Genomic DNA, 57,038 nt, shown 5'->3' with positions numbered 1-57,038 from the left:
AACGACGTGCCCCTCGGCAGCGACCGAAGTAACAACGCCGGCCCACCCCTCGCGCGCCCGTAGGATAGTCAGCATGTCCGACGGCTCCGCGTTCTACATCACCACGCCGATCTTCTATGTCAACGACGTCCCGCACATCGGGCACGCGTACACGGAGGTCGCCGCGGACGTGCTCGCGCGCTGGCACCGCCAGGCCGGCGACGACACCTGGCTGCTCACCGGAACCGACGAGCACGGCCAGAAGATCCTGCGCACCGCGACCGCCAACGGCACCACCCCGAAGGAGTGGGCCGACCGGCTGGTGACGAACGAGTGGCTGCCGCTGCTGAAGACCATCGACATCGCCAACGACGACTTCATCCGCACCACCGACGAGCGGCATGAGAAGAACGTCCAGAAGTTCCTGCAGAAGCTCTACGACGACGGCTTCATCTACGCGGGCGAGTACGAGGCGCTGTACTGCGTGGGCTGTGAGGAGTTCAAGCCGCAGAGCGAGATCGTCGACGGCACGGGGGAGTACGCCGGCCAGAAGGTCTGCGCCATCCACTCGAAGCCGCTCGAGCTGCTGCAGGAGAAGAACTACTTCTTCCGCATGAGCGACTTCGCCGACCGGCTGCTGGCCCTCTACGAGGAGCGGCCGGAGTTCGTGCAGCCGGAGTCGGCGCGCAACGAGGTCGTCTCGTTCGTCCGCCAGGGCCTCAGCGACCTCTCGATCTCGCGTTCGAGCTTCGACTGGGGCATCAAGGTGCCGTGGGACGAGTCGCACGTCGTCTACGTGTGGTTCGACGCGCTGCTCAACTACGTCACCGCTGTCGGCTACGGGCAGGACGACGAGAACTTCGAGCGCCGCTGGCCCGCCACCCACCTGGTCGGCAAAGACATCCTGCGGTTCCACGCCGTGATCTGGCCGGCGATGCTGATGGCAGCGGGCCTGGAGGTTCCGCACCAGGTGTTCGGCCACGGCTGGCTCCTGGTCGGCGGCGAGAAGATGTCCAAGTCGAAGCTCACCGGCATCGCGCCGACGCAGATCACCGACACCTTCGGCTCCGACGCGTTCCGCTATTACTTCCTGCGCGCCATCAACTTCGGGCAGGACGGCTCGTTCAGCTGGGAGGACCTCGCGGCGCGCTACCAGGCCGAGCTGGCGAACGGCTTCGGCAACCTCGCATCGCGGGTGATCGCCATGGTGACCCGCTACTTCGAGGGCATCGTCCCGCCGGCGGGCGCGTACGAGGAGGCCGACCTCCACGTGCAGCAGGTCGTCGCGAAGGCGACGGCCGACGCCGACGCCGCGATGGGCACGCTGGCGATCCACGACGCCCTCGCCGCGGTGTGGACCATCGTCGACGAGCTCAACGGCTACATCACGCTGCAGGAGCCGTGGAGCCTTGCGAAGGACGACGCGAAGCGCGAGCGCCTCCAGACCGTGCTCTACACGGCGGCGGAAGGACTGCGCGCGCTCGCAGTGCTGCTCTCGCCGGTCATCCCGCAGGCGACCGCCAAGCTGTGGACGGCGCTCGGCGCGACGGCCGGGCTCGGCCCGCTGGAGGCGCAGAAGCTGCGGAGCGCCGGCGAGTGGGGCCAGCTCCCCGCCGGCACCGAGGTCAACGGTCTCGAGGCGCTGTTCCCGCGGATCGACGCGGACGCGGTGCCCGCGGCATGACCGACCCGGCGTTCATCCGCCAGCGGCACGTCACCGACGGCCGCGACCTCGCGTATCCTCCGCTCCCGGAGGCGCTGGTCGTGCCCGTCTACGACAACCACACGCACTTGGAGATCGCCGACGGCGACGACCCGCTCGACTACCGCGAGCAGCTCGATCGGGCATCGAGCGTCGGCGTGCGCGGAGTCGTCCAGGTCGGCAACGACGTCGAGACGTCGCGGTGGTCGGCCGAGACGGCGGCGATCGAGCCTCGGATGCTCGCCGCGGTCGCCCTGCACCCCAACGACGCTCCGGACTACGCCGAACGCGGCGAGCTGGACGACGCGCTCGCGGTCATCGCCGAGCTGGCCGGGAGGCCGCGCGTGCGCGCCGTCGGCGAGACCGGCCTCGACTTCTTCCGTACGGAGGAGGGACCGCGCCGCGACGCGCAGTTCGCCTCCTTCGAGGCGCACATCGAGATCGCCAAGCAGAACGACATCGCCCTGCAGATCCACGACAGGGACGCGCACGCCGCGGTCGTCGCGACGCTCAAGCGGGTCGGCGCCCCGGAGCGGACGGTCTTCCACTGCTTCTCCGGCGACGTCGAGCTGGCCGAGATCTGCGCGGAGAACGGCTGGTTCATGTCGTTCGCGGGCAACGTGACGTTCAAGAACGCGCCGGGCCTGCGTGAGGCGCTGCGCGTCGCGCCGCGCCACCTGATCATGGTCGAGACCGACGCGCCGTTCCTGACGCCCACGCCGTTCCGCGGCCGGCCGAACGCGCCGTACCTCATCCCGTACACCGTGCGGGCGATGGCCGAGACCATCGGCACCGACGCCTCCACCCTCGCGGCTCAGCTCAACTCCAACACCGAGCTCGTCTACGGTCGCTGGGACAGCGAGCCGGTCGGAGCCCCGCCCACGACACCCATCGGGATCATCGCGTGAGCGAGCTGCGACTGCTCGGGCCCGCCGAGATCCGCGACCTGGCGGAGCTCCTGGACGTCACGCCCACCAAGAAGCTCGGCCAGAACTTCGTCATCGACGCCAACACCGTGCGCCGCATCGTGCGGGTCGCCGAGGTCGCGGAGGGTGACATCGTGGTCGAAGTCGGGCCCGGTCTCGGGTCGCTGACGCTGGGTCTCCTGGAGGCCGGCGCGCGCGTCGTCGCCGTGGAGATCGACGGCCGGCTGGCCGCCCAGCTACCGGTGACGGTGCAGCAGCTCGCTCCTTCCGCCGCCGACCGCTTGGCCGTCGTGCACCAGGACGCTCTGGCCGTGACCGACCTCCCGGAGAGCCCGGTCCGGCTGGTCGCCAACCTCCCGTACAACGTGTCGGTGCCGGTGCTGCTGCACTTCCTCGAGACCTTCCCGACCCTGCTCTCCGGAGTGGTGATGGTGCAGGCGGAGGTCGGCCACCGCATCGCGGCGGGGCCGGGTTCCAAGGTCTACGGGGCGCCCAGCGTCAAGGCGGCGTGGTACGGCACCTGGCGCACGGCAGGCAACGTCAGCCGGCAGATCTTCTGGCCGGTCCCCAACGTCGACTCGGTGCTGGTGGCCTTCGACCGGCGTGCAGAGCCGCGCGGCGACGAGGCTCTGCGCAAGCGTACCTTCGCCCTGGTGGACGCGGCGTTCCAGCAACGCAGGAAGACCCTCCGCCAGTCGCTCTCCGTCGTCTTCGGCGACCCGACGTCCGCAGCCTCGGCCCTGGAGGCGGCGGGCATCAGCCCGTCGCTGCGCGGCGAGCAGCTCGACCTCGACGACTTCGTGAGACTCGCCGCCATCACCTGATCGGGTGGTCCTCGGAGCACCCGTCCGGTGTGTAGGTTTGAGGCATGGTCGAGGCGGGTACGGGGTGGGACGTGGATGCCGTACATGTGCGCGCTCCCGGCAAGATCAACGTGTTCATGCGCGTCGGCGCCGTGCGCGAAGACGGCTACCACGACGTCGCCACCGCCTACCAGGCGGTGTCCCTCTACGAAGACGTACGCGCACACCACGCCGATGACTTCTCGGTGAGCTTCGGGGGCAGCGTCGACACCAGCGGTCTCGCGACCGACGGCAGCAACCTGGCCATCAAAGCGGCGCGGCTGCTCGCCAAGAAGACCGGCTACACCGGCGGCGTGCGGCTCGAGATCGACAAGCACGTGCCGATCGCCGGCGGGATGGGCGGAGGTTCGGCCGACGCCGCGGCGACGCTCGTGGCGTGCGACGCGCTCTGGGGAACCGAGCTCGGCCGCGACGAGCTGCTTGCGCTGGCCGCCCGACTGGGAGCCGATGTGCCGTTCGCGCTGATCGGCGGAACCGCGATCGGCACCGGCCGCGGCGACCGGCTCAGCCCTGCGCTGGCGACCGGACAGTTCCACTGGGTGCTGGCCCTCCCGGAAGGGGAGCTCAGCACGCCGGCCGTCTACAGCGAGCTCGACCGCCACCGTCAGCGGCACGCGGGCGAGATCGCGCCGGCCGAGCGCAGCCCGAGCGTCGACGCGCCGGTGCTGCACGCGCTGCGTGCCGGCGACCCCGCGATGCTGGCGGAGGCGCTCAGCAACGACCTCCAGGCGCCGGCGATCCACCTGGCGCCGAGCATCGCCGAGGTGCTGGAGCTCGGCGAGCTGAACGGCGCGCTGGCCGGGATCGTGTCGGGCTCCGGTCCGACGGTCGCGTTCCTCGTGGCCGACCTCGACAATGCGCTCGACCTGCAGATCGCGCTCAGCGCTTCGCGTATCCACGCCGTGCGGGCGACGGGACCCGTCCACGGCGCCCGCGTCATCGGCGACTGACCGACCAGACCCCCATCTGAATCGAGTGGCCCCGCACGTCCGGGGCCATGCCCGAGGATGCCCGATCCGTGCCGCATGTCGGGTTGAGACGATTCGTCAAGATGGAGTCGTTTCCACGCGGAGCGGTCGGGCATCCCGGGTGTTCACCACGTTAGCGAGCACTTCCCGTGTCCTCCTAGTGGGGGACGCGAAAACCGTCAACTCTTGACGGGTCGGTCGGTTCTGACGGGTCGACGGCGAGGCAGGGCGAGTGCTCGGAGCTCGCGACGCGAGCGCATCCCGAGCTTGGCGAGGATGTTGCGCACGTGGAAGTTGACGGTCGTCACCGACACGTACAGCCGCTCCGCGATTTCCTTGTTGGTCATCCCGGCGGCCAGCGCGTGCGCGACCTGGCGCTCGCGCGTGGTCAACGGGGCCAGCGGGTCGAGAGCGGAGGAGTGCTCGACGCCGGGAGCGGTGGCTCCGGCGGAGCGCATCGCGTCCAGGAGCTGCACCGCGCGAGCGAGGTAGGCGCTGGCACCCAGCCGCCGGAAGGTCGAGGCCGCCCGCTCGAGCAGCGCTGCGGCCTCGGCGCGGTCCGCCTCGCTGCGGAGTGCGGCTCCGCCGTTCGCGGTAGCACCTCCCGCCACCAGGAGGCGCCCCGCGTCGAGCGCGGCGACCGCCTCCGGGAACGGGAAGCGCGACTCTCCGGCCGCCTCGCGGTAGGCCTGAAGCGCGTCGGCAGTGCGGCCCTCCGCCTCGAGCACGCGGCCCTCGAGCCAGCGCAGCGAGCCGTAGTACGGGCGCCACAGCCCGGGAGCGGCGCAGCGCTCGTAGGCGCTACGCGCCTCGGCGGCGCGTCCCAGCGTCGCGAGCGCGTCGACGCGGTAGGTCAACCACCCCAGCGTGGAGCCGCGAGTCGCGGCTGCCTCCGCGTCCAGTGTCGCGCTCAGCTGGTCCTCCGGGCGGCCGAGCGCCCGCGCCAGCTCGGCCCGCGCCAGGAACGGCAGGTCGCCGTCGTACGATCCCGTGATGCGCGGATCGGCCTTCGCGGCCGAGCGCAGTCGCTCGGCCACCGGCTCCGACTCTCCGCGCCCGGCGCGGACGAGCGTCGACGTCCAGAGCGCGATCGGCCAGCACGACAGGTCGGTCTCGTCGAGTGCGAGCGCGACGGCGGTGTCGGCCAGGGTGACCGACTCCTCCCACTCGCCCACCAGGAACAGGATGTGCGCGTACATCGTGCGCACGAAGCCCGCGGTCCAGCTGCTCGGGAACCGGCGGACCAGTTCGTTCGCCTTCGCCAGGTCGGCGCGCGCACGCTCGATGTCCCCGCCGAGGATCGAGACCCGTGCGCGCGAGACCAGTGCGTCCACCGCGGCAGGGGACTCGTGCTGCGGGAGCATCCGGTCGAGCTCGGCGGTGAGCGGTGCGAAGAGGTCGGGGCGCTGCGCGTGGGCGGCGGAGGTGAGCGCCCAGCCGAGCAGGCGCACCAGGTGCTCGTCCGGCTCGGCGAGCCACCGAAGCGCGGGGTCGGCGACCTCGTCCGGCCGCGGGCACGCGGCGATGTGCTCCCGGGCCGTGTCCAGGTGGTCGAGCACGCCGGCGAAGTCGCCCATCGCCATCAGCACCTTGGGCAGCGCCTCGGCGACGTGGGTGCGGATCGCACGCTCGTCCGGGGTGACGGCGGGAGCGGCCTCCAGCTGGAGGGCGAGCTCCAGGGCGCCCGGCGCGTCCCGCGACAGCGTCCGCAGCTCCAGCAGCACGGCGTCGCGCGCGGGCGACGGCGGCAACGTCTCGATGGCGGGCCGCAGGTCGAGGATCTGCTCGTGCAGCCGGAACCGCATCGCGAGGAGGCCCAGCTCGATGAGCGCCCGCTCGAGCTCCCGGTCGGTGGCGAGATGCATAGCCGAGCGCGCGTAGCTCATCGCCTGCTCGGCCCTGCCCTGGTCGGCCGCCGCGAGCGCCGCGGTGAGCAGCTCGTCGACCAGGCCGGGGTCCGCGGTGTCTGCGGCCTCCACCCTGTGGCGCAGCGCTCGATGGCCGTCGAGCACGTCGGCGGCGACCCGGTGGATCTGGACGCGCCGCTCCACGGTGAGCTCGGCGGCGAGGGCGTCGGCGAGCAGGGCGTGCGCGGGCTCCACCCACAGCACGCCGTCGCGCGGCGTCCCGAGCACGAGACCGCGCGTCACGGCCCCCGGCAGGTCGAGCCGCTCGCCGAGCCGCGCGGCGATGGAACCGGCCACGGGTGCGGGCAGCGGGTCGCGCAGCACGGCGACGAACTCGGCGGCGGTGCGGACTGACGGGTCGGCGCCCTCCAGAGCGGCGGAGATCGCGGAGGCGAGCGGCATGATCGCGGTGTCGGGGAGGTCCCAGCCCGCGGGGTGCAGCGCCTGCGCGAACGTGTCGTGGAGCTGCCCGAGGAGGACGCTGAGCAGCAGCGGGGAACCCTGCGTCGCGTCCGTCAGCCGGGTCGCGGTGCGGCGGGAGACCGCGTGGCCCAGGATGTGCTCGGCCAGCTCCTGCGTGTCCGACACGGTGAGCGGGGTCAGGTCGATGCGCGCGTGGTTGACCGACGACGCCGCCAGGTCTTCGAACACGGCGGACAGGCTGTTCGGCTGGGGGCGCGTCGCGGCGGTGAAGAGGAAGGCGCGGTCGGAGAGCCGGCGCACGACGAATCGCAGGGCGCGCGCCGACGGCTCGTCCACCCACTGCGCGTCGTCCACGATGAGGCACACCGGGCCGGAGACGGCGTCGATCGCGTCGAGCAGCAGCCTCCCGACGGTGAAGGCGTCGTCGTCGGGACCGGGAGGCCGGATCGCCGTCACGCCCAGGCCGACGAGCCCGCGCACCAGGGTCTCGACCGTGGCGTAGGCCAGGTCTGATTCGAACGAGTCCGCGCTCACCCGCAGCACGGTCCAGCCGTCGAGCCGCTGCGCGACGTCGGCGAGCAGGGCCGTCTTGCCGAGGCCGGGCTCGCCCGTGACGAGCACTGCGCCGCCCTGGTCGACGGCGCGATGGGCGACGAGGAGGATGGTCTCTCTGGCACGATCCCGGCCGATCAACGGCCGAGCCGTCGAGTCCAGGTCGGTCACGGTCGCCCCCATCCGCCCGCGCGGGTCAGAAGTCGGGAGTGCGCGGTCCGGTCCGTCGATCATCGCACAACCGGGGCACCGGTCGGTTTCCCCCAAGGTGGGGGAGCGCTGGGCGGCGGTTCGGCCATCCCGCCGCGACGGTAGGCTGGAAGACCGTATGGCTCATCTCCTCGGCGCCGAGTCGCTGCATCTCGAATACCCCACGCGGGTCGTCTTCGACTCGGTGACGCTCGGCGTCTCCGAAGGCGACCGCATCGGCGTCGTCGGCCGCAACGGCGACGGCAAGTCGACGCTCCTGTCGCTGCTCGCCGGGCGGCTCGAGCCCGATTCGGGGCGCGTCACGCGACGGCGCGACGTGACCGTCGGCATGCTCGACCAGCGCGACGACCTGCCCGACGCGCTCACCGTCGGCCGGGCCATCGTGGGCGACCGGGAGGAGCATGTCTGGGCCGGCGACCCGCGCGTTCGCGACGTGCTCGCCGGGCTGATCGCCGACATCCCCTGGGACGCCGCGATCGGCGAGCTCTCGGGAGGACAGCGTCGCCGGGTCGCGCTGGCCGCACTGCTGGTGCACGACCACGACCTGCTGTTCCTCGACGAGCCCACGAACCATCTCGACATCGAGGGCGTCGCCTGGCTCGCCTCGCACCTGAAACAGCGCTGGGCCTCCGGGTCGGGTGCGCTCGTGGTGGTCACCCACGACCGCTGGTTCCTCGACGAGGTGTCGACCTCCACCTGGGAGGTGCACGACGGGATCGTCGAACCCTTCGAGGGCGGGTACGCGGCGTACGTCCTGCAGCGCGTCGAGCGCGATCGCATGGCCGCCGTCGCGGAGACGAAGCGGCAGAACCTCATGCGCAAAGAGCTCGCCTGGCTGCGGCGCGGTGCCCCGGCGCGCACATCCAAGCCGAAGTTCCGGATGGACGCGGCCGCCGCGCTGATCGCCGACGAACCCGCCCCTCGCGACGCGGTCGAGCTGACGAAGCTCGCCACCGCGCGCCTCGGCAAAGACGTCGTCGATCTGCTCGACGTGACGGTCGAGTTCCCGCCGAAGACGGTGCTGCGCGACGTGGAGTGGCGCATCGCTCCGGGCGAGCGCACCGGCATCCTCGGCGTCAACGGCGCGGGCAAGTCCACCCTGCTCGCGCTCGTTGCCGGCACTGTCGAGCCGACGGCCGGCCGGGTCAAGCGCGGCAAGACGGTCAAGATCGCCACCCTGACGCAGCAGCTCGACGAGCTCGACGCCGTGCGCGACCAGCGCGTCAGCGCCGTGGTCGCCGACAAGCGGACGACGTACCTCGCCGGCGGCAAGGAGGTCACGCCGGGTCAGATGCTCGAACGCCTCGGCTTCACGAACGCCCAGCTCTCGACGCCGGTGAAGGACCTCTCCGGCGGCCAGAAGCGCCGCCTCCAGCTGCTGCTGATCCTGCTCGACGAGCCGAACGTGCTCATCCTGGACGAACCGACCAACGACCTCGACACCGACATGCTCGCCGCCATGGAGGACCTCCTCGACGGGTGGCCGGGGACGCTGCTCGTGGTCTCGCACGACCGCTACCTCGTCGAGCGGGTCACCGACCAGCAGTACGCGGTCATCGACGGCGCCTTCCGCCACCTCCCGGGCGGGATCGACGAGTACCTGCGGCTGCGGAAGGAGCGGGGAGCCGCGCCGAGTGCCGTCGCCGCTGTCGCGGCCTCCGCGCCCACGCTGTCGGGGGCGGCCTTGCGCGCCGCCGAGAAGGAGCTGACCTCCATCGACCGCCGCCTCGCGAAGCTGGCAGGCCAGGTCGCCGCGCACCACGAGGCGATCGCGCGCCACGACCAGTCCGACTACGTCGGCCTGGGCCGGCTCACCGAGGAGCTGCGCGCCCTGGAGGGCGAGATCGCCGACCACGAGACCCGCTGGCTGGAGTTGAGCGAGCAGCTGGAGGGCTGAGGCGCGCGTCGGTAACGGAGGAGATCCGCACTGTGCCGCGGCGTGTCGGCAGTCAACGGAGGAGTTGCGCGCGACGCGCGGCCGCATCTCCTCCGTTCGCGACACCGAGGCCGCGCCCGCCGGTAACGGAGGACTTTCCGGCTTCCTGAGGCACGGACTCCTCCGTTAGCTGCTCGCGACCGGCGTGGCGGCTCGAGAGTCCTCCGTTGCCGACGCGTTGTAGTAAGCGTCGGCCGAGTCTGCGCATGCCGATCCGCTCGCGCACCCGCTGCGAGGCCGTGTTGTCCGGGTAGGTGACGGCGACCACCCGCCGGAGGCCGACCAGCGCCGCCTCGACGAGGGCGCCCGCCGCTTCCGTCGCGTAACCGTGGCCCCGGTCCGGATGGAAGTGCCAGCCGATCTCGGTGTCGCCCGACGGCCGCAGCGGCCCCGGGCCGGAAGCGGGGATCGGCTGCAGCATCACGGTGCCGACGGGTTCGCCGGAGGCCGACTCCACCACGCTGAACGCCCGCAGATCGTCTTCGAGCGCACGCAGCCGAGCGACCCGCCGCACAGCGTCAGCGGGGTCGGCCATCACGGCGGGCGTCCGGCCCAGGAAGCGCGCGACCTCCCAGCGTGAGTACAGGTCGAAGGCGAAGACAGCGTCGTCGTCGCGCCACGGCCGCAGCACGAGCCGCTCGGTGCGGAGCTCGGTCGGGATGTGCGCCCGCCCCACCCCAGACCGCCCCTCCAGCCCGGCCGGAGCCCCGCACTAGACTCACCGCATGCCCACTCACACCGTCGTGAACCAGGCCCCGCCGCGCGTCGACCTCGACGAGTTCGCGGCGAACCTCCCGCTCCGGGAGGGGGTCGAGCGCTACGACGCCGACTGGGCGGTCTCCGATCTCGGCGCCGTGGGGCGGCTGGTCGGCTCCGCCGGCTTCCAGGCCGACGCCGAGCGCGCGAACGTGCGTGAGCCGCAGCTGCGCGCGTTCGACCGGTGGGGCGAGCGCATCGACGAGGTCGACTACGACGAGAGCTACCACCGGGTGATCCGCGAGGCCGTCGCGGCCGGCGCGCACACCTCCGCGTGGGCCGACCCGCGCCCGGGGGCGAACGTCGCCCGCGCCGCCGCCTTCATGCTGTTCGCGCAGGTGGAGCCCGGGCACGCGTGCCCCGTCTCGATGTCGCACGCGGCCGTCCCGGCCCTCGCCGCATCCCCCGAGCTCGCGGCCGAGTGGGTGCCGCGCTTGCTGTCGCGGGAGTACGACGGCCGCCTCGGTGCGACCAAATCGTCTGCACTGTTCGGCATGGCGATGACCGAGAAGCAGGGCGGCTCCGACGTCCGGGCCAACACCACCCGGGCGCTCGCCGACGGCGACGGGCGCTGGCTGCTCACCGGCCACAAGTGGTTCTGCTCCGCGCCGATGTCGGACGCGTTCCTGGTGCTCGCCCAGACCGCGGGCGGCCTGAGCTGTTTCGTGGTGCCGCGCGTGCTGGAGGACGGCACGCGCAACGTCTTCCTGATCCAACGGCTGAAGGACAAGCTGGGAAACCGGTCCAACGCCTCCAGCGAGGTCGAGTTCGACGGGACCGTCGGCCACCTGCTCGGCGAGGAGGGACGCGGCGTCCGCACCATCCTGGAGATGGTCAATCGCACGCGGCTCGACTGCGTTCTCGGCACAGCGGCCGGGATGCGGCAGGGCGTCGCGGAGGCCGCCTGGCACGTGCGTCACCGGTCGGCGTTCGGCCGGCGCCTGGCCGACCAGCCGGCGATGACGGCGGTGCTCGCCGATCTCTCCCTGGAGTCGGAGGCGGCCACCGCGGTCGCGCTGCGCCTGGCCCGTGCCCACGACGACGACGCGCCCGACACCGACGTCGCCTTCCGACGTCTCGCCACCGCGGTGAGCAAGTACTGGGTGTGCAAGCGCGGACCCGGCCATGCGTACGAAGCGATGGAGTGCCTGGGCGGCAACGGCTACACCGAGGCGTTCCCGCTGGCCCGGCGCTATCGCGAGCAGCCGGTGATGGCGATCTGGGAGGGTTCGGGCAACGTGATCGCCCTGGATGTGCTGCGCGCGCTGAGCCGTGAACCGGCGAGCGTGGAGGCGTTCGATGCCGAGCTCGCCTCCGCCCGAGGAGCGCACGCCGCGTACGACGCGCATCACGACCGGCTGCGGAGGACGATCGCCGACGCCGAAGCCGGCGCCGACGAGTCCAGGGCTCGGTCGATGGTCGCCGCACTCGCGGTCGCACTGCAGGCCTCGCTGCTCATCCGCCACGCCCCGGCCGCCGTCGCGGATGCCTTCGTCGCCTCCCGCCTCGGACCCGATCGCGGCTCCCTCTACGGGGAGCTCCCCGCAGGCGTGGACACCGTCGCGCTCGCCGGTCGCGCCTGACCGCGCGTCAGGGCCAGGAGCCGAAGAGGTCGCCGATCGCGCCGGCGACGTCGAGGGCGGAGCCGGCGGCGTCGAAGACGTCTCCGACCGAGGAGACGATGTCGACGAGGTCGCCGAGCGCAGCCGCGACCTGGAGGATGTCGCCGGCGGACTGCGCGATGTCGCCGAGGGACGACAGCACCGCCCGATCGAGCCCGTCCAGGTCGATCGCGATCACCTTCGTCCACTCGCGCTCCATGCCGAAGATGACCGCGTACGGCAGCAGCCGCTCGTGGAGCCGGAAGCGCTCGGCAGGGTCGGCCGGTCCTGTGGAGCCGGTCGAGTCGGGAACGGGGGAGGCGACGGCGACCCGTTGCGCGCCGGCGGGCGACTGCAGCGTACGCAGTCGGTCCGCTTCCGCCAGCCGCATGTACTGGCGGAGGCCGTCGAGGTGGGTCCGGCGCTGCGCCGCAGCAGCGGCGAAGCGGCGCGGACGCACGCGACCGGCGACGACGACCTCCGCGATCAGGAGGGCCGACGCCGCCGCCGAGAGGAGCGCGAGCGGCAGGGCGCCCAGAAGTCCGGCCCCGATGAGCGTCGGCAGCGCGATCAGCAACAGGAGCACCCCGAGTCGAACAAGCAGCGGCCCGGCGATGCCGTCCTTCGTCAGCAGGCCGGCGCGCCGAAGCCGCGAGGCCTCGCGCCGGATGAGGTCCTGCACCCGTCGACCGGCCTTGCGCGCGTCCTTGGAGAACCGCCGGGGGCGACCGTCCCGATCGGCGTCGAAGAGCGCGTCGAGCAGCGCCAGGTCGCCGGCGCCGAGAGCATCGGGATCGGGCACCTCGATCGAAATGGTCGGGCGGCGGCGGCGTCGTCGTCCGGCCGGGACGTCGGCGAGCAGGCGCACCCTGCCGTGGACGGCAAGGTCGAGCAGTGCAGCTGCCGCCGCCCGCCGCTCGAGACCCGCGAGAACGGCGTCGGCGAGCACGGTCGCTCCACGCGCGGGCGCGTACTCGACGATCAGCGAGCGCGGCAGCCGTGCCGAGCGGACGGCGGCCGCGATCGCGCAGAGCAGCAGGAGACCCGCGACGGATGCCAGCACGACACCGAAAACCATCGCCCCAGCCTACGGGCGCCGATCCAGCCACTCACACCCCGGTTCAGGGGCTGTCGAGTACATCGATCATCCGCGTACTCGACGGATTTCAGCCGATCTTCTGCGTAGTCGCCGGTTCGTCGGTGGACTCGGGGAGGGCAGCCACAGAGGGGAGGGCAGCAGGGTCGGGGAGGGCGGCAGGGTCGGGGGCGGCGTCGGCGTCGGGGGCGGCGCCGATGGCGCGGTAGAACTCGGCGACCGCCTTGCGGTTGTAGCCGGCCCAGTCGAAGCCGCCGTTCGGGACGTCGCCGCGCAGGAACGCGCGCAGCCCGTCGGCGACCCCGTCGACCGACTGCGGCACGACCAGGCCGCTGCCCTTCGGCAGGGCGTTCTTGGCGGAGGCGAACTCGACGGTGACGATCGGCAGCTGGAGGACGAGGGCCTCCAGAATGACCATCGGCTGACCCTCGTAGTCGCTCGACAGCACGAAGCAGTCGGCCTTCGCCGTGATGGCGTGCGGGTTGCGCTGCATCCCGGTGAGAAACACCGAGCTCTGCAGCCCGAGCTCGGCGACCACGGCCTCCAGGTGGCCGGCCAGCGGTCCGGAGCCGACGATCAGCAGCCGGGTCTTCGGGTTCTCGGCGTGCACCTGCGCGAACGCGCGGATGAGGCGCTCCTGGTTCTTCTCCGGCGACAGCCGGCCCACGTTCACGAAGGTGGTGATGTCGTCGTTCGGCGCCAGCAGCTGCTCCGCCCAGTCGGGGATGCTGCCGGTCTCCTCGTCGAAGGTGAGCTCGTGGAGGTCGGCCGTGGCGTTCTCGAGGATGTGCTCGGCATCGACGGTGTTGAGTGCAGAGCGGAACTTCGCCGGCTCCGCGTACTCCGCCAGGGACGCGCGGTTCACCTCGGACAGCGTCGGTGAGACCGACACCAGGTGGTCGTACTGCGCATACAGGGTGAACAGCTGGGTCAGCGAGTGCAGCATCCGCTTCTCGCCGTTGACCTCGCGGTGCGCGTCGGAGGCCAGATCGTTGTGCATCCAGATCGAGCGCTGCGCGTCGGGGGAGTGGAGCAGCAGGATCGCCCAGAACGGGCCGTAGCCGGAGAAGTCGACGACGTAGTCGAAGCGGCTGTCGCCGAAGCAGCGGTACCACTCGTCGTCCCAGAGCCGGTTCTGCGCGTCGGTCTCCGCGTGCTGGGCCGTGCGCCCCCTCCGGAAGTCGAGGTGGCGGGCGAGGTGACGCAGCTTGGCGCCGTTCATGCCGCCGACACGTGGGAACTGGCGCACAGCCGGGTGGATCTGGCGCTGCTTGGCGATGATCGTCTGCGAGCCGCTTTGGGCGAAGAACGCGGACACGTCGTAGCGCTCGTGGTCGATGTTGTTGAGGAGGTTGAGGGCGGAGGTCGTGATCCCGTTCGGTCGCATGCCGCCGAGGTAGAGCAGGATCTTCTCGCGGCCGTCGTCGTCGAGGGAGGTGCGCAGACGGTAGCCCTCGCGCACCCCGCGGAACACGATGTCGACGACCCGCCCGGAGGCCGACCCGTCTTCGTAAGGGGTGAACCGGCGCTGCATGTCCAGGTAGCGCTCGCGCGATCCGGCGGGCACCTGGTCGCCGTCGGCCGCGACCGCCGCGAGCGCGTCGCCCAGCTCGCGCGCCGACATGAGGGTAGGGCCGGGCCACTCGTCCGGCTCGAAGTAGAGCCCGCGCGTACCCGCGTACTCCACGAGGTCGGGTGTGAAGAACAGGATCGGCCGGCCCGTGCGGAGGAAGTCGAAGAAGATGCTCGAGTAGTCGCCGACCAGGATGTCGGTGGCGCCGAGGACGAGGTTCGTCGGGATCTCGTTGGGCACCAGCATCCTGGCCAGCTCCGGGCGGTCGGCGGCCAGGGCGTGCACGGTCTGGTGGGTCTTGACCAGCACGGCGTAGCGGCTGGTGTCGATGCGCTGCTCCACCTCGTGGAGGTGCGCCAGGAGGGCGTCGAGGTCGTCTTCCGGCCGGCCGAAGGTCTGGCCCTTCCAGGTGGGCGCGTAGAGGATGACCTTGCGGTCGCCGAGCGGGATGCCGGAGTCGACCAGGCGCTTCCGCACGCTCTCGCGCTGCGCGTCGTCGAGGAACTGCCGGTCGACGCGCGGGTAGCCCTCCTCGATGAGGGTGCCGCGGTAGATGCCGTCGAGCTTGTATGCGCTCCGGTACATCTGGTCGGCCATGAACGGGTTGGCGGCCAGCAGATAGTCGGCCTGCACGAAGTTGCGGACGATGTTGGCCGTCGCCAGAGCGCCGTCCTCGATGTCGTAGCCCATGCGCTTGAGCGGGGTGCCGTGCCAGGTGTTCAGATAGACCTGGCCGGGGCGCTTGGAGAAGTCGTAGGGGAACGTGGCGTTGTTGACGAGGTACTGGCTGGTGGCCAGCGCGCGGTAGTAGGCGGCCGAGCCGTAGCGGACGAAGGTGACGCGCGGGTCGTCGGCGAACTCCTCCACGGCGGCGCGGTAGCGGTGCAGGTCGGACAGCGCCCAGATGTGGGTGAGGTGCTTCAGGTCGGGCGCGGCCAGCAGCTCGCGGAATAGCGCCTCCGGGTTGTCGAGCATCCCGTTGCCCGAGAACGACTCGTAGAAGACCGAGCCGAGGACGAGTGGCTGGCGGCGCCAGTGCGCGTGGATCTCGAAGCGAGCGGCGCGCTTCACTCGGGACGGCAGGCGCTTCAGGCGGGAAAGTCTCATCGCGGGAGAGTTTATGAGTGCGGGATAACAGTCTGCTGAGAAGCTGCGCAGGAGGAGCCGGTCATTCCCCGGCGTCGAATCCCAGGCTCAGCTTGCGCAGCAGCCCGGCGAGACGCTCCTGGTCGCCGGGGGAGAGCGACTCGAGCAGGTCGGCCTCCGCGTCGACGAGCCGGGTGATCGCGGCGTCGACCCTGGCGAGGCCCTGGGCCGTCATCTGCACCAGGATCCCGCGGCCGTCGTTGGGGTCGGTCCTGCGCTCGACGAGCCCGCGCGCGACCAGCCGGTCGATGCGGTTCGTCATCGTGCCCGACGACACCAGGGTCTGCTGCAGGAGCGATTTCGGGCTCAACTGGAAGGGCGAGCCGGCCCGGCGGAGCGCGGAGAGGACGTCGAACTCCCACGAGTCGAGGTCGGAGCGCTCGAAGGCGCTCCTACGCGCCCTGTCGAGGTGACGGGAAAGCCGGTCGACGCGCGACAGCACCTGGAGCGGCGAGAAGTCGAGGTCGGGACGCTCGCGGAGCCACGCCCCGACGATGCGGTCCACCTCGTCGCGCGCCCCGCTGCGCGCGGTCCCGTCGTGTGCGTCGGCCATCCCTCCATGCTATTCGGCCGCCCTCGCAGCTCGGCGGCATCCGTCGCCGAGTCTGGCAGACTGTGTGTGCGCGTTGCGCGGTCCGCCTTGGTGTAATGGCAGCACGACAGCCTTTGGAGCTGTGAGGTCTAGGTTCGAGTCCTGGAGGCGGAGCGACGTCACCAGCCGCACCGCACCGTCACCACCGCACCGGGAGCATCATGACCGACCAGAATCTCGCCATCGTCGTTCTTGCGGCCGGGCAGGGCACGCGGATGAAGTCCGCGACGCCCAAGCTCCTGCATCCGCTCGGGGGCCTCCCCGTCGTCGGGCACGTGCTGGCGACCGCCCGCGAGCTCGACGCCGCCCGCGTCATCGCTGTGGTCCGGCACGAGCGCGACCGGCTCGCCGAGGTGATCACCGCCGACCTGCCGGACGCCGTCATCGTCGACCAGGACGAGGTGCCGGGCACCGGCCGTGCCGTGGAGCAGGCCGTCGCCGCCCTCCCGGCCGACTTCGCCGGCGACGTGCTGGTGGTCAACGGCGACGTGCCGCTGCTCGACGCTTCGACGCTCCGCGAGCTCGTCGCTACCCACCGCGCGGGAGGGGCCGCCGCGACCATCCTGTCGTCGTTCCCGGCCGACGCGACCGGCTACGGCCGCATCGTCCGCACCTCGGAGGGGCACCTCGACCGCATCGTCGAACACAAGGACGCGAGCGAAGCCGAGCGCGCCATCGGCGAGATCAACGCCGGCATCTACGTCTTCGGCGCCGCCGCGCTGCGCGACATGCTCGCGAACGTCACGACCGACAACGCCCAGGGCGAGAAGTACCTGACGGATGTCATCGGCCTGCTCCGGGAGGCCGGCTTCGACGTCGACGCGCTCCCGGTCTCGGAGTCGTGGCTGGTCGAGGGCATCAACGACCGGGCGCAGCTCAGCGAGGCGGCCGCCCGCCTCAACGCGCTCGTCGTGCGCACCTGGCAGCTCGCCGGAGTCACGGTGCAGGACCCGGCGACGACCTGGATCGACGTGACGGCCACCCTGGAGCCCGACGTCACCATCCTCCCCGGCACGCAGCTGCGCGGGGCGACGGCCATCCGCACGGGTGCGACCGTCGGCCCGGACACGACGCTTCTGGACACCGAGGTCGGTGCGGGGGCGACTGTCACCCGCACCGACGCCACCCTCGCCGTGATCGGCGAGGGTGCCACCGTCGGTCCGTTCGCGTACCTGCGGCCGGGCACCGTCCTCGGCGCCAAGGGCAAGATCGGAACGTTCACCGAGACCAAGAACGCCGTCATCGGGGCCGGCACCAAGCTCGCGCACTTCAACTACGTGGGTGATGCGGAGGTCGGCGAGATGGGCAACCTGGGCGCCGGTGTCATCACGGCCAACTACGACGGAGTGAACAAGCACCGCACGGTCATCGGATCGCACGTGCGGATCAGCACGAACACGGTGCTCGTCGCGCCCGTTAGGATGGGTGACGGAGCGTACACCGGAGCGGGAACGGTCGTCCGGAAGGACGTTCCACCCGGCGCGCTCGCCATCACGGTCGCGCCACAGCGCAACATCGAAGGCTGGGTCGCCGAGAAGCGACCGGGCACCGAGGCCGCCCGTGCCGCTGAGCAGAGCACGGCTGCGGAAGAGAGCGGAGAGTAAGTGTCAGGGATCACTGCCACCGGCCAGAAACGACTCGTTCTGATCTCGGGGCGTGCGCACCCCGAGCTGGCCGAGCAGATCGCCGAATGCCTTGGCAGCGAGCTGGTGCCGACGGACTCCCGCACCTTCGCCAACGGCGAGATCTACGCGCGCTTCGACGAAAGCGTTCGCGGCTCCGACGCCTTCGTCATCCAGTCGCACACGTCGCCGATCAACGAGTGGCTCATGGAGCAGCTGATCATGGTCGACGCGCTCAAGCGCGCCTCGGCCAAGCGCATCACCGTCGTGGCCCCGTTCTATCCGTATGCGCGCCAAGACAAGAAGGGCCGTGGCCGCGAGCCGATCTCGGCCCGCCTGATCGCCGATCTCTTCAAGGCGGCCGGCGCCGACCGCATCATGTCGGTCGACCTCCACGCCGCCCAGATCCAGGGCTTCTTCGACGGTCCCGTCGACCACCTCTTCGCCATGCCGGTGCTGCTGGAGCACATGCAGCGCGAGCTCGACCCGTCGACGCTGACGGTCGTCTCGCCCGACATGGGTCGCGTGCGGGTCGCCGACATCTGGAGCGACAAGCTCGGCGTGCCGCTGGCCATCATCCACAAGCGCCGCGACCCGCTGGTGCCCAACCAGGTCTCGGTCCACGAGATCGTCGGTGACGTCAAGGGTCGCGTGTGCCTGCTGGTCGACGACCTCATCGACACCGGGCGGACCATCGTGAAGGCCGCGGAGGCGCTAAAGGCCAACGGTGCGATCGGCGTCGTCGTCGCCGCGACGCACGCCGTGTTCAGCGACCCGGCGGTCGAGCTCCTGCAGTCGGAGGCGATCGACTCCGTCGTCGTCACCGACACGCTTCCGCTTCCCGCGCACAAGCGCTGGGACGGACTCACGGTGCTGCCGATCGCTCCGCTGCTGGCCAACGCGATCCGCGAGGTGTTCACCGACGGCTCGGTGACCTCCATGTTCGACGGCGCCGCCTAGGCGCAGGTACGCAGCTCACGGCACTCGCGTGACCGATGCGTGGGGCCGGGGGTGCTGTCGTGCGGTCTCGACGACGGCGCGTTCGAGGCCGTTCAGCCCGGTCGACCTGCGGATGGCGCCGCCGATCCGTGCGCTGTTCGCGGCGTAGGCCGGGTCGCCGAGCACCGTCCTGACGGCGCGCGAGACTGCGGCGTCGCTGGGCTGGTTGGTTCCGAGCCGGATGCCGATGCCCGACCAGGCGACCCGGGCGGAGACCTCCGTCTTGTCCTCGGTGGTCCCCGCGACCACCACGGGTACTCCGTGCTCCATCGCGTAATGGATGCCGCCGTATCCGCCGTTGGTGACGTAGACGGACGTGCGCGGCAGCAGCCGGTCGTACGGCAGGTAGCTCGCCACGCGGGCGTTCGGCGGCAGCGTTCCGCCGAGGCTCGTCACGGCTCGGCCGCCCGTGCTGGCGACCACCCAGACATCGTCGGCCGCGAGCGCGCGGATCGTCGGTAGCAGGAGGTCGCCGAAGTCGGTGTTGGCCACGGTCCCCTGGGTGACATGGACGACGGGGCGCCCGTCGTCGAGGTCGCTCCACCACGCGGGCAGCGGGGTGTCCGAGGGCTGGGTGCGGGACACCGGCCCGACGAAGTGCAGCGGGACCGTGACATCGGTGCGGGGGTACTCGAACTCCGGAACGGTGAACTGCACGACGCCGTCGGAGAGCGACGGCCAGTCGAGCACGAACCCGCCGAGCCCGGTTCCGGACTCCAGCCCGACCCGGAGCGCCGCCCGCTGCACGGGGGCGAAGACGATCTTCTCGGCCACCGCCGTCAGGGCGGCGTTCCTCAGCCGACCGAGCGCGCCCCTTCGAGGCGGCACGCCGAGGCCGAACGGTGCGGTGTCGCGACTCTTGACGCCCAATGGCACGATCCCGAGGTTGAGCAGGGCAGGGCGTGACTCGCGGGGGCGGGAGGCGAACAGCGCGGCGCCGAGGAACAGGCTCTCGGCGAGGACCACGTCGATCCCGAGCCCCCGGACGGCGGCGTCCATCGCAACCAGCTGGCTGCGTGCGGGCCTCAGGAAGATCTCTGTCATGTCGTACCGGATGCCGGCGGGGCCGGTCAGCCCGACGCGGCCGGGGAAGGCGGCATCCATGTCGGTGTCGTCGTAGTCGGCTTCGGCCGGCAGCCGCAGCACGGATGCGCCGGTGGCCGCCGCGCGCTGGAGGTACCGTTCGCCGGTCAGGAAGTGCACCCGGTGGCCGCGCTGCACGAGGGCGCGGCTCACGGCGAGCAGGGGAGTCACGTGCCCGTGGACGGGCGTGGAGCAGATCAGGATGTCGAGCGGCTGGTCGTTCATGTGTGCGTTCCTCGTTCGGGTAAAGTCGAATAAACGTCAACAGTATTCACTACACTCGAAGGGTAGTCAATAGTGGCCGCGACCCGACCGTACCGCTCCACCCTGCGGCAGGAGCACGCAGAGCAGACGCGCCGCCGCATCCTGGAGGCCGCCGCCGCAGTCTTCTCGTCGCGCGGCTACGCCAGCGCCTCCCTCGCCGACATCGCGGCAGCAGCGGGTGTCTCGGTGGAGAGCGTGAAGGTGCACGGACCGAAGCGGGCGCTCCTGCTGGCCGCCTTCGAGCTCACCTTCGGCGGGGAGGCGGGCGAGTCGTCCCTCGCAGAGCGTCCGGAGGTCGCGGCGATCGCCGCCCTCGACGACGCCGACCGGATGCTCGCGGAACTCATCCCGTTCATCGCCGCGGCGAACGCGCGCACGGCGGGACTGTGGTCGACCTTCACGGCCGCTGCCCGTGACGACGACACGGTCGCGGCAGTCCTCGCCGAGTTGCTCGAGCGACGGCACGCGGACTATGGGCTGCTGGTCGGGCTGCTCGCCGAGCGCGGCGTCGCAGAGGTGTCCGCGCTCGACGACGCCGGTCGTCGGGAACTCGCGGACGGGCTGTCGTTCGTGATGTCACCGGAGGGGTACCAGCAGCTGGTGCGTGAGAGCGGCTGGAGCTTCGAGCGCTACACGCGGTGGCTGAGCGGGACCGTGCGGCTGCTCGTCACGGCAGAGCGTGCGGCGTCGACGGGATGAGGCCGAGCGGCGCGACGAAGGTGGCGTCGCCCTCGGTGTTGAGGGCGTAGCACTGCCAACCCGGGCCTGCCGGTGCGAACAGCTCGAAGCGGGCGGAGGAGCTCACCGAGTCGGGCGCGTAGTGCCGCGCGTAGACCGCGCAGGTGCCGGTCGCGGTGTCGGTCTGGATGCTGATCGTCAGCATGATCCCGGGCAGCACCAGCGCGGTGAGCGCGACCACGACGAAGACGCGCGTCGCGATCGTGCGGCGTCGCCCGCGCAGCGGACGGTCCGACGGCTCGTACTCCGCCAGCTCCGGGTGGTCCTCGAACGTCACGCTATGAGTCTGAGGCGCGCGCGACGCGATTGCAACCGAGGCGCTTCCGACGACGAAGGGCACGTCGTTGTCACTTTCGGGGCCCGAAAGCGACAACGACGTGCCCTTCGGCAGGCCGGAACGGCGCGCGGCTAGTGCGAGGAGCCCTCGGTCTCGATCTCGGTGCGGTCGCCCGACCAGAGCGTGTGGAAGATGCCGTCCTCGTCGACGCGCCTGTAGGTGTGCGCTCCGAAGAAGTCGCGCTGGCCCTGCACGAGAGCGGCGGGCAGGCGGGTCGAGGCGAGCGAGTCGTAGTACGACAGCGCCGACCCGAAACCGGGCACGGGCACGCCGGAGAGCGCGGCAGTGGCGACGATGCGACGCCAATCGGCCTCGCCCTCGCGCACGGCGTCCGCGAAGTACGGCGCCTCCAGCAGCGTGGTGATGTCCGGGTTCTCGTCGTAGGCGTCGGCGATCCGGTTGAGGAACTGGGCGCGGATGATGCAGCCGCCGCGCCAGATCTTGGCGATCTTGTCCTTGTGGATGTCCCAGCCGTACTTCTCGGCGCCGGCGACGATCGCGTCGAAGCCCTGCGCGTAGGCGACGACCTTGGAGGCGTAGAGCGCCTTCGAGACGTCGTCGGCGAACGCCTTCACGTCCTCGGCCTTCTGCACCTCGGGACGGGACTGGATCGTCGCCTGCACGGCCGCGCGCTGGGCGGGCTTGGAGGAGACAGCGCGGGCGAAGACGGCCTCCGCGATGCCGCCGACCGGGATGCCCAAGTCGAGCGCGTTCTGCACCGTCCACACGCCCGTACCCTTCGAGCCGGCCTGGTCGAGCACGATGTCGACGAACGGCTTGCCGGTCTCGGCGTCCACCTGGCGCAACACCTCGGCGGTGATCTCGATCAGATACGACTCGAGGTAGCCGTTGTTCCACTCGGCGAAGACGTCCGCGATCTGCGCGGGCTCCAGGTCGCCGACCGTGCGGAGCAGGTCGTACGCCTCGGCGATGAGCTGCATGTCGGCGTACTCGATGCCGTTGTGGATCATCTTGACGAAGTGGCCGGCGCCGTCGGTGCCGACGTGGGTCACGCACGGCTCGCCCTCGGCGACCGCCGCGATGGAGGCGAGGATGGGGCCGAGGGTCTCGTACGACTCCGCGGAGCCGCCCGGCATGATCGAGGGGCCGTTGAGGGCGCCCTCCTCGCCGCCGGAGATGCCGGCGCCGACGAAGTGGATGCCGGTCGGCGCGATGCGCTTCTCGCGCTCGATGGTGTCGTGGAAGTTCGCGTTGCCGCCGTCCACGATGATGTCGCCGGGCTCGAACCGCTCGACGAGCTGGTCGATCACCGCGTCGGTGCCGCGGCCGGCCTGCACCATGATGATCGCGGTGCGCGGCTTGGAGAGCGAGGCGACGAAGTCGTCGATCTGCTCGGACGAGACGAACCCGGCCTCCGGGTGCGCGTCGACGAGCTCCTGCGTGCGTGCGTACGTGCGGTTGAAGACGGCGACGGTGTTGCCTTCGCGCGAAGCGAGGTTGCGGGCCAGGTTCGACCCCATCACAGCCAGACCGACGACTCCGATATTGGCCGTTGCGTGGTTCTCGGGCACGGAGGACTCCTTCGTTGAGACGGTTTGCGTCCAGCGTAGCCGCACGCACGTCGTGTGGTTCGTCGTGTGACGCGGATCAGCCCAGGCGGAATGTCGTCCGGGGGATGTCGTCGACGAGTCGCCGCGCGATCGTGAAGGCGTCCTCCTCGGCGAGCTGGTGGGTGACGACCAGCGAGGCCAGGAACGACGCGTCCACGCGGCGGGACATGTCGTGTCTGGCCGGGATGGAGCAGAACGCTCGGGTGTCGTCGATGAACCCGCTGGTCTTCGTGAAGCCCGCGCTATCGGTCACCGCCCTGCGGTAGCGGAGGATCGCGGCCGGGGTGTCGAGGAACCACCAGGGCGCGCCGGCGTAGACCGACGGGTAGAACCCGGCCAGCGGTGCGATCTCCCGGGAGAACGTGGTCTCGTCCACCGTGAACAGCACGAGCCGGAAGGTCGGGTTCGTGCCGAAGTCGCGCAGGATGGGCGTGAGCGGCTCGGTGAAGGCGCCGACCGCCGGCAGGTCGTGCCCGGTGTCCGGGCCGTAGGCGTCGAACGTCGGGCGGTGGTGGTTGCGGTGCACTCCGGGGTGCAGCTGCATCACGAGTCCGTCGTCGGCGGCCATCTCGGCGAGACGGTAGAGCATATTGCGGCGGTAGGCGACGGCTTCTGCCGCGGCGAGGGACCCGTCGAGTGCCGCGCGATGGATGCGGGAGGCCTCCGCCGGTTCGAGTGGCTCGCTCCCGGCGTCGACGACGCCGGTGTCGGTCGCGGTTCCGCCCGCGGCGGCGAAGGCCGCGCGGCGCACGCGCAACGCCTCCAGCAGTCCGGCGTAACTGGAAGTGTCGACATCGGCGCGCTCGGCCAGTGTGCGCAGCCGTGTCGCCCAGCCCGCCTCATCCGGGTGCATGTACCGGTCGGCGCGGAACGTCGGGATCACCCTCCCGGTGAAGGTCGGGTCGGCCGCTAGGCGCGCGTGTGCCTCCAGGTCGTCAGCGGGGTCGTCCGTGGTCGCGAGCACCGCGATGCGGAAGCGGTCGAACAGGGCGCGCGGCCGGAACTCCGGTGACGCCAGGGTGGCCTCCAGCTGGTCGTAGAGCGCGTCGGCGTTGGCCGCCGACGGCTGCTCGGCGAGCCCGAAGACCTCGCTGAACTCCGATTCGAACCAGAACCGCACCGGAGTGCCGAGGAAGGCGTCCCAGTGCTCGCAGAGCGTCCGCCAGATCGCCCGGCCCGAGGCGGGGGAGGGCACCCCGCCACGGGCGAGACCGAGCGCGTCGAGGGGCACCCCGACCGCGTGCAGCATCCGGGTCACGTAGTGATCGGGCGTGATGAGCAGGGCGGCCGGGTCCGGGAACGGCTGGTCGTCGGCCAGCATCGCAGCGGGAACGTGCCCGTGCGGCGAGTAGATCGGGGCGTCGGCGACGGCCGCGTGCAGGCGGCGGGCGAGGTCGCGCTCGGCGGGGTCGGCGGGGAACAGGCGGTCCGGATGCGGAGCGAGCGCGGTCATCCTCGTCCTTTCGGCGGAGTGGGCGGAGTGGAGGGAGCGGAGGCTGCGGTGGTGACAGCCCGTGCGGGGCCGGTCGAGGCGCGCACGGTCAGGTGGGTGGGGAGCGTCGCGGCCTGCCGGGTCACGGGCGCTGCGCCGTCGTCGAGGCGCGCGAGCAGCATCGCGACGGCCGTGCGGCCGGCCTGCTCGATCGGAGCGGTCAGGGTGGTCAGCGGCGGGTTGCAGAAGTCGGCGCCGAAGATGTCGTCGCAGCCGACCAGGGAGACGTCGCCCGGCACGTCCACCCCGCGCTCGCGGAAGCGCGCGAGCATCCCGATCGCGAGGAGGTCGTTGAAGGCGATGCACGCGGTGGAACCGGCGTGCAGCACCGCGTCGGCGGCCGCCGCCCCCGCATACTGCCGCGGTGCGAACGGGCCGACCCGGAGGGCCTTCACGCCGTAGCCCTCTGCGGCCCGGACGAGTGCGCGCCAGCGGCGCTCGTTCGACCACGAAGTCTCCGGCCCCGACGCGTAGACGATCTCCCGGTGGCCCAGCGAGACCAGGTGGCCGACGGCCTGCTCGACACCGTTGGGGGTGTCGATGAACACGTTCGCGACTCCGCGGGTCTGGCGGTTGATCGCCACGAGCGGTACTTCGTCGGCCAGCGCGGTGAGCCGGCGGTCGGTGAGGCGGGAGGCCGCCAGGATCGCGCCGTCGAACGAGGGCCGCAGCTTGTGCAGCATCCCGTCCTCCAACTCGTCTGACTCCTCGGTGTCGACCAGGATCTGCGTGTAGCCCGCCGCCTTCAGCTGCTGCTGGGTGCCGCGGATGATCCCGAAGTAGAAGGGGTTCGTGACGTCGGAGACGAGCACGGCGATCGCCCGAGTGCGGCCGCTGGTGAGCGCCCGTGCCTGCGAGTTGGGGATGTAGTTGAGCTCGCGTGCCGCACGCTCGATGCGCTCGCGGGTGATCGCGTTGACCCGGCCCGGATTGGCGAGGGCGCGGGAGGCGGTCGAGGTGGCGACACCGCTGGCGGCGGCCACGTCGGCGAGGGTGGCCGGGCGGTCCACACCGTCGGGATACCCGCGAGGCTGAGGGCTCATGCGCCCATCACAGCACACGATGGCAATTTTTGGCAATCGGTTGCAGCCCTGTTGCCGTTCTGCCTAGGCTCGGCGGCAGTCCCTCGATGCGCACCTCGTCCGGGGGACACGATCCACCGGATCCCATCCTCAAAGGAGAGTCACGAATGAGATCACGTTTCGCACTCGGCGCGATCGCCGGCCTGGCCGCCATCGGCCTCGCCCTGACCGGATGCTCGTCCTCCGGCGGCGACGCGAAGCCCAGTTCCACGTCCACGACGGTCGACGGCAAGGGGCGCACCCTCTCCGTCTACGTCGGAGCGAGCGGGCTCTACCCGCAGCAGCAGAAGGAGTGGTTCGCCCAGCTGCAGGCCCAGTTCAAGAAGGAGACCGGGGCGGACCTGGCCTTCGACACGTTCGCCAGCTCCAACGACGAGCTCACCAAGATCCAGACCTCCGTCGTCTCCGGGCAGGGCCCGGACGTCTACGCGCTCGGAACCACGTTCACGCCGACCGCGTACGCGACGGGCGCGTTCGTCACGCTCACCGACGCCGACTGGGCCAAGGTCGGCGGCCGCGACCGCTTCGTCCCGGCCGCGCTCGGCATGTCCGGGCCGGACTCCAAGAACCAGATCGGCGTGCCGCTCGCGCAGCGCCCGTTCGTGATGGCGTACAACAAGGACCTGCTGAAGGCCGCGGGCATCGACAAGCCGGCGACCACCTGGGACGACTTCGCGAGCCAGGCCAAGAAGCTCACGACCGGAGACACCTACGGCGTCGCGGCAGGCTACGCCGACAACTACGACCCGTGGAAGTTCATCTGGGCGATGTCCGTCCAGGCGGGCAACCCGATCCTCGACCTGAAGTCCGGCAAGGCGCGGCTCGACGACCCCACCACCGAGAAGGCCTACCAGACCTACTTCGGCTGGCTCACGGAGCAGAAGGCGGTCGACCCCGCGGCGGTCGGCTGGAAGAACCCGCAGGCCGTCGCCGCGTTCGGCGCGGGCAAGGCCGCGTACCTGCCGATGGTGTCGGCCAGCTCGATCGAGGCACTGGACAAGTCCGCCGTGGCGGGCAAGTACGCCTACGCGCTGATGCCGACCGTGGCGCCGGGCAAGACGTCCAACCCGTCCAGCGGCAAGCCCGCGGCGAGCATCGTCTCCGGTGACAACATCGTCGTCGCCAAGTACTCGAAGAACCAGGACCTGGCCTTCGCCTACATCAACATGGTCACCCGCGCCGACATGCAGACCAAGGAGTTCTCGCTCCTGGGCGACCTGCCGTCGAACGCGCAGGCCGCGGCCGACCTGCAGAAGGCGAAGCCGATCATCGCCCCGATCGTCGACGCCATCGGCAAGTCGGTGGCCACCCCCTTCTCCGGCGCCTGGGGCGACACCCAGCTCGCGCTGACCAACGTCGTCGTGCAGTCGATCCCCAACCTGTCGAACGGCTCGGTCAGCAGCTCGGAGCTGTCGCAGCTCCTCAAGACCGCGCAGTCCACGGCGCAGAGCTCGCTGGACAAGGCCAAGAAGTAACGGGCTGATCGTCATGTCCACCGAAACCGCGACCCCGGTCGCGACCGCCCGCTCGTCCGCGGAGGCGACCCCTCCGCGGGCGGGCGGGGCGCCCCGCCGGGGCCGCCGGACCGTGCAGCAGCGCAACCGGCCGCTCTGGCTGCTCCTTCCCGGCGGCATCCTCATGCTGCTGGTCATCATCGTCCCGTTCGTGTTCGCGCTCGTCATCTCGACGCTCGACCTCGACATGTACACGTTGCGCGACTGGGTCTCTGCGCCGTTCATCGGGCTCGGGAACTACATCGAGGCGCTCACCTCGTCGTCCCTGCTGCAGTCGATCTGGATCAGCGTCTCGTTCGCCGTCATCGCGGCCGTCGTGACCCTGCCGATCGGCGTGGCGGCGGCCCTGGCGACGCAGAACGCCTTCCGGGGCCGGGCGCTGGTGCGTTCGCTGTTCCTCGTGCCGTACGTGCTGCCCGGCTTCGTCGTCGGCACGTTCTGGCACACCATGCTGCAGCCGCACGGGATCGTGGACACGGTCCTCGGCGACCTCGGCATCCACACCGGGCTGTGGCTCAACGGGCCGCTCAGCTACTGGACCCTCGTGATGGTCCAGATCTGGTCGTCGTGGCCGTTCTTCTACCTGCTGGTGCTCGCCGGCCTGCAGTCGATCGAGCACGAGGTCCACGAGGCCGCGGCCATCGACGGCGCGGGCTGGTGGGCGAAACTGCGCTACGTCATCCTGCCGGCCCTGCGCGGGCCGATCGCGCTGGCGCTGATCATCTCGCTGCTCCACAACATCAACGGCTTCACGCTGCCGTTCGTGCTCTTCGGGGTGCCGGCGCCGCAGGCGGTCAACGTGCTGCCGGTGCTGACCTACGTGACCAGCTTCCAGAGCTTCCGCTTCGGGCTGAGCGCGGCGATGGCGGTGTTCTCGCTGATCCTGATCGCGATCCCGCTGTTCGTCTACCTGCGCGCGGTCCGGCTCGACACCGGCGACGACCGCAAGGAGAAGACGGCATGACCACTTCGGCCCCTACCAGCACCGTCACCCCCACCGTCCGCTCCGCGCGCCGCCGCGGCACGGGAGACGTGTACCGGCTGCTGCCGCGTCCGCTGCAGGCCATCATCATCGCGATCCTGCTCTGCGTCGCGCTGCTGCCCATCCTGTACGTGCTGCTGTCGTCGGTGAACTCCGACATCGGCGTCGCGAGCGGCGAGTTCTTCCCGAGCTCGCTCAACTTCGACAACTACATCAAGGTGTGGTCGACCGTCGCGCTCGGCAACGGGCTGATGAACAGCGTCATCGTCGCCGGCGGCGTCGCGATCGTCTGCGCCTTCCTTTCAGTGGCTACCGCGTACGTGCTGGTGCGGTTCGCGTTCCGAGGCCGGCTGACCTTCCTGCGCGGCCTGCTCGGCCTGCAGTCGATCCCCGGGACGCTCATGCTGCTGCCGGTGTTCGTGCTGTTCTCGTCGGCGTCGAGCGCGCTCGGCATCCCGATCATCGGCACCAGGTGGTCGCTGTTCGTCACCTACCTGACGTTCGCGCTGCCGTTCTCGACCTGGGTCATGGTGACCTACCTGCGCGGGCTGCCGCGCGAGTTGGAGGAGGCCGCACGCATCGACGGTGCGTCGTCGTGGCGCATCCTGACCAGGATCGTCCTGCCGCTCAGCTGGCCGGGCGTGGTCGTGGCGGGAATCTTCGCCTTCCTGCTCGGCTGGAACGACGTGCTGTTCGCCTCGGTGATGACCAACCCGGACACCCGCACGGCGGCCGTCGCGCTCCAGGTGTTCACCGTGGCGCAGGAGGGTGGAGCCCTGCCCCTCTACGGGCAGATGATGGCGGCGTCGCTGATCTGCGCCGTTCCGGTCGTGGCCCTCTACCTGGTGTTCCAGCGCTACCTCGTCGGCGGGCTGACCGCGGGCGGGGTCAAGTGAAGAAGATGACGACACGAGTGAAGTGAGAGAGAGTGACTGACACAATCCAACCCACCTGGGCACTGTCCGGCTTCGGCGACGAGATCGACCCCGACCCGGCCGTTCAGGTCGCGGTGCTGCAGGCGCTCGGCGCGAACCACATCGAGGTGCGGAGCGCATGGGGCGTCAACATCGTCGACCTCGACGACGAGCAGCTCGACCGGCTCGCGGGGATCCTCGCGGAGCGCGGGATGCGCGTCTCCGCGATCGCCTCGCCGATCGGCAAGGTCGACGTCGCCCTTCCCGTCGAGCACGAGGTCGAGCGGCTGGGCCGGGCGATCGCCGCGGCCGAGCGCCTGGACTCCGGGTACATCCGGCTGTTCTCCTTCTATCGCGCCGAGGGCGTGCCGGTGGAGGACATCCGCGACGACGTGCTGGTCCGCATGCGCGCCCTCGCCGCCGCGGCCGAGGAGGCCGGGGTCGTGCTGCTGCACGAGAACGAGAAGGACATCTACGGCGACACCCCGGAGCGCTGCCTCGACATCGTCGAGTCGGTCGGCTCCCCGGCGCTGAAGCTCGCCTGGGACAGCGCCAACTTCGTGCAGGTCGGCGTCGCCGCGCCGTTCGACGACGGCTACGCACTGCTGCGCCCGCACCTGGAGTACCTGCAGGTGAAGGACGCGCTCGCCGCGACCTCCGAGGTGACCCCGGCCGGGGAGGGCGACGGCCAGCTCCTGCAGACCCTCACCGCGCTGCGCGACGACGGCTACACCGGGTTCGCGTCGCTCGAACCGCATCTCACCGACGTGAACGCCCTCGGCGGCTTCTCGGGCCCGGCGGCGTTCGGCGTCGCCGGCCGTGCCCTCCGCCGCCTGACCGACCAGATCGGAGTCACCCTCGCATGACCGCCCCCATCGTCTCTCCGCTGCGCGTCGCCCTCGTCGGCTGCGGCATCATCGGGCTCAACCACGCCCGCGCCATCCTGAAGCACCCCGATCTCGTGATCACCGCGCTCGTGGACGCCGTTCCCGCCGCGGCCGCCGCGCTCGCCGACCAGTTGGCCACCGAGTACGGCGCCGACCGCCCTGCCGAGTTCGCCGCGCTCGGCGACGCGCTCGCCGCGGCGGAGATCGACGTCGTCGTGATCTGCACGCCGAGCGGACTCCATGTCGTGCTCGCCGAGGAGGCGCTCGCCGCCGGTAAGCACGTGGTCATCGAGAAGCCGCTCGACGTCTCGTTGCCGCGGGCGCGCGAGATCCTCGCACTGTCCCGCCGCGCCGAACAGGACGGACTGGTCGTCTCGGTGATCAGCCAGCACCGCTTCGACCCGGCCTCCCGGGTCGTCGCCGACGCGGCGCACACCGGGCGCTTCGGACGCCTGACCAGCGGTGTCGCCTCCGTCGCCTGGTGGCGCAGCCAGGAGTACTACGACTCCGGGCAGTGGCGCGGCACCTGGGAGCTGGACGGCGGGGGAGCGGTGATGAACCAGGGCGTGCACACCGTCGACCTCCTGGTCTGGTTCCTCGGGACGCCGGTCGAGATCGACGCGCGCACGGCACTGCTCGCGCACGAGCGCGTCGAGATCGAGGACGTCGCCGTCGCGACCATCCGCTTCGAGTCGGGCGCGCTCGCCGTGCTGCACGCGACGACGGCCGCCTACCCGGGGCTCTCGGTGCGGTTGCAGGTGCACGGCGACCGGGGTTCGGCGATCATCGACGACGATCAGCTCGAGTACTTCGGAACGGTGGAGTCCGCCGGCAACAGCGCCGCCGACGTCGTGCCGGCCGGCGAGCTGCGCGGCGGCGACCGCGGGCCGGAGCAGTTCGTGGTCGGCCACCTCCGCCAGTACGAGGACATCGTGGACGCCATCCGCGAAGGCCGAGCGCCGGGTGTGACCGTCGCGGACGCGTTCCTCTCGCTCGCCGTCGTGCGCGCCGTCTACCTCTCGGCCACGCTCGGTCGTCCCGTGCTGCTGGAGGACGTCCTCGACGGCTCGCTCGACGACGTGGTCGTCACGACGGGGGTGCACGCATGAAGTTCTCCGTCTTCACCGCCTCCACGCCCGACTGGACGCCCGCAGAGGCGGCGCAGAACATCGCGGCCCAGGGCTGGGACGGCATCGAGTGGCGCATCGTCGACCAGGAGCCCGCGGCCGAGCCCGGATTCTGGGCGGGCAACCGCGCGACCTGGCCGCTCACCGGCCTCGAGGAGTCCCTCCCGGAAATCGCACGCGTGACCAGGGAGGCCGGGCTCGAGTTCTCCGGGATCGGCGGCTATGCGCGTTGCGACGACCACGCGAACGTCGACCGGATGCTGGCGGCGACCGCGGCGCTCGGCGCACGGCAGGTGCGCGTCACGATGCCGCGAACCGACGCGGGCGAGTACCGCGAGCTGTTCGCCGCGGCCAGGAGCGACCTGGAGCGCGCGGCGTCCGTCGCGGCCTCCCTGGGCGTGAAGGCCCTGGTCGAGCTGCACCACGAGACGATCACGGCCTCGGCCTCCGCGGCGTTCCGCCTCCTCGACGGGCTCGATCCCGCAGCGGTCGGCGTCATCCACGACCTCGGCAACCTCGTGATCGAGGGCCAGGAGCGCACCCTCTCCGCCCTCCAGCTGCTCGGGCCGTACCTGGCGCACGTGCACGTCAAGAACGTCGCCTGGCTGCCGGGGGAGGCGGAGGAGGACGGCACGGTCCGCTGGCGCCACGACTGGGCGCCGCTGCGCACCGGCGCGGGCGACGTGGAGGCCTACTTCCGCGCGCTGCACGAGTTCGGCTATGACGGGTGGGTGACCAGCGAGGACTTCTCGACGGCGGTGCCGCTCGCCGAGCGCACGGCGGACGACCTCGCCTACCTGCGTGCCGTGGAGGCGCGGACCCGCGCAGCGGTGACGGCATGACCTCCCCGCCTCGGTCGGTGCGCCATCCCGTGCGGGTGGCGCACCTCGGCCTCGGCGCCTTCCACCGCGCCCACCAGGCCTGGTACACGCAGCTCGCCGGCGACGGCTCCGGCATCGCCGCCTTCACCGGTCGCAGTGCGGACGCCGCCCGCGTGCTGGCGGCGCAGGACGCGATGTACACGCTGGTGGAGCGCGGAGCCGAGGGCGACAGCGCAACGCTGATGGAGGTGCTGAGCGAGGTTCATGACGGTGCAGACACGGAAGCGTGGCGGCGGGTGCTCGCCGATCCGGAGGTCGGCGTCCTCACACTCACGGTGACCGAGGCCGGCTACCGGCCCGGCTCGTCCGCCCCGGCGCGCGTTCTCGACGGCCTCCGCGCACGGCACGCCGCGGGGGCAGGCGGGATCGCCGTCGTCAGCTGCGACAACCTCCCCGACAACGGCCGCGTCCTCCGCGACGCGGTGCTGGCGCTCGTCGAGCCGGGGTCCGAGATCGAGGCCTGGATTCGCGCGGACGTGTCGTTCGTGTCCTCGATGGTCGACAGGATCACCCCGGCGACCACCGACGCCGACCGGGAGGCCGTCCGCCGGCTCACCGGCTGGGACGACGCCGCCCCTGTGGTGACCGAGCCGTTCGCCGAGTGGGTCCTCGCCGGGAGCTTCCCGGCCGGCCGACCGGCCTGGGACGCAGCCGGTGCGCAGTTCGTCGACGACATCGCGCCCTACGAGCAGCGCAAGCTCTGGCTGCTCAACGCCGGTCACTCGCTGCTCGCCTATCACGGGCTCGCGGCCGGACGCGGGACGGTGGCCCAGGCCGTGGCCGACCCCGCGCTCGCCGACGAGCTCGAAGAACTCTGGAGCGAACAGCGCACCGAACTGCCCTTCGACGCCCTGACGGTCGATGAGGCGCTCGCCGCCCTCCGCTCCCGCTTCGGCAACGCGCGCATCGAGCACCGGCTCGCCCAGATTGCCACCGACGGCTCGCAGAAGCTCGGCCCCCGCATCGTCGACCCGCTGAGGAGCCGGCTTTCCGCCGGCCGCGATCCCGGACGCGCCCAGCTCGGCGTGCTCGCGGCCTGGGCCGACCATCTGGCCGGGCCGGACGTCCGCGACCCGGGAGCCGGCGCCCTCGTCGAACGGCTGCGCGACGCGACGGCACCGCGGGAGCGGGCCGCCGCCGTCCTCGAAGCACTCGCCCCCGACCTCACCGACCTGACCGACCCCCTCGCCGAGCGGATCGCCGCGCGGCAGCAAGGAGCACTCGCATGAGAATCACCGCAGCAGACGTCCTCGTCTCCAGCCCCGGCCGCAACTTCGTCACCCTGCGGATCACGACGGAGGACGGCGTGACCGGCCTCGGCGACGCCACGCTGAACGGCCGCGAGCTCGCCGTCGCGGCGTACCTGAGCGAGCACGTCGTCCCGCTCCTGATCGGAAGGGACGCCCACGCGATCGAGGACACCTGGCAGTACCTCTACCGCGGCGCGTACTGGCGTCGCGGCCCGGTCACCATGGCCTCCATCGCCGCCGTCGACACCGCACTGTGGGACATCAAGGCCAAGGTGGCGGGACTTCCGCTCTACCAGCTGCTCGGCGGCCGGAGCCGCGAGGGGCTGCTGGTTTACGGGCACGCCTCCGGCGCCGAACTGCCGGAACTGTTCGACTCCATCACCGAGCACCTCGAGGAGGGCTACCGGGCGGTGCGCGTGCAGACCGGCATCCCGGGGCTGCCGTCGGTCTACGGGGTGGCGTCGAGCAAGAACGCGGCAGCGGGTGCCGGCTCGGGATCCGACACGCGCTACGACTACGAGCCGGCGCGCCGCAGCGCGGTGCCGGTGGAGGAGAGCTGGGACACCCGCGCCTACCTGCGGCACGCGCCGACCGTCTTCGAGGCCGTGCGCAACGAGTTCGGGCCCGAGCTGCCGCTGCTGCACGACGCCCACCACCGGTTGACGCCCATCCAGGCGGCGAAGCTCGGCAAGTCGCTGGAGCCGTACGACCTGTTCTGGCTGGAGGACGTCACCCCGGCCGAGAACCAGGCGGTGCTGCGCCGCGTGCGCGAGCACACCACCACGCCGCTCGCGATCGGCGAGGTGTTCAACACGATCTGGGACTACCGCGAGCTGTTCGAGGAGCAGCTGATCGACTACGTCCGCTCCCCAGTGACCCACGCCGGAGGGATCACCGGCCTGCGGCGGATCTTCGACTACGCGGCCGTCTACCAGATCAAGTCGGGCGTGCACGGCCCGACCGATGTGTCGCCGGTCGGGCTCGCGGCGGCGATCCACCTGGGCATCGCCATCCCGAACTTCGGCATCCAGGAGTACATGAAGCACAGCCCGACGACGCACGAGGTCTTCCGCACGACGTACACGTTCGAGGACGGCATGCTCAAGCCCGGGGAGGCCCCCGGCCTCGGCGTCGACTACGACGAGCTCGTCGCCGACTCCTTCCCCTACGAGGCCGCCTACCTCCCCGTCAACCGCCTCCTCGACGGCTCGATGCACGACTGGTGAGCCATCGCTTCCTCACTTTCTCCCGCTCACGATCGGTGTGTCGCGGGAGAAAGTGAGGAGCGGACGGTCTCCCGCGCGCGTGGAGAATGGAGGACGGCAACGGGAGGAGCAGGAGTGGGTGTGAAGGTCGTGGTCATGGGTGTGTCGGGGTCGGGCAAGTCGACGATCGGTCAGGCCGTGGCCGATGCGCTCGGCGCTGCGTTCGTCGACGGCGACGACCTCCATCCGGCGGCCAACGTCGCGAAGATGGCAGCGGCCATCCCGCTCACGGATGCCGACCGCGAGCCCTGGCTGCGTGCGGTGGGGCGCACTCTCGCCGCGGGCGGCGATGCCGGCGTGGTCGTCGCGTGCTCGGCCCTCAAGCGGGCGTACCGCGACCTGATCCGCAGCGAGGCGCCCGGCACGGTCTTCGCCGAGCTCGACGGCCCGCGCGAGCTCCTGGAGCAGCGGATGATCCGACCCGGCCACTTCATGCCGGCCTCCCTCCTCGACTCGCAACTCGCGACGCTCGAACCCCTGCAGCCCGACGAGGCCGGCCTCCGCCTCGACATCGACCGGCCGCCGGCGGACCTCGTCGCCGCGATCGTGGATCGCACCGCTCGCCGCGTCGGGTAGACTGGGCCACTGAACTTCGGCGAGGGATGCAGCATGCATCCGTTATCGACGCGGTGGAGCAGGCTTCGCAGTCTTTCCTCGCGCACCTCGATGCGCTCGAGTCGACATCCCACAACTGCGAGCCCCCGGCTCGCCCGAGAGCCGGCCTCGCCGGCAAGGAGGCATCATGGCTGACGAGTCCAACAAGGTCGTCGCGGAGGTCCGCGACAGCTTCGGCAAGGGCGCTGCCCGCAAGATCCGCGCCGCCGGCAAGATCCCCGCGGTCATCTACGGCCACGGCACCGACCCCGTCCACATCACCGTCCCGGCGCACCAGGTCGGCCTGCTGCTCCGCAAGGCCAACGCGGTCCTCGACCTCGACATCGACGGCACTCACCAGCTCACCCTGGTGAAGGACGTCCAGAAGGACCCGGTGCTCCAGATCATCGAGCACCTCGACCTGCTGGTCGTGCGTCGCGGCGAGAAGGTCCAGGTCGAGGTGCCCGTGCACGTCGAGGGCGAGCCGTTCTCCGGCACCATCGCCGTGCTCGACATCCCGACCATCAAGCTCGAGGTCGAGGCCACCCACATCCCCGAGCGCATCGTCATCGACGTCACCGACGCCGAGGAGGGCACCCAGTACCACGCCAAGGACTTCGCGCTGCCGACCGGCGCCGTGCTGGCCGAGGACGAGGACCTCCTGATCCTCAACATCGTCGTGCCCGCCGCCGCGCGTGCCGACGAGGAGGAGGCCGCTGAGGAGGCCGCCGCTGAGGAGGCCGCCGAGGGCGCCGCCGCCGAGTCCGCCGAGTAATCACTCCGCATGGCCGATCCTCTGCAGCAGGAGGGCCCTTGGCTCGTGGTCGGGCTCGGGAATCCCGGGCCCGGCTACGCAGCCACGCGTCACAACGTGGGTCAGATGGTGCTCGACGAGCTCGCCTCGCGCGGCCGGCTCACCTTCAAGACCCATAAGACGAACGCCACGGTCGCCGAGGGGCGTCTCGCCCCCGGCGGGCCGCGGTTCGTCCTGGCCAAGCCGAACACGTATATGAACGTGTCGGGCGGCCCGGTGTCGCAGCTGCTCCGGTTCTATTCGCTCGACCCGTCGCGGCTGATCGTCGTGCAGGACGAGCTGGACATCCCGTTCGACACCCTCAAGCTCAAGTTCGGCGGAGGCCACGGCGGGCACAACGGCGTACGCGACGTGATCGCCGCGACCGGCACCGGCGACTTCACGCGGGTGCGCGTCGGCGTCGGCCGGCCTCCCGGTTCACGCGCCGCGGCCGACCACGTCCTCGCCGGCTTCAGCTCGGCGGAGCGCAAGACCCTGCCGATCCTGGTCGCGGATGCGGCCGACGCGGTCGAGCAGATCGCGACCGACGGTCTCACCGCCGCCCAGAACCGCTTCCACACCGAGCGCTGACGCCCGCAATCAACTGCCGAGGGGCACGTCGTTGTCCCTTTCGGCGCGCGAAAGGGACAACGACGTGCCCCTCGATCAGTTCGATCAGGCGGGCGGGAGGGTCAGGCCCAGCGCCGCCGTGTAGACCAGGAACGACACGATCGGCGCCGCGGCAGCGACGGCGATCCCGACGATGCCGAAAGCGCGTCCGCGCTTGGTCGCCGCGGCGATGATCCCCAGGACGAGCGCGGTGATGCCGAAGATCGTGCCGAGGAGGATCTGCGCGCCCATCAGCAGACCGATGGGCGCGAACGCCGCGGCCTGGTCGGGGGTGAGATCGGAGGTGTTGAAACTGAAGGACGTCGCCGTCCGGGACGCGAGCGGACCCGCGCTCATCCCGACGACGACGGACGCCGCGACCGACAGCACGAACACCGAGAGGGCGATCACCATGGAGGCCACTCCGAGCGTGCGCGGCCGCGGCGGAGCCGGCGGAGCGGAGTAGTAAGGCGGAGGGGGAGCGACGGAGTACATCGCAGGGCCGGGCGTCCACTGCTGGGCCGGATCCCCTCCCTGGGGAGCGGGGAAGACCGGGCCCGGCTCCGGTCCCGTCGGCGGAAACGTGCTCATCGTGCGGACTCCTCACTGGCGCTTCACGCCGGATGCTCAGCCAGAGCGTAGCCGACGTCGGGCGGCGGCTCAGGACGACACGGTACCGTCTCGGACCATGAAGTTGTATACGCGCGAGTGGGGCACCGGCGACCGCTACGCGGTCCTCGTCCACGGTGTCATGTCCGACTCGCGCAACTGGCGGCGGGTCGGGCCCGTGCTCGCCGAGCGCGGCTACCACGTCGTCGCCGTCGACCTCCGTGGCCACGGCCACAGCCCGAGGGCGGCGGAGTACACCGCCGACCTGATGGCGGAGGACATCCTCGAGACCGTCCCGTACGCACCGGAGCTCGTGATGGGACACTCGCTCGGCGGTCTCACGGTGAGCCTCGCGGTCGACCGTCTCCACCCCGAGCGAGCGGTCTACGTCGACCCCGCGTTCTCCTGCCCCGCGGCCGGGTGGCTCCAGTTGAAGCTCGCACCCGCCTTCCTCCGCACGCTCGCCCGGCAGTCGGCCGCGAAGATCGCCAAGCGCAACCCGCGCTGGGATCCCATCGACGTCGCGATCGAGCGCGAGACGTTCGAGTCGTTCCACCGCGCCGCGATCCCGGCCGTGCTCGCGCCGAGCGTCATGCGGGCGCCCGAGCACCTGGCCGTCCCGTCCCTGGTGATGCTGGCCGACAACTCCTACCTGGTGAAGCCCCACGTCGCCGATCACCTGCGCGCCACCGGCTTCGATGTCCGGGTGGTCGCCGGAAGCGGGCACGTGATCAACCGCGACGACCACGACGGATTCATGCGGGCGCTGGACGGATGGATCTGAGCGTCGTCGTCGTCGCGAGGACGCGAGACGTCCTTTCCGCGCTGCCGAGCGGCCCGCTCGGGCGGACGGCGGAGGCCCGCCGGCGCGCGCTGCGCTCGCAAGCCGACCGTGACGACTTCGTGGCCGCCCGCCTGCTCGCGGCCCGTGCGCTCCGGGAGGCGGGGGCGGGGGACGTCGCGCCGGCCGCTCTGCAGCAGCGCTGTGCCGTCTGCGGGGGAGCCCACGGCAGGCCGCTCCCGGTCTCCGGGCTCCAGGTGAGCTGGTCGCACTCGCGCGGCTGGGTCGCGGCCGCCGCCTCGCCGGCACCGGTCGGAGTGGACGTCGAAGTGTCCTCCGATGCCGCGGTCGGAGAGGCGGGAGTTCCGCTCGACGCGCTGACGCCGGCCGAGCGTACGCTGCTGGCGGCCGCTGCCGACCCGGCCCGCGCCTTCCGACTGGCGTGGACGGCGAAGGAGGCCTGCATCAAGGCGGGCGCCGCACACCTCGACGGCCTCGGACGCGTCGAGGTGCTCGCCGCGCCGGATCGGTTGGTCCCGTCTTTCGGCGGCCTGTTGCTGAGCAGCCGCGCGTTCCGCGGTGCGACCGCCGCCGCGGCCGCCGAGGCGCCCGCGATCTGGCACACGCTCGGGGATCGGGGAGACCTCCTCTCCCTCCCGGTGGGCGGACGTTCCGTCGGTACCCCCGCGTAGACTTTCCCGAGTGATACTGCAGGGCTTGATCGCGGCGCTCGAGCGCGCCTCCACGTTCTCCGACGCACTGGCCTATGCGGGGCGCGATGCCGACTTCTCGCTGACGGACGGACTGCGCGTGCCGCTGCTCGCCGGCCTGGTCGGCAAGCGCGCCGCCGCGGGTGCCTCGCAAGCCGTCCTCGTCATCACCGCGACCGGCCGCGAGTCGGAGTCGGTGCGCGCCGCACTGCCGTGCGTGCTCCCCGACGCCGAGATCGTCGAGTTCCCCGCGTGGGAGACGCTGCCGCACGAGCGGCTGAGCCCCAGCCCCGAGATCGTCGGCAAGCGCCTCACCGCCCTGCGCAGGCTCGCGGACTGGTCGGCCCAGCGTGAGGCGGGGGAGGCCGCGCATCCGTTCGTCCTCGTCGCGTCCGTGCGCGCCGCCCTGCAGCCGCTCGCCGACAACCTCACCGATTACGCGACGATCTCGCTCGCGGCGGGAGGCCGGGGCTTCGACCTCGGCGGGCTCGCCCTCCAGCTGGTCGACCTGGCGTACGCCCGCGTCGACATGGTGACCCGGCGCGGCGAGTTCGCCGTGCGCGGCGGCATCCTCGACGTCTTCCCGCCCACCGCGGAGCACCCGTACCGCGTCGACTTCTTCGGCGACGAGGTGGAGCAGATCCGGGCGTTCTCGGTCGCCGACCAGCGTTCGCTGCCCGAGCCGATCCCCGCCGTGTCGCTGCCGCCGAGCCGGGAGCTGCTGCTCAGCGAGCCGGTGCGCCAGCGCGCCCGCGAGATGGAGCACGAGTTCCCGAGCCTGTCGGCGATGCTCGCCAAGATCGGCGAGGGCATCCCGGTGGAGGGTATGGAGTCGCTCGCACCCGCGCTCGTCGACCGGCTGGTCCCGCTCACCCACTACCTGCCCGCGGGGGCCGCGGTCGCGGTGCTCTCGCCCGAGCGGGTGGCGTCGCGCGCGGTGAGCCTCGCCGAGACCAACCGCGAGTTCCTCACGGCCGCCTGGAGCGCCGCGACGGTCGGCGCCGCCGCCCCGATCGATCTCGCCGCCGGTGACTTCCTCACGCTGCAGCGACTGCGCGACTCGGTGAAGTTCAGCCGGCCGGGCGAACAGAATCCGGACCACCCGTGGTGGACGTTCTCCGGCTTCCAGGCGGGTGTGGGCGATGAGCCCCCGCTCGAGCGCGAGGTGGAGGAGTACCTCCAGGTGCGCGTCGCGGCCGACGCGGTCCCCAGCTTCCAGGGCAATGTCACCGGGGCCGTCGAGCACGTGGCCCAGCGGCTCCGCGACGGCTGGCAGGTCGCGATCGTCGCAGAGGGCGCCGGCCTGGTCGAGCGTGCGGCCCAGGTGCTCGCGGACGCCGAGCTCCCCGCCCGCCCCGTCGACGCGTTCCCGGCCGACCCCGAGCCGGGCGTGGCCTACCTGCTGCGGGCGAACGTCGAGCACGGCTTCGAGATGCCGGAGCAGAAGCTCGCTCTGATCGGCGAGAGCGAGTTCTACGGCCGTTCGGTCGGCTACGAGTCGCGGCAGGTCAAGAAGCTCGCGACCCGGCGCAAGAACGTCGTCGATCCTCTGGCGTTGAAGCCAGGCGACTACGTGGTGCACGAGACCCACGGTATCGGCAAGTTCATCGAGCTGACGCAGCGCGAGGTGTCCAGCGGAGGCCGCAACGCCGTCAAGTCGAAGCGCGAGTACCTGGTGCTCGAGTACGCGCCATCCAAGCGCGGCTACCCCGGCGACAAGCTGTACGTGCCGACCGACCAGCTCGACCTGCTGACCCGCTACGTGGGCGGCGAGGCGCCGCAGCTGTCCAAGATGGGCGGCAGCGACTGGTCGGCCGCCAAGGGACGGGCGCGCCGTGCGGTGCGCGACATCGCGGTCGAGCTCGTCAAGCTCTACTCGGCGCGCATGGCCAGCAAGGGGCACGCCTTCGGGCCGGACACCCCGTGGCAGCGCGAGCTCGAGGAGGCCTTCCCCTTCGCCGAGACGCACGACCAGCTGCAGACGATCGACGAGGTGAAGGCCGACATGGAGCGGCCGATCCCGATGGACCGTCTCATCTCGGGCGACGTCGGCTTCGGCAAGACCGAGATCGCCGTGCGCGCGGCGTTCAAGGCCATCCAGGACGGCAAGCAGGTGGCGATGCTCGTCCCGACGACGCTGCTGGTCAAGCAGCACGCGGAGACCTTCCTGGAACGCTTCGCCGGCTTCCCCATCCACCTGCGCCAGCTCAGCCGGTTCCAGAGCGACAAGGAGGCGCGCGAGACGCTGCGCGGCATGGCCGACGGCACGGTCGACATCGTGATCGGCACGCACCGCATCCTCGCCGACGGGGTGACGTTCAAAGACCTCGGCCTGGTCATCATCGACGAGGAGCAGCGATTCGGCGTCGAGCACAAGGACGCGCTGAAGAAGCTGAAGACCAACGTCGACATCCTCGCGATGAGCGCGACGCCGATCCCGCGCACGCTCGAGATGGCGGTCACCGGCATCCGCGAGATGTCGACCCTCGCCACCCCGCCGGAGGACCGGCACCCGATCCTCACGTTCGTGGGCCCCTATTCCGAGCGTCAGGTCGCCGCCGCCATCCGGCGTGAGCTGTTGCGCGAGGGCCAGGTGTTCTTCGTGCACAACCGGGTCGGCTCGATCTCGGCCACCGCGGCCAAGCTGGCGGAGTTGGTTCCGGAGGCGCGGATCGCCGTCGCCCACGGCCGCATGAACGAGCACGCGCTCGAGCAGGTGGTCGTGGACTTCTGGGAGCGCAAGTTCGACGTGCTGGTCTCCACGACCATCATCGAGACCGGTCTCGACATCTCCAACGCCAACACGATCATCATCGACCGCGCCGACAAGTACGGCCTGAGCCAGCTCCACCAGCTCCGCGGCCGGGTCGGGCGTGGGCGCGAGCGGGCGTACGCGTACTTCCTGTGGGACGAGGACAAGCCGCTCAGCGAGACCGCCCACGACCGGCTCTCGACGATCGCGGCCAACAACGACCTCGGCAGCGGCATGCAGGTCGCGCTCAAAGACCTCGAGATCCGCGGAGCGGGCAACCTCCTCGGCGGCGAGCAGTCCGGTCACATCGCCGGCGTCGGCTTCGACCTGTACCTTCGCATGATCGGGGAGGCCGTGTCGACGTTCCGCGGCGAGGTCGCGGAAGGGCAGACCGAGCTGCGCCTGGAGCTGCCCGTCGACGCGCACATCCCCGAGGAGTACGTCGACAGCGAGCGGCTGCGGCTCGAGGCTTACCAGAAGCTGTCGACGGCGAGCGCTCCGGCGGCGAAGGACGGTCAGATCGACCTGGTGCTGGAGGAGCTGACCGACCGCTACGGCGAGCCTCCCGAGCCGGTCGTGAACCTGATCGCGGTCTCGCGGCTGCGCCGGGCGGCGCAGCGCGCGGGCCTGGGGGAGGTCGTGGCGATGGGCTCGAACCTCCGTCTCGCGCCGGCGCAGCTGCCGGACTCGCTGCAGGTGCGCCTGCAACGCATGTACCCGGGGTCGAAGTACCACGCCGCTCCCCAGGTGGCGATGGTCCCGCTGCCCCGCGTGAACGGCGAGGCCCCCGACGACGCCGACCTGATCGAGTGGGTCTCGACCCTGCTCGGCGCGCTTTTCCCCGCTCCCGAGCCCGCCTCGGAGCCGGCTGCCTGATCCGTCTGCGCCGCGCGCGATCTCCGGAGTTGCGGTAGCCGCGCAACTGTATCGACTGTACTATAAGTACCGATACAGATGGGAGGGGTCGTGCGCATCGAGATCGATCCGACGGCGGAGACGCCGCTCTACCAGCAGCTCCACGACCGCGTCATCGACGCGATCGCGCGCGGCGAGCTGCGCGAAGGCGACGCCCTCCTCTCGGTGCGCCAGGTGGCCGTGCGGTTCGGGATCAACGTCGCGACGGTCGTCAAGGCGTACGACGCCCTGCGGCAGGAGGGGATCGTCCGCACGAGCAGGCGCTCCGGCTCCGTCATCGCGCGCGACGCCGAAAGCGGGCCCGCCGACGAGCAGTTCCTCGCGGCCTGGCACGAGCGACTCTCGGCCGTGATCGCCGAGGGCGTCGCCCACGGCGTGCCACAGGCAGAGCTCGAAGCCCGCGCCGCACGCATCACGACCGCATTCGCGGAGGCCCGCGCGGACAACCCGCCGCGGGATCGGAAAGGACACACCCCATGACCGCCGTACTGGTGAGCACCCTCGCCGTCGCGACGCTGATCGCTGCGATCCTCCTGATGCTGCCGGCGATGAGCCGCACCACCCTCCCGCTGGGCGTCCTGGTGCCGCGCAGCCGCGCGGCCGATCCCGTCGTGGTGACGGCCGTGCGGCGGTTCCGCATCGTCGTGGTCGTGGCCTACGTCGTCGCGCTCGCCGTCGCGGCCCTCGTCGCACCGCTCGGCCCTGCGGCCCCGCCGCTGGCCGCCACGTTCGTGCTGCTCGTCGGGTCGGTCGCCGGCTACCTGTTCTGCCGCAGGAGCATCCAGGCCGCGAAGAGTGCGGGCGGCTGGCTCGACGACGTCCCCGTGCGCATCTCCGGCAGTCTCACCCCGGACAGCGCCGCCCGTCCGCGCCCCGCGTACGGCTGGTTCGCCGCGGCGTTCGTCGTTCTGGCGGCGGCCGCAGCCGTCGGCGTCGCGCTGTACGACAGTCTCCCCGAGACCATCGCGGTGCACTGGAACGCGAGTGGACAGGCAGACCGGTTCGCCGAGAAGTCGTTCTGGTCGGTGTTCGCGCCGCTCCTGATCGGCACCGGAGTGCTCGCCCTGATCGTCGGCATCGCGTTCGTCGTCCAGCGGGTTCCGTGGCGGCGCGGGGCCGGGGACCGCCCGGAGGTCGCCGAGCGGATCGGCGCGCTGCAGGCGCACCTGACGCAGTCGCTGCTCGGCTGGATCGCGTTCATCGTGGCCGCCGCGATCTCCTCGCTCTCGGTGCTCGGCTGGTGGCGTGCGGAGTCGAGCGCGCAGAGCGCCGGCATCGCCGTCGTGACGGTGTGCCTGCTCATCGTGATCTTCGTCGTGATCGCCGCGTACGCCGCCCGCCTGGTGAGCGGCACCCGTGCGATCCGCGCGGGCGCCGAAGTACCGGGAGGTGCCGCCGGTGCGGCGCGCGACACCGTAGACCCGCGCGACGACGATCGGCACTGGAAGGGCGGCCTGATCTATGTCAACGCCGGCGATCCCGCGCTGTTCGTCCCGAAGCGGTTCGGAGCAGGTCTGACGCTCAACCTCGGCCACCCCGGAGGCATCGCGATCGCCGTCGTCACTCTGCTGGTGATCGTCGCGGCTCTTCTGCTGCCGGTTCTGCTGCGCTGACCCGCGTGCCCGCGTGCGCCGCCGGGTGGGGGTGCAGCCTCCGGTTGCGGCGGGCGAGAAGCGTGACGAGCACGCCGCTCAGCACGATCGACACCGCGGATCCGAGCAGGACCGCGATGGTGCCCTCCGAGCGAACGGTGGCCGATCCGGCGAACGCCAGCTCGTTCATGAGCAACGACACGGTGAAGCCGATGCCGCCGAGGGACGCGATGGTCACGAGCGCGAACACGGGGAGGCGGCCGCGTTCCTCGCGCGGGCGCGTGAACGACCCCAGCCAGCCGCCCAGCGTGATCCCCACCAGCTTGCCCACCGGCAGGGCGATCAGGATGCCCCAGAACGCCGGCGACAGCTCGGACGGCGAGACGGCCGGGATGACGACGAGCGCGGCCGAGAACGCGAACAGCGGCAGGATGAGCCCGTTCGACCACGGCTCGAGCGCGTGCGTCACGCGCCGGGCCGGCGCTCGCGACATCACCAGACCGAGGGCGACGCCCGCGATCGTCGCGTGCACGCCGGAGTCGTAGACCAGCCACCAGGCCAGCACGGCGAGCAGCACCATCAGGACGCCGACGGGCCAGCGCAGCCTCCCGCGCAGCATCCGGCTCAGGAGGCCGAACGCCGCCACCACCACGGCGGCGGCACCGAGCTCCAGGAGGTTCGGGTCGGTCGTGAAGAACACCGCGATGATGATGATGGCGACGAGGTCGTCCAGCACGGCGAGCGCGAGCAGGAAGACCCGCATCCGGTTCGGGAGGCCGCGCCCGAAGACGGCGAGCACGCCGAGCGCGAAGGCGATGTCGGTCGCGGTGGGGATCGGCCAGCCGTCACCGAGGCCCGAGCCTCCGGCGATCGCCAGATAGATGAGCGCGGGAACCAGAACGCCGCACGCGGCGGCGATCGCGGGGTGGATCGCCTTGGCGAACGAGTTGAGCTCGCCTGCGACGAGCTCGTGCTTGAGCTCCACCGCCACGATGAAGAAGAAGATCGCGAGCAGTCCGTCGCTGATCCAGTGCCCGACGCTGAGGTCCACCAGGCCGCCGCCGACGTGGGCGTGCTGCAGGTCGAGGAGCGCCGGGCCCACGGCGGTGTTCGCCAGCAGCAGGCCGAGCGCTGCGGCGCCCAGCAGGAGTCCTGCGGCGGTGCGTTCGGAGCGGATGATGCTCATCGGAAGGCCTCTCGTGCGCGGTCGGGTACGACATTCGCCGACCAGACTTCCCGGCACACCAGTCGTTCAGTGTAGCGGGCGATCGCGGTGAGAGGATGAAGGTATCCCGACGGGAGGAGCATCCCATGACCGACGTCGCGCCCACCAGACTCGACGAACTCGTCGCCGTGATGGCGCGTTTGCGCGCACCGGGAGGCTGCCCGTGGGACGCCGACCAGACGCACGAGTCGCTCGTGCAATACCTGATCGAGGAGTGCTACGAGCTCATCGAGGCGATCGAGACCGGCGACCGGGACGCGATGCTCGAGGAGCTCGGCGATGTGCTCTACCAGGTGCTGTTCCACGCGGACATCGCCGCGCACACCCCGGGGGAGGACTTCGACATCCAGGATGTCGCCGAGCAGATGACCCGCAAGATGGTCGGCCGGCACCCGCACGTCTTCGGCGGCGATCGCACGGCGGAGACGGCGGACGACGTCGTGGGATTCTGGGACGAGCTCAAGAAGGCGGAGAAGCCGGGCCGTACGAGCGTGCTGGACGGCATCCCGCAGGCGATGCCGTCGCTCGCCCTGGCGGACAAGCTGCTCGGCAGGGCCGAGAAGGTCGGCCTCCTCGATCTGAGCGAGGCGGGCGGCGTGCAGGTGTCGGGCGAGGACGAGCTGGGGCCGCTCCTGCTGGCGATCGTCGCGTCGGCGAAGGCGCAGGGGCTGGACGCCGAGCGCGCTCTCCGGTCGACCTTGCGGGAGCTGCAGGACGAGATCCGCGAGCAGGAAGCATCGGTTTAGGTTAGGCTTACCTAATGTGCCACGTCGGCACGCTTCCCATCCGTGCCACGGCACCCTCGTGAGGAGAGTCATGCCTGAAACCGCACGCTCCGGCCACCGCCGGTCGCGTCTCGTCCTGTCGCTCGCCGCCGTCGTCTCGGCGGCCGCCCTCGCCCTCACCGGGTGTTCGGCGGGCGGTTCCGGTGCTGAGACCCCGTCCTCGGGCTCCGCCGGGAGCTTCCCCGTGACGATCGACAGTGCGCTCGGCAAGACCACGATCGACGCGGCACCGAAGCGCGTCGCCACCTGGGGCTGGGGCGCACAGGACATCGTCCTCGCTCTGGGGATCGTGCCCGTCGCGATGCCGAAGTTCAGCTACGGCGGCGACGCGAAGGGCGTGCTGCCCTGGGACGCCGAGAAGATCACGGCCCTGAAGGGCACGACGCCCGAGCTTCTCGATGCCGACTCCGGCGAGGTGCCGTTCGAGCAGTTCGTCAAGGCGAAGCCCGACGTCATCCTCGCCCCGTACTCCGGCCTCACGAAGACCGAGTTCGACACCCTCAGCAAGATCGCCCCCGTCGTCGCCTACCCGGAGAAGCCGTGGGCGACCAGCTGGCGCGACCAGACCGCCATCGTCGGCAAGGCGCTGGGCCGCTCGTCGGAGGCCGCCGACCTCGTGAAGAAGACCGAGGACTCGGTCTCCGCGCTGGCCGACAAGTACCCGGTGATCAAGGACAAGACCTTCTTCTACGCCGCAGCCAACCAGCCGGGAGTGCTCAACGTCTACCGCGCGGAGGACCCGCGCGTGCAGCTGCTGAACGACCTCGGGATGAAGAACTCGGCGAGCATCGCGGCGCTCGACTCGTCGAAGGGCGACGGCAGCTTCTTCTACCAGCTCAGCTACGAGAACCTCTCGAAGATCGACACCGACCTGCTGGTGATGTACTTCGACAAGCAGTCCTCGGTGGACGCCTTCACCGCCGACCCGCTGGTCGCTGCGATGCCGACGATCAAGGAAGGCCGTTTCGCCCCGATCGTCGGCGAGTCGTTCGTGGCCGCGACGAGCGCGCCGAGCGTGCTCAGCATCCCGTGGATGCTCGACCGCTACGTGCCGCAGCTGGCCGCGGCGGCCGAGAAGGTCAAGTAACCGCGCGATGCCTACCGGTGTCGCCACCGCCGGCGCCGGACGGACCGGGGAGGCCCGCGTCGCCGTCCGGCGCCGCCGGCGTGCGCTCGTCGGCTTCGCGGCCGCCGTCGTCGCCCTGCTGGTGGTGTGCGTGCTGAGCCTGATGGTCGGTGCGCGCACCATCGCTCCCGCCGACGTCCTCCACGCGCTGACGCACTACTCGCCGACCGACGACGACTCCCTTGTCGTCGTCGGAAGCCGGCTCCCGCGCACCCTGCTCGGTCTCGCGGCCGGTCTGGCGCTCGGGCTCGCGGGCACGGTGATGCAGGGCCTGTCGCGCAACCCGCTGGCGGATCCCGGCATCCTCGGCGTCAACTTCGGCGCCTCCCTCGCCGTGGTCGTCGCGATCGCGTTCTTCGGTGTGACCGCGGTCTCCGGGTATGTGTGGTTCGCGTTCGCCGGCGCGGCGCTCGCCGCCGGACTCGTCTACGCCGTCTCGGCGGTCGGCCGCGAAGGCGCGACCCCGGTCAAGCTCGCGCTGGCCGGGGCGGCGGTCTCTGCCGCCCTCGGCTCGCTCATCACCGCCGTCATGCTGACCAGCCGGGTCTCGCTCGACCAGATGCGCTTCTGGCAGGTCGGCTCGCTCGCCGGGCGCGGCTTCGGCGTGCTGTGGCAGGTGCTGCCGACGCTCGTCGTCGGGGCGATCCTGGCACTGACCCTCGGGAGGCTGCTCAACGGCCTGGCCCTCGGTGACGACGTCGCCCGCGGCCTCGGCCAACGAGTCGGATTGGCCCGCGTCCTGTCCGCCGTGGCCATCGTGCTGCTGTGCGGCTCGGCGACCGCGGCCGTCGGCCCGATCGCGTTCGTCGGTCTCGTCGTTCCCCACGTCGCGCGCTGGGTCGTCGGCGCCGACTACCGCCGCATCCTCGCCTACTCGGCGGTGATCGCGCCTGCCCTTCTGATCGCCTGCGACGTCATCGGCCGCGTCGTCGCGCCCCCGGGTGAGCTGCAGGTCGGCATCGTGATGGCGTTCGTCGGGGCGCCGCTCTTCATCGCGCTCGTGCGCCGGCGCAAACTGGTGGGACTGTGAGCGCCCCGGCCGCGACCTCCCGGGTCGCCGCAGGAGCGGCCTCCGCCGTCGCGACCGACCGTCGCAGACGGCGGGGTCGGGCGGCACGCGTCTCCCTCGTGCTCGCCGTGCTCGTCGTCGTGGTGTCGGCGGTCTCGCTCACATTCGGTGCGGCGGGGGTCGCCCCCGCCGACGTGCTCGCCGCGCTCGTGGGCCGGGCCGACCGGCTCACGTCGTTCGTCATCCTCGACCTGCGTCTCCCGCGCCTGCTCGCGGCCGTGCTGGTCGGGGCGTCCCTCGGGATCTCGGGGGGCCTCTTCCAGTCGGTCGCGCGCAACCCGCTCGCGAGCCCGGACATCATCGGCATCACAACAGCCGCCAGCGCGACCGGCGCCGTCGCGCTGGTCTGGTTCGGCGTCACCGGTCTCGCGCTCACAGGAGTCGTGCTCGCCGGCACACTGGTCGCCGCCGTGCTGATCTACCTGCTGGCGTGGCGCAACGGGGTCAGCGGATACCGCTTCGTGCTGGTCGGGATCGGCTTCGCAGCGATCTGCGCCGGGCTCGTGTCGTACGTGCTGACCCGCGCCGAGCTGCGCGACGTGCAGCAGGCGCTGGTCTGGATCACCGGCAGCCTGAACAGCATCGACTCCGTCTCGCTGACCGTGCTCGCCGTCAGCGTCGTGGTGCTCGTGCCCGCAGCACTGCTGGTGGGTCGGCCGCTCGGCGCCCTCGGGCTCGGCGACGACGTCGCGGCAGGGCTCGGCGTGCGGCCCGAGCGCACGCGCGTCCTGAGCATCGCGGTCGGAGTCGCGCTGGCGGCGGTGGCCGTCTCGGTCGCCGGCCCCATCGCCTTCGTCGCCCTGCTCGCCGCACCGGTGGCCAGGCGGCTGGTCGGTCGCGGCGCCCTCGCGCTCGTTCCGGCTGCACTCGTCGGCGCGCTCGTGCTCGTCGTCTCCGATGTCGTCGCGCAGTTCGCGATCCCCGGTGTCGTCTTCCCGGTCGGCGTGGTGACGGGGATCGTCGGGGCGCCCTACCTGCTCTGGCAGCTGACCAGGACCAACCGCATCGGCCGAGGAGGCTGACATGACAACGCAGATCACTCTCGCAGCGCGCGACCTGACCCTCGCCTACGAGGGTCGGGTGGTCGTCGACGGCCTCGACCTCGACATCCCGCCCGGGCGGGTCACGGCCATCGTCGGTCCGAACGCGTGCGGCAAGTCCACGCTGCTGCGCGCCCTTTCGCGACTGCTCGCCCCGGCCTCCGGACGCGTGCTGCTCGACGGCGCCGACATCCGGACCCTGCCGACCAAAGAGGTCGCCACCCGGCTCGGACTGCTGCCGCAGACACCCACCGCGCCCGACGGCATCACGGTCGCCGACCTGGTGTCGCGCGGCCGCTACCCGCACCAGGGCTGGTTCCGCCGCTGGACGGCCGACGACGACGCCGCGGTGCAGGAGGCGATGACGGCGACCGGTGTCGCCGACCTCGCCTACCGCGCGATCGACGAGCTCTCCGGGGGCCAGCGCCAGCGCGTCTGGATCGCGATGGCTCTCGCCCAGCAGACCGGAATCCTCCTGCTCGACGAGCCGACGACGTTCCTCGACATCAGCCACCAGCTCGACGTGCTGGACCTGCTGCTCGACCTCAACGCTGCCCGGGGGAGCACCATCGTGATGGTGCTGCACGACCTCAACCTGGCCGCCCGCTACGCCGACCACCTGATCGCGATGCGCGCCGGCTCGATCGTGGCCTCCGGCGACCCGGCCGAGGTCGTCACCTCCGACCTGGTCCGCGACGTCTTCGGCGTCGAGTCGGTCATCGCGCCCGACCCCGTGAGCGGAACGCCGCTGGTGGTTCCGCTGGGGCGGCACCACACGCTGTAGCGCAGCCCGCCGGCAGCATGCCGGCCGGCAGCGCGTCCGCCGGTGGTCAGGATCGCCGCTCGGATGAGACCGCTGCCTCGCGACGGCGCATTCTTCCGGCCACGGCGGGCGCGTTGTCGTGTGTCTGGCAACGCGGCCGAGGTGATCGAACGGTCGCGGCTCATGCCAGGTCCTCGCTGGGACACCGCCCTATCGCGCGGGTCGGCACGACTTCAGGGTGGCAACAGAAGCAGTGTACGACCGCGCCCGGCTCCACCGCGATACCCCCGGGTGCCGCGATCGGCCCGTGAGGGCGGGGTGCGTGCCCATCTGGAAGAATCGACGCATGGCTTCCCCGATCACACCGCCCCGCGGCATGCGCGACTTCCTCCCCGCCGAGAAGGCCCGGCGTGAGCACGCCCTCGGCGTGATCCGTCGGAGCTTCGCCGCGCACGGCTTCGACGAGATCGAGACGCCCGTCGTGGAGGACGTCGCCCGCCTGCACTCCGGGCTCGGCGGCGACAACGAGAAGCTCGCCTTCAGCGTGCTCAAGCGGGGACTCGGCGGCGACGACCTGCGCGCGGCGATCGAGTCGGGCGACACCCTCGCGCTCTGCGACCTCGGCCTCCGCTTCGACCTGACCGTCCCGCTGGCCCGCTTCTACGCCAGCCACCGCGCCGAACTGCCGCCCGTCTTCCGCAGCATCCAGATCGCGCCGGTGTGGCGGGCCGAGCGCCCGCAGAAGGGCCGCTACCGCCAGTTCGTGCAGTGCGACATCGACATCATCGGCGAGGGCTCCCAGCTGGCAGAGGTCGAGTTGATCACCGCGACAGCCGCCGCGTTGGAGGCGCTCGGGCTGACGGGCTGCACCATCCGCATCAACGACCGCCGCATCCTGAACGGCCTCCTCGAGTACTGCGGCTTCGCCGAGTCGCGCTGGCCGCAGGTGCTCATCTCGATCGACAAGCTCGACAAGATCGGCGCGGAGGGCGTCGTCGCCGAGCTCAGCGAGGGCGGAGCCGACTCCGCCGCCGTGCTGGGTGGCATCCTCGCCGCGCTCGAGCCGCACCTCGCCGACGGGGGAGTGGAGCTGACCGTCGAGGCGATCTCGGGCATCCTCCCCGCGGGGATGGACTCGGACGCCATCGCCGAGCTGGAGGCGCTGGCCCACGCGCTCGACACCCTCCCGGAGGGCGTCGCCCTGCGCTTCGACCCCACCCTGGTGCGCGGCATGGGCTACTACACCGGCACGATCTTCGAGATCGCGCACCCGGGCTCGGGCAGCTCGGTGGGCGGCGGCGGACGCTACGACGGCATGATCGGGCGCTTCCTCGGCACCGACGTGCCCGCGGCCGGCTTCTCGATCGGGTTCGAGCGGGTCGTCGACCTGATCGACGTCCCCGACGACTCCGGCGTCGACTCCCTCGTCCTCGTCCACGACGCCGACGTGCCCCTCGACCGGCTGATGGCGATCAAGTCGGAGCTCGTCGCCGCCGGGCGGCGCGTGCGGCTCGACCGCAGGGCGAAGAACCTCAAGGCGGTCCTCGACCGGGCGGCTGCGGCCGGGTACCGGTCGTTCGCGTTCGTCGGAGCCGGCACGGCGGACGCGTCCGCCCTCGAGATCAAGCCGCTGGCCTGAACGCGGCGTGCTCACGTGAGCGCCGCGCGCCGGTCGACGCCCACGACTCGCGCGCCATTTGTCGCAAGCATCCCGCCATGCCGTTCTGGCCGTTAACCCGACGTCACTAGACTGATTCGGCAACCCACGAAACCACCAAGGAGACAGTTGTGGCTCAGATCGAAGCTGTAGGCGCTCGCGAGATTCTCGACTCCCGCGGCAACCCGACCGTCGAGGTCGAGGTGCTCCTCGAGGATGGCACGGTCAGCCGTGCCGCCGTCCCGTCCGGAGCGTCGACCGGCGCTTTCGAGGCCTACGAGCTTCGCGACGGAGACGCCGACCGCTACCTGGGCAAGGGTGTCGAGAAGGCCGTCGACGCGGTCCTCGACGAGATCGGCCCGGCGATCGAGGGCTTCGAGGCCAGCGACCAGCGTCTGGTCGACGAGGCGATGATCGAGCTCGACGGCACCGACAACAAGAAGCGCCTCGGCGCCAACGCCATCCTCGGCGTCAGCCTCGCCGTCGCCAAGGCCGCGGCCGACTCCGCCGACCTGCCGCTGTTCCGCTACGTCGGCGGCCCGAACGCGCACGTCCTCCCCGTGCCGATGATGAACATCATCAACGGCGGCGCCCACGCCGACACCGGCGTGGACATCCAGGAGTTCATGATCCTGCCGATCGGCGCGGAGACCTTCTCCGAGGGCCTGCGCTGGGGCGTCGAGACCTACCACTCGCTCAAGTCGCTGCTGAAGTCCAAGGGGCTCAACACCGGCCTCGGCGACGAGGGCGGCTTCGCCCCGGAGCTCGAGCACAACCGCGCGGCGCTCGACCTGATCTCCGAGGCGATCGAGAAGGCGGGCTACACCGTCGGCTCGCAGATCGCCCTCGGCCTCGACGTGGCCTCCACCGAGTTCTTCGAGAACGGCGTCTACCGCTTCGAGGGCCAGGACCGCACGGCGGCCGAGATGTCGGCCTACTACGCCGAGCTCGCCGCCAACTACCCGCTGGTCTCCATCGAGGACCCGCTGGCCGAGGACGACTGGGAGGGCTGGGCCCACCTCAACGCCGAGCTCGGCTCGAAGCTGCAGCTCGTCGGCGACGACCTGTTCGTCACCAACCCGAAGCGTCTCGCCCAGGGCATCAAGGCCAAGGCCGCGAACAGCATCCTCGTCAAGGTCAACCAGATCGGCACGCTCACCGAGACGCTCGACGCGGTCTCGCTGGCCCAGCGCAGCGGCATGACCGCCGTGCTCTCGCACCGCTCGGGCGAGACCGAGGACACCACGATCGCCGACCTCGCCGTCGCCACCGACGCGGGCCAGATCAAGACCGGTGCTCCGGCCCGCTCCGAGCGCGTCGCCAAGTACAACCAGCTGCTCCGCATCGAGGAGGAGCTGGGCGACGCCGCCGTCTACGCCGGCCGCAGCGCCTTCCCGCGCTTCCAGGGCTGACCGCTCGCCCAAGGGTGAGTAGCCGCGGAAATCCGGTTCGGGTTTCCCGCGACTACTCACCCTTCGTGGCTTCATGGGCGCCGGCCTCTGCGAGAATCACCCCATGCGCATCGCAGCGGGACACCCGGCCGAGATTCTCGCGCTCGCCCTGTTCCTGCTGCTCGCCGCGCTGTTCGCGGTCTTCGGCGCCTACCTGCTGCGGCGCCCGGAGCGGGCGGCCGCGCTGTTCGCCGATCGGGAGGCTCGGCACGCCTTTCGGGCGAAGGATGCGCGCGCGATCGGTCTGGTCTTCACGATCGGCGGCGTCGGGTTGCTGGCGGTCGGCGCCGTGCGGCTGGTGTTCACGCTGGCAGCTGGCTGAACGCCCGGCGACACCCCGCGCTCACGGCCGCCTCCTGGCGGGCATCGCCTACGATTGTGCACGGGGCCTTCCGGTCCTCCACGTCCGTCGAGACCACCCGGGAGGGGCCATGCCGAAGCAGTCCGGCCGAACCCCGGCGTCCCGCTCCCGGGCATCCCGCACCACACGCGTCGCCGCATCGTTCGACGAGCCGTCGGAGACCGGGCGGTGGCTTCGCGGCCTGCACTTCTCGGCATTCTCCCTGGTGATGATGGGAGCCGTCGTGCTCGCCGTCGTGATCCTCGCGCCGTCGCTGCAGGGCTTCCTGGCGCAACGGCAGCAGATCGCGGACCAGCAGAAGGCCGTCGACCAGCTCTCGGCCCGGGTCGACGCGCTCAAGGAGCAGCGCGCGCGCTGGAACGATCCCAGCTACATCCGGGCACAGGCGCGCGATCGCCTCTACTACGTCATGCCGGGGGAGGTCAGCTATCTGGTCATCGACGACCGGCCGCCCGCGGCGACGAAGGACCCGACCCCGGTGAGCTCCAAACTGCAGAAGACGCACACCGACTGGGTCGGCTCCCTCTTCGGTTCGTTCATGGGCGCCGGTCTCACCGACGCGACGCCCGCACAGCTCGGCTCCACGCCGGCCCCGACTCCCACCCCCACTCCCAGCACCACAGGCGGCAAGTGATGACCAGACCCCCGTTCGACCCCGTGACCGACGCCGACATCGCGGCCGTGAGCGAGCAGCTCGGCCGGCCGGCGCGCAACGTCGTCGGGATCGCCGCCCGCTGCGTCTGCGGGCGCCCCACCGTCGTCTCGACCGCGCCGCGCCTCGACGACGGCACGCCGTTCCCGACGTTCTACTACCTGAGCCACCCCGCCGCCACGGCCGCCATGTCGCAGTTGGAGGCCACACAGGTGATGAACGAGTACAACGACCTCCTGGCCGAGGACGAACAGCTGCGCGAGCAGTACCGGGCGGCGCACGAGCAGTACCTCGCCGACCGCGAGTCGATCGGCGTCGTGGAGGAGCTCGCGGGCGTCTCGGCGGGCGGCATGCCCACCCGGGTCAAGTGCCTGCACGCGCTCGCGGCGCACGCGCTCGCCGCCGGTCCCGGCGTCAACCCGATCGGCGACCTGGCCCTCGCCCGTGGCGGGTGGTCGCCGGAGGTGTGCGAGTGCCGCATCCAGGTCGGCTGAAGCCGGCGACCTCCCGGCCGGGTTCGCGGTTCGGCCGGGCACGTCGCACCGTCGCCTTCGTCATGGCCGCGCTCGCGACGGCGTTCGCCGTCGGGCTGGCGCCGGCGACCGTCGCGCACGCCGACCAGGTGCGCGACATGGAGTACTGGCTGAACGACTACGGCTTCACCAAGGCCTGGCAGACGACCAGGGGCGCCGGCGTGAAGGTCGCGGTCATCGACACCGGCGTCGACGGGTCTGTTCCCGACCTCGCGGGCGCCGTCGTCGGAGGCGCCGACGTCTCCGGCGTCGGCAGGCCCAACGGGCAGAAGCCGCTCGGCGCGGGGGAGGCGGCGGATCACGGCACGTGGGTGGCCTCCCTGCTCGCCGGGCGCGGCACCGGCCCCGACTCCGGCGTGCTCGGCGCGGCGCCACAGGCGAGCATCCTCACCGCCTCGGTCGCGCTCGGCACCGCCATCGGGGCCGTGAGCAGCGACGACCAGGTCGCGGAGGCCGTCCGCTGGGCCGTGGACAACGGCGCCTCCGTCATCAACATGTCGCTCACCCGCAACACCCTCGACTGGCCGACCAGCTGGGACGACGCGTTCCAGTACGCGTTCTCGCACGACGTGGTCGTGGTGGCCGCGGCCGGCAACCGGGGGAGCGGCACCACGGAGGTCGGAGCGCCGGCGACGATCCCGGGCGTGCTCACCGTCGCCGGGGTGGACCGCGCGGGCCAGGCCTCGTTCGACGCGTCCTCGCAGGGCATCACGATCGGAGTGTCCGCACCGAGCGAGCAGCTGGTCGGTGCGAACCCGGGCGGAGGCTACGTGCAGTGGGCGGGCACCAGCGGTGCGGCTCCGCTGGTCTCCGCCGCGGTGGCGCTCGTGCGGGCCGCGCATCCCGACCTGAAGGCGCCGGACGTCATCAACCGGATCATCAAGACGGCGCGACCCGCCGGCGGCGCCGTGCCGAGCCCGGTGTACGGCTACGGACTGCTGGACGCCGCCGCGGCGGTCACCGCGACCGTGCCGCACGTGAACGCCAACCCGATGGGCGACCTGACCCAGTGGATCCACATCCACCGCAGGGCCGACGCGCCCGCGACGGCGGTGCCGGGCGCCGGCGATGCGGAGGCCGCTCCCGCGCCGAAAGCCTTGGCTCCGGAGCGGCCTGTGACCTGGCGGGCGTTCTTCTGGCCGCAATGGAGCGTCCTCACCACCCTCTGGCTCCCGTTCAGTCTGATCTCGGGATTCGTGGCCCTTCTCGCCCTCGGCGCGGTCGGGGCGTGGCTGCATTTCAGGCGAGCGGTGCGGAGGGGGTAGATTAACCGCATACTTTCGTGTTGAGGAGACGCATTACTGTGCCCAAAATCCTGATCGTCGGCGGTGGCTACGCCGGTTTCTATACCGCGTGGAAGCTCGAGAAGCAGCTCCGCAAGGGCGAGGCCGAGGTCACCATGGTCGACCCGCTGCCGTACATGACGTACCAGCCGTTCCTCCCCGAGGTGGCCGCAGGCTCCATCGAGCCGCGCCACGCGGTGGTCGCCCACCGTCGCCACCTGAAGAGCACGAACATCATCAGCGGCAAGGTCAGCTACGTCGACCACGCGAAGAAGACCGCGACCATCGAGCCGGCGGCCGGTGAGCCGTACGAGTTCGAATACGACATCGTCGTGGTCACGGCCGGAGCCGTGTCGCGCACCTTCCCGATCCCGGGCATCGCCGACAACGCGGTGGGCCTGAAGACGATCGAGGAGGCCGTGTTCATCCGCGACCGCCTGCTGACGAACTTCGACAAGGCGGCGGCTCTGCCCCCGGGCCCGGAGCGCGACCGCCTCCTGACCGTCGTCGTCGTCGGCGGCGGCTTCGCCGGCATCGAGATCTTCGCCGAGCTGCGCTCGTTCGCCAGCGCCCTGCTCAAGAAGTACCCGGAGCTGTCGTTCGACGACACGCACTTCCACCTGATCGAGGCCATGGGCCGGATCATGCCGGAGGTGTCGCTGCCGACCAGCCACTGGGTCATCAAGAACCTCGCGGAGCGCGGCGCGCAGATCCACCTCGAGACGCAGCTCACCAGCGCGGTCGACGGCCACATCGAGCTGTCCACCGGCGAGAGCTTCGACACCGACCTGATCGTCTGGACGGCCGGTGTCATGGCCAACCCGACCGTGGTTCGCCACACCGACCTCCCGATCGAGGAGCGCGGCCGGCTACGTGTGCGCGCCGACCTGCGCGTGGGCACCGACGAGGAGATCGTCGAGGGCGCCTGGGGTGCCGGCGACGTCTCGGCCGTCCCCGACCTGACCGGTGCGGGCGTCGGCGGCTACTGCGTCCCGAACGCGCAGCACGCTGTGCGCCAGGGCAAGCTGCTCGCGAAGAACCTCATCGCCGATCTGCGCGGCGAGCTGCCGCGCCAGTACTACCACAAGAGCCTCGGCGCGGTCGCGGGCCTCGGCCTCGGCATCGGTGTGCTGCAGTCCGGCAAGCTCGCCGTCAAGGGCGTCCTGGGCTGGTTCGCGCACCGTGGCTACCACGGCCTCGCGATGCCGAGCTGGGAGCGCAAGTGGCGCGTGCTCTGGGGCTGGTGGAACAACTTCTGGCTCGGCCGCGACGTCGTCTCGCTGACGGCCGTGCAGCAGCCGCGCGCCGCCTTCGAGGAGTTTGCCGCCCGGCCGAAGCCGGCCGTCGAGGCCGCGCCGGCGGAGGCCCCCAAGAAGGCCGCTCCGAAGAAGGAGCCGGCGGAGGTCGCTGCCAAGTAGGCTGCACCGCTGACGACGAAGGCCCGGTCCCCTCACCTGTGGAGGGACCGGGCCTTCGTCGTCTGCTCAGTGCGGGCTGTCG

The 57,038-nt window shown here is 71.3% G+C and carries 50 protein-coding genes and 1 tRNA gene (1 of these 51 cut by a window edge); 38 read left to right on the top strand and 13 right to left on the bottom strand.

The window, feature by feature from the left end; translation table 11 throughout:
• Positions 1 to 73: 73 nt before the first annotated feature.
• The 4 genes from metG to JNB50_RS15185 are packed head-to-tail and all read left to right on the top strand — an operon-like array spanning position 74 to position 4,420.
• Complete coding sequence (gene metG, locus JNB50_RS15200; protein ID WP_208041022.1) at positions 74 to 1,663, top strand: methionine--tRNA ligase; 1,590 nt, start codon at positions 74 to 76, stop codon at positions 1,661 to 1,663.
• Positions 1,660 to 2,589, top strand: coding sequence for a TatD family hydrolase (locus JNB50_RS15195; RefSeq protein ID WP_208041021.1), 930 nt, complete (start codon positions 1,660 to 1,662; stop codon positions 2,587 to 2,589). The genes metG and JNB50_RS15195 overlap by 4 nt, the downstream gene beginning before the upstream one ends.
• Complete coding sequence (gene rsmA, locus JNB50_RS15190) at positions 2,586 to 3,431, top strand: 16S rRNA (adenine(1518)-N(6)/adenine(1519)-N(6))-dimethyltransferase RsmA (protein WP_208041020.1); 846 nt, start codon at positions 2,586 to 2,588, stop codon at positions 3,429 to 3,431. The genes JNB50_RS15195 and rsmA overlap by 4 nt, the downstream gene beginning before the upstream one ends.
• Positions 3,432 to 3,475: 44 nt before the next feature.
• A complete protein-coding gene (locus JNB50_RS15185; RefSeq protein ID WP_208041019.1) occupies positions 3,476 to 4,420 on the top strand; it encodes a 4-(cytidine 5'-diphospho)-2-C-methyl-D-erythritol kinase in 945 nt (314 codons plus the stop codon).
• A 197-nt stretch (positions 4,421 to 4,617) separates the two neighbouring features.
• Here JNB50_RS15185 and JNB50_RS15180 read toward each other — a convergent pair whose 3' ends face one another.
• Positions 4,618 to 7,491 carry a LuxR family transcriptional regulator gene (locus JNB50_RS15180; RefSeq protein ID WP_208041018.1) on the bottom strand — a complete coding sequence of 958 codons (2,874 nt, stop codon included), beginning with the start codon at positions 7,489 to 7,491 and terminating at the stop codon, positions 4,618 to 4,620.
• 157 nt (positions 7,492 to 7,648) lie between these two features.
• Here JNB50_RS15180 and JNB50_RS15175 point away from each other — a divergent pair, with 157 nt between their 5' ends.
• On the top strand, positions 7,649 to 9,427 hold the full coding sequence (locus tag JNB50_RS15175) for an ABC-F family ATP-binding cassette domain-containing protein (protein WP_208041017.1): 1,779 nt from the start codon (positions 7,649 to 7,651) through the stop codon (positions 9,425 to 9,427).
• 52 nt (positions 9,428 to 9,479) lie between these two features.
• Here the strand turns inward: JNB50_RS15175 and JNB50_RS15170 are convergent, their stop codons facing one another.
• The gene (locus JNB50_RS15170; RefSeq protein WP_307794736.1) at positions 9,480 to 10,142 is read right to left on the bottom strand and encodes a GNAT family N-acetyltransferase; all 663 of its coding nucleotides are present in this window, start codon (positions 10,140 to 10,142) and stop codon (positions 9,480 to 9,482) included.
• A gap of 49 nt (positions 10,143 to 10,191) precedes the next feature.
• Between JNB50_RS15170 and JNB50_RS15165 the strand changes: the two genes are divergently transcribed.
• A complete protein-coding gene (locus JNB50_RS15165) occupies positions 10,192 to 11,805 on the top strand; it encodes an acyl-CoA dehydrogenase family protein (protein ID WP_208041016.1) in 1,614 nt (537 codons plus the stop codon).
• 7 nt (positions 11,806 to 11,812) lie between these two features.
• On the opposite strand, the gene JNB50_RS15160 is transcribed toward JNB50_RS15165, so the two are convergent.
• The 3 genes from JNB50_RS15160 to JNB50_RS15150 form a co-directional block, all read right to left on the bottom strand.
• The gene (locus JNB50_RS15160; protein ID WP_208041015.1) at positions 11,813 to 12,901 is read right to left on the bottom strand and encodes a DUF2207 domain-containing protein; all 1,089 of its coding nucleotides are present in this window, start codon (positions 12,899 to 12,901) and stop codon (positions 11,813 to 11,815) included.
• Positions 12,902 to 12,989: 88 nt separating this feature from the next.
• Positions 12,990 to 15,599, bottom strand: a complete 2,610-nt coding sequence (locus JNB50_RS15155) for a glycosyltransferase (RefSeq protein ID WP_208041014.1) — start codon at positions 15,597 to 15,599, stop codon at positions 12,990 to 12,992.
• A gap of 61 nt (positions 15,600 to 15,660) precedes the next feature.
• Positions 15,661 to 16,191 carry a MarR family winged helix-turn-helix transcriptional regulator gene (locus JNB50_RS15150; RefSeq protein ID WP_208041013.1) on the bottom strand — a complete coding sequence of 177 codons (531 nt, stop codon included), beginning with the start codon at positions 16,189 to 16,191 and terminating at the stop codon, positions 15,661 to 15,663.
• Positions 16,192 to 16,272: 81 nt separating this feature from the next.
• On the opposite strand from JNB50_RS15150, the gene JNB50_RS15145 reads away from it, so the two are divergent.
• The 3 genes from JNB50_RS15145 to JNB50_RS15135 all read left to right on the top strand — a co-directional run bounded on the left by JNB50_RS15145 (position 16,273) and on the right by JNB50_RS15135 (position 18,812).
• Positions 16,273 to 16,344, top strand: a tRNA-Gln gene (locus JNB50_RS15145).
• Positions 16,345 to 16,391: 47 nt separating this feature from the next.
• Complete coding sequence (gene glmU / locus JNB50_RS15140) at positions 16,392 to 17,834, top strand: bifunctional UDP-N-acetylglucosamine diphosphorylase/glucosamine-1-phosphate N-acetyltransferase GlmU (RefSeq protein ID WP_208041012.1); 1,443 nt, start codon at positions 16,392 to 16,394, stop codon at positions 17,832 to 17,834.
• The gene (locus JNB50_RS15135) at positions 17,835 to 18,812 is read left to right on the top strand and encodes a ribose-phosphate diphosphokinase (RefSeq protein WP_208041011.1); all 978 of its coding nucleotides are present in this window, start codon (positions 17,835 to 17,837) and stop codon (positions 18,810 to 18,812) included.
• Between the two features lie 15 nt (positions 18,813 to 18,827).
• Here JNB50_RS15135 and JNB50_RS15130 read toward each other — a convergent pair whose 3' ends face one another.
• Positions 18,828 to 20,159 carry a glycosyltransferase gene (locus JNB50_RS15130; RefSeq protein ID WP_208041010.1) on the bottom strand — a complete coding sequence of 444 codons (1,332 nt, stop codon included), beginning with the start codon at positions 20,157 to 20,159 and terminating at the stop codon, positions 18,828 to 18,830.
• A 72-nt stretch (positions 20,160 to 20,231) separates the two neighbouring features.
• On the opposite strand from JNB50_RS15130, the gene JNB50_RS15125 reads away from it, so the two are divergent.
• Positions 20,232 to 20,897 (top strand): TetR family transcriptional regulator, encoded by a 666-nt coding sequence (locus tag JNB50_RS15125; RefSeq protein ID WP_208041009.1) that lies wholly within the window; start codon positions 20,232 to 20,234, stop codon positions 20,895 to 20,897.
• Here JNB50_RS15125 and JNB50_RS15120 read toward each other — a convergent pair.
• From JNB50_RS15120 to JNB50_RS15105, 4 genes are all read right to left on the bottom strand, one after another.
• A complete protein-coding gene (locus tag JNB50_RS15120) occupies positions 20,866 to 21,213 on the bottom strand; it encodes a hypothetical protein (RefSeq protein WP_208041008.1) in 348 nt (115 codons plus the stop codon). The genes JNB50_RS15125 and JNB50_RS15120 overlap by 32 nt on opposite strands.
• 131 nt (positions 21,214 to 21,344) lie before the next feature.
• Entirely contained in the window at positions 21,345 to 22,805 is a 1,461-nt protein-coding gene (gndA, locus tag JNB50_RS15115) for an NADP-dependent phosphogluconate dehydrogenase (protein WP_208041007.1), read from the bottom strand.
• 76 nt (positions 22,806 to 22,881) lie between these two features.
• Positions 22,882 to 24,297: a glucuronate isomerase gene (gene uxaC, locus JNB50_RS15110; protein ID WP_208041006.1), complete on the bottom strand. Its 1,416-nt coding sequence runs from the start codon at positions 24,295 to 24,297 to the stop codon at positions 22,882 to 22,884.
• Positions 24,294 to 25,379 carry a LacI family DNA-binding transcriptional regulator gene (locus JNB50_RS15105; protein ID WP_208041005.1) on the bottom strand — a complete coding sequence of 362 codons (1,086 nt, stop codon included), beginning with the start codon at positions 25,377 to 25,379 and terminating at the stop codon, positions 24,294 to 24,296. The genes uxaC and JNB50_RS15105 overlap by 4 nt, the downstream gene beginning before the upstream one ends.
• A gap of 146 nt (positions 25,380 to 25,525) precedes the next feature.
• Here JNB50_RS15105 and JNB50_RS15100 point away from each other — a divergent pair, with 146 nt between their 5' ends.
• The 11 genes from JNB50_RS15100 (at position 25,526) to pth (ending at position 36,216) form a co-directional block, all read left to right on the top strand.
• Complete coding sequence (locus JNB50_RS15100) at positions 25,526 to 26,893, top strand: ABC transporter substrate-binding protein (protein ID WP_208041004.1); 1,368 nt, start codon at positions 25,526 to 25,528, stop codon at positions 26,891 to 26,893.
• 13 nt (positions 26,894 to 26,906) lie between these two features.
• Entirely contained in the window at positions 26,907 to 27,896 is a 990-nt protein-coding gene (locus JNB50_RS15095; protein WP_208041003.1) for a carbohydrate ABC transporter permease, read from the top strand.
• Positions 27,893 to 28,810: a carbohydrate ABC transporter permease gene (locus tag JNB50_RS15090; protein ID WP_208041002.1), complete on the top strand. Its 918-nt coding sequence runs from the start codon at positions 27,893 to 27,895 to the stop codon at positions 28,808 to 28,810. The genes JNB50_RS15095 and JNB50_RS15090 overlap by 4 nt, the downstream gene beginning before the upstream one ends.
• A 32-nt stretch (positions 28,811 to 28,842) precedes the next feature.
• Positions 28,843 to 29,694: a sugar phosphate isomerase/epimerase gene (locus tag JNB50_RS15085; RefSeq protein ID WP_208041001.1), complete on the top strand. Its 852-nt coding sequence runs from the start codon at positions 28,843 to 28,845 to the stop codon at positions 29,692 to 29,694.
• Positions 29,691 to 30,824, top strand: a complete 1,134-nt coding sequence (locus JNB50_RS15080) for a Gfo/Idh/MocA family protein (protein ID WP_208041000.1) — start codon at positions 29,691 to 29,693, stop codon at positions 30,822 to 30,824. Before JNB50_RS15085 ends, JNB50_RS15080 begins: the two co-directional genes overlap by 4 nt.
• Positions 30,821 to 31,684, top strand: coding sequence for a sugar phosphate isomerase/epimerase (locus tag JNB50_RS15075; RefSeq protein ID WP_208040999.1), 864 nt, complete (start codon positions 30,821 to 30,823; stop codon positions 31,682 to 31,684). Before JNB50_RS15080 ends, JNB50_RS15075 begins: the two co-directional genes overlap by 4 nt.
• Positions 31,681 to 32,952 (top strand): mannitol dehydrogenase family protein, encoded by a 1,272-nt coding sequence (locus tag JNB50_RS15070; RefSeq protein ID WP_208040998.1) that lies wholly within the window; start codon positions 31,681 to 31,683, stop codon positions 32,950 to 32,952. The genes JNB50_RS15075 and JNB50_RS15070 overlap by 4 nt, the downstream gene beginning before the upstream one ends.
• Positions 32,949 to 34,199 carry a D-mannonate dehydratase ManD gene (manD, locus tag JNB50_RS15065; RefSeq protein ID WP_208040997.1) on the top strand — a complete coding sequence of 417 codons (1,251 nt, stop codon included), beginning with the start codon at positions 32,949 to 32,951 and terminating at the stop codon, positions 34,197 to 34,199. Before JNB50_RS15070 ends, manD begins: the two co-directional genes overlap by 4 nt.
• Positions 34,200 to 34,313: 114 nt before the next feature.
• On the top strand, positions 34,314 to 34,814 hold the full coding sequence (locus tag JNB50_RS15060) for a gluconokinase (RefSeq protein WP_307794735.1): 501 nt from the start codon (positions 34,314 to 34,316) through the stop codon (positions 34,812 to 34,814).
• A gap of 166 nt (positions 34,815 to 34,980) precedes the next feature.
• Complete coding sequence (locus JNB50_RS15055; protein ID WP_208040996.1) at positions 34,981 to 35,607, top strand: 50S ribosomal protein L25/general stress protein Ctc; 627 nt, start codon at positions 34,981 to 34,983, stop codon at positions 35,605 to 35,607.
• Between the two features lie 9 nt (positions 35,608 to 35,616).
• A complete protein-coding gene (gene pth, locus JNB50_RS15050) occupies positions 35,617 to 36,216 on the top strand; it encodes an aminoacyl-tRNA hydrolase (protein ID WP_208040995.1) in 600 nt (199 codons plus the stop codon).
• 84 nt (positions 36,217 to 36,300) lie between these two features.
• On the opposite strand, the gene JNB50_RS15045 is transcribed toward pth, so the two are convergent.
• A complete protein-coding gene (locus tag JNB50_RS15045; protein WP_243768497.1) occupies positions 36,301 to 36,825 on the bottom strand; it encodes a hypothetical protein in 525 nt (174 codons plus the stop codon).
• Between the two features lie 97 nt (positions 36,826 to 36,922).
• On the opposite strand from JNB50_RS15045, the gene JNB50_RS15040 reads away from it, so the two are divergent.
• The 5 genes from JNB50_RS15040 to JNB50_RS15020 all read left to right on the top strand — a co-directional run bounded on the left by JNB50_RS15040 (position 36,923) and on the right by JNB50_RS15020 (position 43,614).
• A complete protein-coding gene (locus JNB50_RS15040) occupies positions 36,923 to 37,627 on the top strand; it encodes an alpha/beta fold hydrolase (protein ID WP_208040994.1) in 705 nt (234 codons plus the stop codon).
• Positions 37,618 to 38,316 carry a 4'-phosphopantetheinyl transferase superfamily protein gene (locus JNB50_RS15035; protein ID WP_208040993.1) on the top strand — a complete coding sequence of 233 codons (699 nt, stop codon included), beginning with the start codon at positions 37,618 to 37,620 and terminating at the stop codon, positions 38,314 to 38,316. Before JNB50_RS15040 ends, JNB50_RS15035 begins: the two co-directional genes overlap by 10 nt.
• A 10-nt stretch (positions 38,317 to 38,326) precedes the next feature.
• Positions 38,327 to 41,962, top strand: coding sequence for a transcription-repair coupling factor (mfd, locus tag JNB50_RS15030; protein ID WP_208040992.1), 3,636 nt, complete (start codon positions 38,327 to 38,329; stop codon positions 41,960 to 41,962).
• Positions 41,963 to 42,052: 90 nt separating this feature from the next.
• Complete coding sequence (locus JNB50_RS15025) at positions 42,053 to 42,481, top strand: GntR family transcriptional regulator (RefSeq protein ID WP_208040991.1); 429 nt, start codon at positions 42,053 to 42,055, stop codon at positions 42,479 to 42,481.
• Positions 42,478 to 43,614, top strand: coding sequence for a DUF1648 domain-containing protein (locus tag JNB50_RS15020; protein WP_208040990.1), 1,137 nt, complete (start codon positions 42,478 to 42,480; stop codon positions 43,612 to 43,614). Before JNB50_RS15025 ends, JNB50_RS15020 begins: the two co-directional genes overlap by 4 nt.
• On the opposite strand, the gene JNB50_RS15015 is transcribed toward JNB50_RS15020, so the two are convergent.
• Positions 43,562 to 44,779 carry a Na+/H+ antiporter NhaA gene (locus tag JNB50_RS15015; protein WP_208040989.1) on the bottom strand — a complete coding sequence of 406 codons (1,218 nt, stop codon included), beginning with the start codon at positions 44,777 to 44,779 and terminating at the stop codon, positions 43,562 to 43,564. The genes JNB50_RS15020 and JNB50_RS15015 overlap by 53 nt on opposite strands.
• A gap of 125 nt (positions 44,780 to 44,904) precedes the next feature.
• Between JNB50_RS15015 and JNB50_RS15010 the strand changes: the two genes are divergently transcribed.
• The 12 genes from JNB50_RS15010 (at position 44,905) to JNB50_RS14955 (ending at position 56,956) form a co-directional block, all read left to right on the top strand.
• Complete coding sequence (locus JNB50_RS15010) at positions 44,905 to 45,564, top strand: MazG family protein (protein ID WP_243768495.1); 660 nt, start codon at positions 44,905 to 44,907, stop codon at positions 45,562 to 45,564.
• 70 nt (positions 45,565 to 45,634) lie between these two features.
• Positions 45,635 to 46,690, top strand: a complete 1,056-nt coding sequence (locus JNB50_RS15005) for an iron-siderophore ABC transporter substrate-binding protein (RefSeq protein WP_208040987.1) — start codon at positions 45,635 to 45,637, stop codon at positions 46,688 to 46,690.
• Positions 46,691 to 46,697: 7 nt separating this feature from the next.
• Positions 46,698 to 47,759 carry an iron ABC transporter permease gene (locus JNB50_RS15000; protein WP_208040986.1) on the top strand — a complete coding sequence of 354 codons (1,062 nt, stop codon included), beginning with the start codon at positions 46,698 to 46,700 and terminating at the stop codon, positions 47,757 to 47,759.
• Complete coding sequence (locus tag JNB50_RS14995; RefSeq protein WP_208040985.1) at positions 47,756 to 48,820, top strand: iron chelate uptake ABC transporter family permease subunit; 1,065 nt, start codon at positions 47,756 to 47,758, stop codon at positions 48,818 to 48,820. Before JNB50_RS15000 ends, JNB50_RS14995 begins: the two co-directional genes overlap by 4 nt.
• 1 nt (position 48,821) lies before the next feature.
• Entirely contained in the window at positions 48,822 to 49,622 is an 801-nt protein-coding gene (locus JNB50_RS14990; RefSeq protein ID WP_208040984.1) for an ABC transporter ATP-binding protein, read from the top strand.
• Between the two features lie 325 nt (positions 49,623 to 49,947).
• Positions 49,948 to 51,240, top strand: a complete 1,293-nt coding sequence (gene hisS / locus JNB50_RS14985) for a histidine--tRNA ligase (RefSeq protein WP_208040983.1) — start codon at positions 49,948 to 49,950, stop codon at positions 51,238 to 51,240.
• A 149-nt stretch (positions 51,241 to 51,389) separates the two neighbouring features.
• Entirely contained in the window at positions 51,390 to 52,670 is a 1,281-nt protein-coding gene (eno, locus tag JNB50_RS14980; RefSeq protein WP_208040982.1) for a phosphopyruvate hydratase, read from the top strand.
• A gap of 103 nt (positions 52,671 to 52,773) precedes the next feature.
• The gene (locus tag JNB50_RS14975; protein ID WP_208040981.1) at positions 52,774 to 53,031 is read left to right on the top strand and encodes a hypothetical protein; all 258 of its coding nucleotides are present in this window, start codon (positions 52,774 to 52,776) and stop codon (positions 53,029 to 53,031) included.
• A gap of 109 nt (positions 53,032 to 53,140) precedes the next feature.
• Positions 53,141 to 53,704 carry a septum formation initiator family protein gene (locus tag JNB50_RS14970; protein WP_208040980.1) on the top strand — a complete coding sequence of 188 codons (564 nt, stop codon included), beginning with the start codon at positions 53,141 to 53,143 and terminating at the stop codon, positions 53,702 to 53,704.
• Positions 53,704 to 54,216, top strand: a complete 513-nt coding sequence (locus tag JNB50_RS14965) for a DUF501 domain-containing protein (RefSeq protein ID WP_208040979.1) — start codon at positions 53,704 to 53,706, stop codon at positions 54,214 to 54,216. The genes JNB50_RS14970 and JNB50_RS14965 overlap by 1 nt, the downstream gene beginning before the upstream one ends.
• Entirely contained in the window at positions 54,195 to 55,520 is a 1,326-nt protein-coding gene (locus tag JNB50_RS14960; protein WP_374222266.1) for a S8 family serine peptidase, read from the top strand. The genes JNB50_RS14965 and JNB50_RS14960 overlap by 22 nt, the downstream gene beginning before the upstream one ends.
• A gap of 38 nt (positions 55,521 to 55,558) precedes the next feature.
• Positions 55,559 to 56,956 (top strand): NAD(P)/FAD-dependent oxidoreductase, encoded by a 1,398-nt coding sequence (locus JNB50_RS14955; protein WP_208040978.1) that lies wholly within the window; start codon positions 55,559 to 55,561, stop codon positions 56,954 to 56,956.
• A gap of 66 nt (positions 56,957 to 57,022) precedes the next feature.
• Here the strand turns inward: JNB50_RS14955 and JNB50_RS25805 are convergent, their stop codons facing one another.
• A protein-coding gene (locus JNB50_RS25805) for a YigZ family protein (protein WP_208040977.1) crosses the window boundary here: on the bottom strand, positions 57,023 to 57,038 show its 3' portion. It continues 575 nt past the right edge of the window; the window shows 16 of its 591 coding nt (coding positions 576-591); the start codon falls outside the window, past its right edge; its stop codon occupies positions 57,023 to 57,025.

The sequence above is a fragment of the Leifsonia sp. TF02-11 genome (assembly GCF_017565305.1).
Lineage (GTDB): Bacteria > Actinomycetota > Actinomycetes > Actinomycetales > Microbacteriaceae > Leifsonia.
This window is presented reverse-complemented; position numbering and strand designations above follow the sequence as displayed.

Coding starts and splice junctions, on each gene's coding strand:
- JNB50_RS15150 (WP_208041013.1), bottom strand. CDS start 16,191: ATGGCCGACGCACACGACGGGACCGCGCGCAGCGGGGCGCGCGACGAG.
- JNB50_RS15185 (WP_208041019.1), top strand. CDS start 3,476: ATGGTCGAGGCGGGTACGGGGTGGGACGTGGATGCCGTACATGTGCGC.
- JNB50_RS15010 (WP_243768495.1), top strand. CDS start 44,905: ATGACCGACGTCGCGCCCACCAGACTCGACGAACTCGTCGCCGTGATG.
- JNB50_RS15165 (WP_208041016.1), top strand. CDS start 10,192: ATGCCCACTCACACCGTCGTGAACCAGGCCCCGCCGCGCGTCGACCTC.
- JNB50_RS15095 (WP_208041003.1), top strand. CDS start 26,907: ATGTCCACCGAAACCGCGACCCCGGTCGCGACCGCCCGCTCGTCCGCG.
- JNB50_RS15020 (WP_208040990.1), top strand. CDS start 42,478: ATGACCGCCGTACTGGTGAGCACCCTCGCCGTCGCGACGCTGATCGCT.
- JNB50_RS15055 (WP_208040996.1), top strand. CDS start 34,981: ATGGCTGACGAGTCCAACAAGGTCGTCGCGGAGGTCCGCGACAGCTTC.
- manD (WP_208040997.1), top strand. CDS start 32,949: ATGAGAATCACCGCAGCAGACGTCCTCGTCTCCAGCCCCGGCCGCAAC.
- JNB50_RS14965 (WP_208040979.1), top strand. CDS start 53,704: ATGACCAGACCCCCGTTCGACCCCGTGACCGACGCCGACATCGCGGCC.
- metG (WP_208041022.1), top strand. CDS start 74: ATGTCCGACGGCTCCGCGTTCTACATCACCACGCCGATCTTCTATGTC.
- JNB50_RS14975 (WP_208040981.1), top strand. CDS start 52,774: ATGCGCATCGCAGCGGGACACCCGGCCGAGATTCTCGCGCTCGCCCTG.
- JNB50_RS15155 (WP_208041014.1), bottom strand. CDS start 15,599: ATGAGACTTTCCCGCCTGAAGCGCCTGCCGTCCCGAGTGAAGCGCGCC.
- JNB50_RS15045 (WP_243768497.1), bottom strand. CDS start 36,825: ATGAGCACGTTTCCGCCGACGGGACCGGAGCCGGGCCCGGTCTTCCCC.
- JNB50_RS15000 (WP_208040986.1), top strand. CDS start 46,698: ATGCCTACCGGTGTCGCCACCGCCGGCGCCGGACGGACCGGGGAGGCC.
- JNB50_RS15160 (WP_208041015.1), bottom strand. CDS start 12,901: ATGGTTTTCGGTGTCGTGCTGGCATCCGTCGCGGGTCTCCTGCTGCTC.
- JNB50_RS15015 (WP_208040989.1), bottom strand. CDS start 44,779: ATGAGCATCATCCGCTCCGAACGCACCGCCGCAGGACTCCTGCTGGGC.
- JNB50_RS15005 (WP_208040987.1), top strand. CDS start 45,635: ATGCCTGAAACCGCACGCTCCGGCCACCGCCGGTCGCGTCTCGTCCTG.
- JNB50_RS14970 (WP_208040980.1), top strand. CDS start 53,141: ATGCCGAAGCAGTCCGGCCGAACCCCGGCGTCCCGCTCCCGGGCATCC.
- JNB50_RS15175 (WP_208041017.1), top strand. CDS start 7,649: ATGGCTCATCTCCTCGGCGCCGAGTCGCTGCATCTCGAATACCCCACG.
- JNB50_RS15035 (WP_208040993.1), top strand. CDS start 37,618: ATGGATCTGAGCGTCGTCGTCGTCGCGAGGACGCGAGACGTCCTTTCC.
- JNB50_RS15090 (WP_208041002.1), top strand. CDS start 27,893: ATGACCACTTCGGCCCCTACCAGCACCGTCACCCCCACCGTCCGCTCC.
- JNB50_RS14990 (WP_208040984.1), top strand. CDS start 48,822: ATGACAACGCAGATCACTCTCGCAGCGCGCGACCTGACCCTCGCCTAC.
- glmU (WP_208041012.1), top strand. CDS start 16,392: ATGACCGACCAGAATCTCGCCATCGTCGTTCTTGCGGCCGGGCAGGGC.
- JNB50_RS15070 (WP_208040998.1), top strand. CDS start 31,681: ATGACCTCCCCGCCTCGGTCGGTGCGCCATCCCGTGCGGGTGGCGCAC.
- JNB50_RS15100 (WP_208041004.1), top strand. CDS start 25,526: ATGAGATCACGTTTCGCACTCGGCGCGATCGCCGGCCTGGCCGCCATC.
- JNB50_RS15080 (WP_208041000.1), top strand. CDS start 29,691: ATGACCGCCCCCATCGTCTCTCCGCTGCGCGTCGCCCTCGTCGGCTGC.
- pth (WP_208040995.1), top strand. CDS start 35,617: ATGGCCGATCCTCTGCAGCAGGAGGGCCCTTGGCTCGTGGTCGGGCTC.
- JNB50_RS15130 (WP_208041010.1), bottom strand. CDS start 20,159: ATGAACGACCAGCCGCTCGACATCCTGATCTGCTCCACGCCCGTCCAC.
- JNB50_RS15105 (WP_208041005.1), bottom strand. CDS start 25,379: ATGAGCCCTCAGCCTCGCGGGTATCCCGACGGTGTGGACCGCCCGGCC.
- hisS (WP_208040983.1), top strand. CDS start 49,948: ATGGCTTCCCCGATCACACCGCCCCGCGGCATGCGCGACTTCCTCCCC.
- JNB50_RS15040 (WP_208040994.1), top strand. CDS start 36,923: ATGAAGTTGTATACGCGCGAGTGGGGCACCGGCGACCGCTACGCGGTC.
- JNB50_RS15075 (WP_208040999.1), top strand. CDS start 30,821: ATGAAGTTCTCCGTCTTCACCGCCTCCACGCCCGACTGGACGCCCGCA.
- JNB50_RS15195 (WP_208041021.1), top strand. CDS start 1,660: ATGACCGACCCGGCGTTCATCCGCCAGCGGCACGTCACCGACGGCCGC.
- uxaC (WP_208041006.1), bottom strand. CDS start 24,297: ATGACCGCGCTCGCTCCGCATCCGGACCGCCTGTTCCCCGCCGACCCC.